At 70.4% G+C, this 57,169-nt stretch carries 50 protein-coding genes, 2 tRNA genes and 2 pseudogenes; 12 read left to right on the top strand and 42 right to left on the bottom strand.

The features are described 5' to 3' along the window. The 7 genes from LE548_RS46540 to LE548_RS19335 all read right to left on the bottom strand — a co-directional run. A partial coding sequence (locus LE548_RS46540; RefSeq protein ID WP_225098434.1) for a chorismate synthase occupies positions 1–82 on the bottom strand: 82 nt, incomplete at its 3' end. Positions 83–246: 164 nt separating this feature from the next. Beyond that, positions 247–1,086 carry a shikimate dehydrogenase gene (locus tag LE548_RS19310; protein ID WP_225098141.1) on the bottom strand — a complete coding sequence of 280 codons (840 nt, stop codon included), beginning with the start codon at positions 1,084–1,086 and terminating at the stop codon, positions 247–249. Further along, positions 1,067–2,743, bottom strand: a complete 1,677-nt coding sequence (mltG, locus tag LE548_RS19315) for an endolytic transglycosylase MltG (RefSeq protein WP_225098142.1) — start codon at positions 2,741–2,743, stop codon at positions 1,067–1,069. The genes LE548_RS19310 and mltG overlap by 20 nt, the downstream gene beginning before the upstream one ends. A 126-nt stretch (positions 2,744–2,869) precedes the next feature. Beyond that, a complete protein-coding gene (ruvX, locus tag LE548_RS19320; protein ID WP_225098143.1) occupies positions 2,870–3,334 on the bottom strand; it encodes a Holliday junction resolvase RuvX in 465 nt (154 codons plus the stop codon). Positions 3,335–3,359: 25 nt separating this feature from the next. Continuing rightward, on the bottom strand, positions 3,360–6,032 hold the full coding sequence (gene alaS, locus LE548_RS19325; RefSeq protein ID WP_225098144.1) for an alanine--tRNA ligase: 2,673 nt from the start codon (positions 6,030–6,032) through the stop codon (positions 3,360–3,362). Further along, the gene (locus tag LE548_RS19330) at positions 6,032–6,406 is read right to left on the bottom strand and encodes a hypothetical protein (protein WP_225098145.1); all 375 of its coding nucleotides are present in this window, start codon (positions 6,404–6,406) and stop codon (positions 6,032–6,034) included. The genes alaS and LE548_RS19330 overlap by 1 nt, the downstream gene beginning before the upstream one ends. Before the next feature lie 16 nt (positions 6,407–6,422). Then, positions 6,423–6,857, bottom strand: coding sequence for a DUF948 domain-containing protein (locus LE548_RS19335; protein ID WP_225098146.1), 435 nt, complete (start codon positions 6,855–6,857; stop codon positions 6,423–6,425). 152 nt (positions 6,858–7,009) lie between these two features. Here LE548_RS19335 and LE548_RS19340 point away from each other — a divergent pair, with 152 nt between their 5' ends. Next, positions 7,010–9,226, top strand: a complete 2,217-nt coding sequence (locus LE548_RS19340) for a regulator (protein ID WP_225098147.1) — start codon at positions 7,010–7,012, stop codon at positions 9,224–9,226. A 24-nt stretch (positions 9,227–9,250) separates the two neighbouring features. On the opposite strand, the gene rpsD is transcribed toward LE548_RS19340, so the two are convergent. The 3 genes from rpsD to LE548_RS19355 form a co-directional block, all read right to left on the bottom strand. Further along, positions 9,251–9,865 carry a 30S ribosomal protein S4 gene (rpsD, locus tag LE548_RS19345; protein ID WP_030343860.1) on the bottom strand — a complete coding sequence of 205 codons (615 nt, stop codon included), beginning with the start codon at positions 9,863–9,865 and terminating at the stop codon, positions 9,251–9,253. A gap of 307 nt (positions 9,866–10,172) precedes the next feature. Further along, positions 10,173–11,528 carry a replication-associated recombination protein A gene (locus LE548_RS19350; RefSeq protein ID WP_225098148.1) on the bottom strand — a complete coding sequence of 452 codons (1,356 nt, stop codon included), beginning with the start codon at positions 11,526–11,528 and terminating at the stop codon, positions 10,173–10,175. 45 nt (positions 11,529–11,573) lie between these two features. Next, entirely contained in the window at positions 11,574–12,230 is a 657-nt protein-coding gene (locus tag LE548_RS19355) for a vitamin K epoxide reductase family protein (RefSeq protein WP_225098149.1), read from the bottom strand. A 144-nt stretch (positions 12,231–12,374) separates the two neighbouring features. Here LE548_RS19355 and LE548_RS19360 point away from each other — a divergent pair, with 144 nt between their 5' ends. Genes LE548_RS19360 through LE548_RS19375 form a run of 4 tightly spaced genes read left to right on the top strand, consistent with a single transcriptional unit; the run spans position 12,375 to position 15,905 of the window. After that, positions 12,375–13,241: an ABC transporter ATP-binding protein gene (locus LE548_RS19360; RefSeq protein ID WP_225098150.1), complete on the top strand. Its 867-nt coding sequence runs from the start codon at positions 12,375–12,377 to the stop codon at positions 13,239–13,241. Further along, positions 13,238–14,083: an ABC transporter permease gene (locus tag LE548_RS19365; protein WP_225098151.1), complete on the top strand. Its 846-nt coding sequence runs from the start codon at positions 13,238–13,240 to the stop codon at positions 14,081–14,083. The genes LE548_RS19360 and LE548_RS19365 overlap by 4 nt, the downstream gene beginning before the upstream one ends. Continuing rightward, positions 14,041–15,282: a sensor histidine kinase gene (locus tag LE548_RS19370; RefSeq protein ID WP_225098152.1), complete on the top strand. Its 1,242-nt coding sequence runs from the start codon at positions 14,041–14,043 to the stop codon at positions 15,280–15,282. The genes LE548_RS19365 and LE548_RS19370 overlap by 43 nt, the downstream gene beginning before the upstream one ends. Further along, a complete protein-coding gene (locus LE548_RS19375; RefSeq protein ID WP_225098153.1) occupies positions 15,279–15,905 on the top strand; it encodes a response regulator transcription factor in 627 nt (208 codons plus the stop codon). The genes LE548_RS19370 and LE548_RS19375 overlap by 4 nt, the downstream gene beginning before the upstream one ends. 48 nt (positions 15,906–15,953) lie before the next feature. Here LE548_RS19375 and hisS read toward each other — a convergent pair whose 3' ends face one another. Continuing rightward, positions 15,954–17,216 (bottom strand): histidine--tRNA ligase, encoded by a 1,263-nt coding sequence (gene hisS / locus LE548_RS19380; RefSeq protein WP_225098154.1) that lies wholly within the window; start codon positions 17,214–17,216, stop codon positions 15,954–15,956. A 15-nt stretch (positions 17,217–17,231) separates the two neighbouring features. Further along, the gene (locus LE548_RS19385) at positions 17,232–17,945 is read right to left on the bottom strand and encodes an MBL fold metallo-hydrolase (protein WP_225098155.1); all 714 of its coding nucleotides are present in this window, start codon (positions 17,943–17,945) and stop codon (positions 17,232–17,234) included. A 212-nt stretch (positions 17,946–18,157) separates the two neighbouring features. Here LE548_RS19385 and LE548_RS19390 point away from each other — a divergent pair, with 212 nt between their 5' ends. Both LE548_RS19390 and LE548_RS19395 read left to right on the top strand, forming a co-directional pair. Next, entirely contained in the window at positions 18,158–18,988 is an 831-nt protein-coding gene (locus tag LE548_RS19390; RefSeq protein ID WP_225098156.1) for a peptidylprolyl isomerase, read from the top strand. Positions 18,989–19,132: 144 nt separating this feature from the next. Next, positions 19,133–20,362 carry a DUF349 domain-containing protein gene (locus LE548_RS19395; protein ID WP_225098157.1) on the top strand — a complete coding sequence of 410 codons (1,230 nt, stop codon included), beginning with the start codon at positions 19,133–19,135 and terminating at the stop codon, positions 20,360–20,362. A gap of 105 nt (positions 20,363–20,467) precedes the next feature. Here LE548_RS19395 and relA read toward each other — a convergent pair whose 3' ends face one another. The 15 genes from relA to pgsA form a co-directional block, all read right to left on the bottom strand. Further along, complete coding sequence (relA, locus tag LE548_RS19400) at positions 20,468–23,002, bottom strand: GTP pyrophosphokinase (protein WP_225098158.1); 2,535 nt, start codon at positions 23,000–23,002, stop codon at positions 20,468–20,470. Between the two features lie 274 nt (positions 23,003–23,276). Then, positions 23,277–23,816 (bottom strand): adenine phosphoribosyltransferase, encoded by a 540-nt coding sequence (locus tag LE548_RS19405; protein ID WP_225098159.1) that lies wholly within the window; start codon positions 23,814–23,816, stop codon positions 23,277–23,279. Beyond that, the gene (secF, locus tag LE548_RS19410) at positions 23,813–24,907 is read right to left on the bottom strand and encodes a protein translocase subunit SecF (RefSeq protein WP_225098160.1); all 1,095 of its coding nucleotides are present in this window, start codon (positions 24,905–24,907) and stop codon (positions 23,813–23,815) included. Before secF ends, LE548_RS19405 begins: the two co-directional genes overlap by 4 nt. Positions 24,908–24,910: 3 nt before the next feature. Beyond that, positions 24,911–26,716 (bottom strand): protein translocase subunit SecD, encoded by a 1,806-nt coding sequence (secD, locus tag LE548_RS19415; protein WP_225098435.1) that lies wholly within the window; start codon positions 26,714–26,716, stop codon positions 24,911–24,913. Between the two features lie 144 nt (positions 26,717–26,860). After that, a complete protein-coding gene (gene yajC, locus LE548_RS19420) occupies positions 26,861–27,364 on the bottom strand; it encodes a preprotein translocase subunit YajC (RefSeq protein ID WP_225098161.1) in 504 nt (167 codons plus the stop codon). Between the two features lie 206 nt (positions 27,365–27,570). Next, positions 27,571–28,641 (bottom strand): Holliday junction branch migration DNA helicase RuvB, encoded by a 1,071-nt coding sequence (gene ruvB, locus LE548_RS19425; protein WP_225098162.1) that lies wholly within the window; start codon positions 28,639–28,641, stop codon positions 27,571–27,573. Between the two features lie 144 nt (positions 28,642–28,785). Continuing rightward, a complete protein-coding gene (ruvA, locus tag LE548_RS19430; protein ID WP_225098163.1) occupies positions 28,786–29,391 on the bottom strand; it encodes a Holliday junction branch migration protein RuvA in 606 nt (201 codons plus the stop codon). After that, positions 29,388–29,927: a crossover junction endodeoxyribonuclease RuvC gene (gene ruvC / locus LE548_RS19435; RefSeq protein WP_225098164.1), complete on the bottom strand. Its 540-nt coding sequence runs from the start codon at positions 29,925–29,927 to the stop codon at positions 29,388–29,390. Before ruvC ends, ruvA begins: the two co-directional genes overlap by 4 nt. Before the next feature lie 138 nt (positions 29,928–30,065). Continuing rightward, the gene (locus LE548_RS19440; RefSeq protein ID WP_225098165.1) at positions 30,066–30,818 is read right to left on the bottom strand and encodes a YebC/PmpR family DNA-binding transcriptional regulator; all 753 of its coding nucleotides are present in this window, start codon (positions 30,816–30,818) and stop codon (positions 30,066–30,068) included. Positions 30,819–30,866: 48 nt separating this feature from the next. Further along, a complete protein-coding gene (gene pdxT, locus LE548_RS19445) occupies positions 30,867–31,478 on the bottom strand; it encodes a pyridoxal 5'-phosphate synthase glutaminase subunit PdxT (protein WP_225098166.1) in 612 nt (203 codons plus the stop codon). A 7-nt stretch (positions 31,479–31,485) separates the two neighbouring features. Beyond that, positions 31,486–32,391, bottom strand: coding sequence for a pyridoxal 5'-phosphate synthase lyase subunit PdxS (gene pdxS / locus LE548_RS19450; protein ID WP_069781943.1), 906 nt, complete (start codon positions 32,389–32,391; stop codon positions 31,486–31,488). A 123-nt stretch (positions 32,392–32,514) separates the two neighbouring features. Next, entirely contained in the window at positions 32,515–33,057 is a 543-nt protein-coding gene (locus tag LE548_RS19455; RefSeq protein WP_225098167.1) for a hypothetical protein, read from the bottom strand. Positions 33,058–33,095: 38 nt separating this feature from the next. Next, positions 33,096–34,259, bottom strand: coding sequence for a glycosyltransferase family 4 protein (locus LE548_RS19460; RefSeq protein ID WP_225098168.1), 1,164 nt, complete (start codon positions 34,257–34,259; stop codon positions 33,096–33,098). Continuing rightward, positions 34,256–35,164, bottom strand: coding sequence for a phosphatidylinositol mannoside acyltransferase (locus LE548_RS19465; RefSeq protein ID WP_225098169.1), 909 nt, complete (start codon positions 35,162–35,164; stop codon positions 34,256–34,258). The genes LE548_RS19460 and LE548_RS19465 overlap by 4 nt, the downstream gene beginning before the upstream one ends. Then, a complete protein-coding gene (pgsA, locus tag LE548_RS19470) occupies positions 35,161–35,880 on the bottom strand; it encodes a phosphatidylinositol phosphate synthase (protein ID WP_225098170.1) in 720 nt (239 codons plus the stop codon). Before pgsA ends, LE548_RS19465 begins: the two co-directional genes overlap by 4 nt. Before the next feature lie 229 nt (positions 35,881–36,109). On the opposite strand from pgsA, the gene LE548_RS19475 reads away from it, so the two are divergent. Then, positions 36,110–38,308: an elongation factor G-like protein EF-G2 gene (locus LE548_RS19475; protein ID WP_225098171.1), complete on the top strand. Its 2,199-nt coding sequence runs from the start codon at positions 36,110–36,112 to the stop codon at positions 38,306–38,308. Positions 38,309–38,532: 224 nt separating this feature from the next. Continuing rightward, positions 38,533–40,179 carry a hypothetical protein gene (locus tag LE548_RS19480; protein WP_225098172.1) on the top strand — a complete coding sequence of 549 codons (1,647 nt, stop codon included), beginning with the start codon at positions 38,533–38,535 and terminating at the stop codon, positions 40,177–40,179. 157 nt (positions 40,180–40,336) lie between these two features. Here LE548_RS19480 and LE548_RS19485 read toward each other — a convergent pair whose 3' ends face one another. Further along, positions 40,337–40,894 (bottom strand): HIT domain-containing protein, encoded by a 558-nt coding sequence (locus LE548_RS19485; protein ID WP_225098173.1) that lies wholly within the window; start codon positions 40,892–40,894, stop codon positions 40,337–40,339. A gap of 67 nt (positions 40,895–40,961) precedes the next feature. Here LE548_RS19485 and LE548_RS19490 point away from each other — a divergent pair, with 67 nt between their 5' ends. Continuing rightward, on the top strand, positions 40,962–41,618 hold the full coding sequence (locus tag LE548_RS19490; RefSeq protein WP_225098174.1) for a potassium channel family protein: 657 nt from the start codon (positions 40,962–40,964) through the stop codon (positions 41,616–41,618). Between the two features lie 35 nt (positions 41,619–41,653). Here LE548_RS19490 and thrS read toward each other — a convergent pair whose 3' ends face one another. The 3 genes from thrS to LE548_RS19505 form a co-directional block, all read right to left on the bottom strand. Beyond that, positions 41,654–43,630, bottom strand: coding sequence for a threonine--tRNA ligase (gene thrS / locus LE548_RS19495; protein ID WP_225098175.1), 1,977 nt, complete (start codon positions 43,628–43,630; stop codon positions 41,654–41,656). A 99-nt stretch (positions 43,631–43,729) separates the two neighbouring features. Next, complete coding sequence (locus LE548_RS19500; protein ID WP_225098176.1) at positions 43,730–44,971, bottom strand: hypothetical protein; 1,242 nt, start codon at positions 44,969–44,971, stop codon at positions 43,730–43,732. After that, the gene (locus LE548_RS19505) at positions 44,968–45,534 is read right to left on the bottom strand and encodes a DUF4365 domain-containing protein (RefSeq protein WP_225098177.1); all 567 of its coding nucleotides are present in this window, start codon (positions 45,532–45,534) and stop codon (positions 44,968–44,970) included. Before LE548_RS19505 ends, LE548_RS19500 begins: the two co-directional genes overlap by 4 nt. A gap of 168 nt (positions 45,535–45,702) precedes the next feature. On the opposite strand from LE548_RS19505, the gene LE548_RS19510 reads away from it, so the two are divergent. Then, on the top strand, positions 45,703–46,428 hold the full coding sequence (locus LE548_RS19510; RefSeq protein WP_225098178.1) for a 3'-5' exonuclease: 726 nt from the start codon (positions 45,703–45,705) through the stop codon (positions 46,426–46,428). Between the two features lie 141 nt (positions 46,429–46,569). On the opposite strand, the gene LE548_RS19515 is transcribed toward LE548_RS19510, so the two are convergent. From LE548_RS19515 to LE548_RS19565, 11 genes and pseudogenes are all read right to left on the bottom strand, one after another. Then, a tRNA-Val gene (locus LE548_RS19515) sits at positions 46,570–46,641 on the bottom strand. 39 nt (positions 46,642–46,680) lie between these two features. Continuing rightward, positions 46,681–47,127 (bottom strand): SRPBCC family protein, encoded by a 447-nt coding sequence (locus tag LE548_RS19520; protein ID WP_225098179.1) that lies wholly within the window; start codon positions 47,125–47,127, stop codon positions 46,681–46,683. A 128-nt stretch (positions 47,128–47,255) separates the two neighbouring features. Continuing rightward, complete coding sequence (locus LE548_RS19525; protein ID WP_225098180.1) at positions 47,256–49,991, bottom strand: Tat pathway signal sequence domain protein; 2,736 nt, start codon at positions 49,989–49,991, stop codon at positions 47,256–47,258. Positions 49,992–50,070: 79 nt separating this feature from the next. Next, positions 50,071–50,661, bottom strand: coding sequence for a hypothetical protein (locus LE548_RS19530; protein WP_225098181.1), 591 nt, complete (start codon positions 50,659–50,661; stop codon positions 50,071–50,073). A gap of 8 nt (positions 50,662–50,669) precedes the next feature. Next, positions 50,670–51,548 carry a carbohydrate ABC transporter permease gene (locus LE548_RS19535; protein ID WP_225098182.1) on the bottom strand — a complete coding sequence of 293 codons (879 nt, stop codon included), beginning with the start codon at positions 51,546–51,548 and terminating at the stop codon, positions 50,670–50,672. Beyond that, the gene (locus tag LE548_RS19540) at positions 51,545–52,507 is read right to left on the bottom strand and encodes a carbohydrate ABC transporter permease (RefSeq protein WP_225098183.1); all 963 of its coding nucleotides are present in this window, start codon (positions 52,505–52,507) and stop codon (positions 51,545–51,547) included. Before LE548_RS19540 ends, LE548_RS19535 begins: the two co-directional genes overlap by 4 nt. 11 nt (positions 52,508–52,518) lie before the next feature. Further along, positions 52,519–53,805, bottom strand: a complete 1,287-nt coding sequence (locus LE548_RS19545; protein WP_225098184.1) for an extracellular solute-binding protein — start codon at positions 53,803–53,805, stop codon at positions 52,519–52,521. Positions 53,806–54,051: 246 nt separating this feature from the next. Continuing rightward, positions 54,052–54,588 (bottom strand): annotated as a pseudogene (locus LE548_RS19550) (alpha/beta fold hydrolase); the annotation flags it as partial. A 399-nt stretch (positions 54,589–54,987) separates the two neighbouring features. Further along, positions 54,988–55,434: pseudogene (locus LE548_RS19555) on the bottom strand (alpha/beta fold hydrolase); the annotation flags it as partial. A gap of 351 nt (positions 55,435–55,785) precedes the next feature. Next, positions 55,786–55,857, bottom strand: a tRNA-Val gene (locus LE548_RS19560). Positions 55,858–55,941: 84 nt separating this feature from the next. After that, entirely contained in the window at positions 55,942–56,433 is a 492-nt protein-coding gene (locus LE548_RS19565; RefSeq protein ID WP_225098185.1) for a TIGR02611 family protein, read from the bottom strand. Positions 56,434–56,624: 191 nt separating this feature from the next. Between LE548_RS19565 and LE548_RS19570 the strand changes: the two genes are divergently transcribed. Beyond that, a complete protein-coding gene (locus LE548_RS19570; RefSeq protein WP_004002642.1) occupies positions 56,625–57,038 on the top strand; it encodes an SsgA family sporulation/cell division regulator in 414 nt (137 codons plus the stop codon). The last annotated feature ends 131 nt before the right edge of the window (positions 57,039–57,169 follow it).

Genomic DNA, 57,169 nt, shown 5'->3' on the forward strand with positions numbered 1-57,169 from the left:
CGCCGGCGGGAAGGCCCTCCAGCGTCGCGACAAGTGCGGGACCGTGGGACTCCCCCGCGGTCAGCCAACGCAGCCTGCTCAACGGTGCTCCTCAGTGCTCGCGCCCGGTACTGCCCTGCGTACGCGCGTCCTCGCGTACGGCGACGACGTCACCGGGTGCGCGACCCCGGTACGCCACCTCTGATCCTCCCACGTCCGGGCGCCGAATCCGGTCGCCGGTCCACAAGGCGGACGCGAGCGGGGCGGTCAGCGGGCGGCGAGCGCCTTCTCGCCGGCGTGCCGCATGGCCTCCAGAGGGGCCGGGGAACGCCCGGTGACCTGCTCGACCTGGAGGACCGCCTGGTGGACCAGCAGGTCGAGGCCGCTGACCACGGCACCGCCGAACATGGACCAGCGGGCCGCCAGCTCGGTGGGCCAGGGGTCGTAGAGCACGTCGAAGAGGGTCGCGGGGCGTTCGGGTACGGCGGCGGCGAGGGCGTCGGTGGTGCCGGCGGGCGTGGTGGCGATCACCAGGGGGGCGCGCAGCGCCTGCGCGGCGTCGGCCCAGTCCGCCGTACGGACGTCCACGTCGAGCCGCTCGCCCCACTGCCGCATCTCGGCGGCACGGGCCTCGCTGCGGACGTAGACGGTGATGTCGCCGGTGCAGATCCGGGCGAGGGCGGCGAGGGCGGAGGAGGCGGTGGCGCCGGCGCCGAGGATCGCGGCGGAGCCGACCTGCTCGATGCCGTGCTCGCGCAGGGCGGCCACCATGCCCGGGATGTCGGTGTTGTCGCCGAGGCGGCGGCCGTCCTCGGTGAAGACGACGGTGTTGACCGCGTCGACGGATGCGGCGGTGTCGCTGATCTCGTCCAGCAGCGGGATGACCGCCCGCTTGAGCGGCATGGTCAGGGAAAGCCCCGCCCACTCCGGCCCGAGCCTCTCGAAGAAGCCGGGCAGTCCGGCCTCGTCGACCTCGAAGCGCTCGTACGACCAGTCGGTGAGCCCGAGTTCGTCGTACGCCGCCCGGTGCAGCACCGGGGAGAGGGAGTGGGCGATGGGCTTGCCGAGGACGGCCGCCCGGCGGGCGTCAGTTGCCCGATGAGGCATTGAATTTTTCCTTGAGCTGCTGGAATTCGGCGTAGGTCTTGGCGAATTCGGTGTTGTTCTGACCGTCGGTCGCCACGAAATAGATCCAGCCGTCGTGGGTCGGATTCAGTGCCGCCATGATCGCGTCCTCGCCGGGGTTTCCGATCGGACCGGGCGGCAGGCCCTTGTGGGTGTACGTGTTGTACGGGTTGCGGTTGCTGTTGATCTCCTTCTCGGAGATGTGGATGTTGCTGGTGCCCTTGAGGTAGTTGTACGTCGAGTCGAACTGGAGCAGCTGGTTCGTCTCGTGGTTGGTGGGCTTGAGACGGTTGTAGACCACCTCCGCCATCTTGCGGAAGTCGTCGTGCGTCTTGCCCTCCGCCTGCACCAGGCTCGCGACGGTGACGAGCTCGAACGGGTTGTTCAAGCCCAGGTCCTGCGCCTTCGCGGAGAGGCCGTAGGCGTCGTACTTGGACGTGGCCTGCGCGACCATCTGCTTCAGGATCGCGTCGGGCTTCATGCCCTTGGCGGCCGGATAAGTGCCCGGGAAGAAGAAGCCCTCCAGCGGGTCCTTGATGTCGGACGCGTACTGCGTGTTCAGCGCCCAGGCCGGCAGACCGAGTTGCTTGTATTCCTGCTGGGCGGCCTTCTTGGTGGTGCCGGCGGCGAGTTCGAGTTTCCTGTCGATCGCTTCGTAGACGCCCGCATTGCGTTCGCCCGGGGTCACCACGACATTGTTCTGGCTCTTCGGGTCCAGCATCATTTTCACGGCGCTGGCGGCGGACATCTCCTTCTTCAGGAGGTATGCGCCGGCCTGGATGCTGTTGCCGCCCTTTATGTCGTTCTGCGCGTGCACGAAGGCCTCGGCGCTCTTGACGACGCCGGCCTCCTTCAGACGGTTGCCGATGTCCCAGCCGCCCGCGCCCTTGGGGATCTCGACGGTCACCGTCTCGTTGGTGCCGTCGCCCTTGTAGTCAGGGGCCGGGGCGAAACGGTTCTGGTAGAACTTGTAGCCGAAGTAGCCGACCGCGCCGAGGCCGCCGCCGAAGACCAGGACGACCACCATGCAGGCGCAGCCGGTCCGCCGCTTCTTGCCCTTGGCGGGTTTCTTTCCCTTGCCGCGCCGGTCGCGCCGACCCGCGAGCTCGTGCTCCTCGTCGTCGTCATCATCGTCGCCGCCGCCCGTGAAGAAGGGGTGCTGCTCCTCTTCCTCGGGCTCGATCTCCGGTTCCGGCTCCGGCTCCGGGCGCCTGCGACCGGGCGGCACCGGTGGCGGGTAGGCGTCCTCGGTGCCGTAGAAGTCGGGCTGCTCCCCGCCGTAGGCGACGGGCTGCTGACCGTAGGGGTCGCCGGGGTCAGCCGCGTACGGCACCTGGCCATGGGTGCCGGTCGCGTCCCAGCCGCCGTGCTGCTGGTACTCGTACTGCTGCTGGGGGTGACCGGCGTAGTGCGGGTGCCCCTGACCGTCGTAGGAGGGGTACTGCTCGTGGCCGTACCCGGGCTGCTGCTCCTGGCCCCAGTTACCGTACTGCGGCTGCTGCGGGTAGTGCTGCGGCTGGCCGCCGTAGCCGGGCTGCCGGCCGACGTGCGCCTGCTGCCCTTCCCATCCGCCGTCCCCGTACAACGGGTCCTGCGGATGCCACGGTTCGGAGCCCTGGCCCCGGCCATACTCAGTCATCGATCCCCTAGAGCCGCGAGGCCGACCGGTCACGCGACCGGTGGGCCCGCTTCCGTTCCGCCTCCTCTTGCTATGTGCCGGCTGTTCGAACACCGGCACATAGTGCGGAACGTTACCGTATCGCGATCAGATGACCACTTCGACGCCCTCGCCGGGTGCTTTACCTGACACTCGTTCGGATTCGAGGGCCTGTTGCAGGATGACGACGGCGGCGGCCTGGTCGATGACCGAGCGGCCCTTCTTCGACTTCACCCCCGATGCCCGGAGTCCCTGAGTGGCCGTCACGGTCGTCATCCGCTCGTCCACCAGGCGGACCGGCACCGGCTTGATGCCCTTGGCCAGCTCCTGGGCGAAGGCGCGGACCTTGACCGCGGCCGGGCCCTCGCCCCCCTTGAGGGAGCGAGGGAGTCCGACGACGACCTCGATCGGTTCGTACTCCTCCACCAGCTGCCTGAGCCGGCGGTGGGCGGCGGGGATGTCCCGGCCGGGGACCGTCTCCACCGGGGTGGCGAGGATCCCGTCGGGGTCGCACGAGGCGACCCCGATCCGGGCGTCCCCCACGTCGATCGCGAGGCGACGTCCTCTGCGCATTTCCGACCGTTTCCTTACGTGCCCGTTACTTGGCGGTCTCGGCGACCAGGCGCTCGACGGCGTCCACGGCCTCGCCGACGGCGGCCGGGTTCTGACCGCCGCCCTGGGCCACGTCCGGCTTGCCGCCACCGCCGCCGCCGAGGGTCTTGGCGGCGGTACGGACCAGTTCACCGGCCTTGAGGCCGCGCTCGCGGGCGGCCTCGTTGGTGGCGATGACCGTCAGCGGCTTGCCGCCCGTGACCGTGAACAGGGCCACGACCGCGGCCCGCCCGCCCTGGATGCGGCCGCGCACGTCCAGGACCAGCTTGCGCAGGTCGTCCGGCGTCGTGCCGTCCGGGACCTGGCCGGTGACAAGAGCGATGCCCCTGATGTCCTTGGCGGACTCGGCGAGACCGGCGGCGGCCTGGAGCACCTTCTCGGCGCGGAACTTCTCGATCTCCTTCTCGGCGTCCTTCAGCTTGCCGAGCATCGAGGAGACCTTCTCGGGCAGCTCCTCCGGGCGGCCCTTGAGCAGCTCGGTCAGCTGGTTGACGACCGTGTGCTCGCGGGCGAGGAAGGTGTAGGCGTCCACACCGACCAGGGCCTCGATACGGCGGACACCGGAGCCGATGGAGGACTCGCCGAGCAGCTTCACCAGGCCCAGCTGGGCGGTGTTGTGCACGTGCGTGCCGCCGCACAGCTCCTTGGAGAAGTCGCCGATGGTCACCACGCGGACGCGCTCGCCGTACTTCTCGCCGAACTCGGCGATGGCGCCCTGCTTCTTGGCCTCGTCGATGCCCATGATGTCGGCGCGGACGTCGAGGTCACGGGCGAGCACCTCGTTGATCTTCTGCTCGACGTCGGTCATCACGGCCGTCGGCACGGCGGACGGCGAACCGAAGTCGAAGCGGAAGCGGCCCGGCTGGTTCTCCGAACCGGCCTGGGCGGCCGTCGGGCCGAGGGCGTCACGCAGGGCCTGGTGGGTCAGGTGGGTGGCCGAGTGGGCGCGGGCGATGGCCTTGCGGCGGCGAGCGTCGATCGAGGCGTGGGCCTTGGCGCCGACGGTGACCTCGCCGACCTGGACCACGCCCTTGTGGACGTACACCCCCGGGACCGGCTTCTGGCAGTCGCGGACCTCGATGACGGCACCGGAGTCGACCTTGATGCGGCCGGTGTCGCCGATCTGGCCGCCGCCCTCGGCGTAGAACGGGGTGCGGTCGAGGACGATCTCGACCTCGTCGCCCTCGGTGGCGGCCGGGGAGGAGGTGCCGTCGACCAGGATGCCGACGATCGTGGACTCGCCCTCGGTGTCGCTGTAGCCGATGAAGTCGGTCTCGCCGACCTTGTCGGCGATCTCCCGGTAGGCTCCGGCGCCGGCGTGGCCGGTCTTCTTGGCCTGGGCGTCGGCCTTGGCGCGCTCCCGCTGCTCCTTCATCAGGCGGCGGAAGCCCTCCTCGTCCACGGACAGCCCCTGCTCGGCGGCCATTTCGAGGGTGAGGTCGATCGGGAAGCCCCAGGTGTCGTGGAGCAGGAAGGCCTTGTCGCCGGAGAGGACCGTGCCACCGGACTGCTTGGTCTCGGTGACGGCGGTGTCGAGGATGTTGGTGCCGGCCTTCAGCGTCTTGAGGAAGGCGTTCTCCTCGGCGAGGGCGACCTTCTCGATGCGCTCGCGGTCGGTGATCAGCTCGGGGTACTGCTGGCCCATCATGTGGATCACGGTGTCGATCAGGTCCTTGACGACCGGACCGGTGGCGCCGAGCAGGCGCATGTTGCGGATGGCGCGGCGCATGATGCGGCGCAGGACGTAGCCGCGGCCCTCGTTGCCCGGCGTGACGCCGTCACCGATGAGCATCACCGACGTACGCATGTGGTCGGTGACCACGCGCAGGGAGACGTCCGAGTCGTGGGATTCGCCGTAGGCCACGCCGGTCAGCTCGGTGGCCTTGTCGATGACGGCCATGGAGGTGTCGATCTCGTACATGTTCTGCACGCCCTGCAGAATCATGGCGAGGCGCTCCATACCGAGGCCGGTGTCGATGTTCTTGCTCGGCAGGTCCCCGAGGATCTCGAAGTTGTCCTTGCCGATGCCCTCGCCTCGCTCGTACTGCATGAAGACGAGGTTCCAGATCTCCACGTACCGCTCGTCGTTGACGGCGGGGCCGCCCTCGACGCCGAACTCGGGGCCGCGGTCGTAGTTGATCTCGGAGCAGGGGCCGCACGGGCCCGGGACGCCCATGGACCAGAAGTTGTCCTTCATGCCGAGGCGCTGGATGCGCTCCATGGGCACGCCGACGACCTCGTGCCAGATGCGCTCGGCCTCGTCGTCGTCCTTGTAGACGGTGATCCACAGGCGCTCGGGGTCGAGGCCGTAACCGCCCTTGTCCTGGGGCGTGGTGAGCAGCTCCCAGGCGTGCTTGATGGCGCCTTCCTTGAAGTAGTCACCGAAGGAGAAGTTGCCGCACATCTGGAAGAACGTGCCGTGGCGCGTGGTCTTGCCGACCTCTTCGATGTCCGGCGTGCGCACGCACTTCTGCACGCTGGTGGCGCGCGGGAACGGCGGCTTGACCTCGCCCAGGAAGTAGGGCTTGAAGGGCACCATGCCGGCGGGGACGAGGAGCAGAGTCGGGTCGTCCGCGATGAGCGACGCCGAAGGGACGACGGTGTGCCCGCGCTCCTCGAAGAAGCTCAGCCAGCGGCGGCGGATCTCAGCCGACTCCATCAGTGGTCCTCATTCCGGTTGTACGAGTACTTCGCCTGCGAAGACATCGACGTTTCGATGTACTTCGGTGTGCTCAGGTTGCTGCTGCGGTTCGTCTCGATGGCGGCGAACCGCCGGGGTGCGGGGAGTTCGGGGTCCTCGTGGATCCCGAGGGCCTCCTCCAGCTCGGCCTCCCGCACCGCCATGTTGTCGCGGACGTCGAGCGCGAAGCCCACCGCGCGGTCCTTCAGCCGCTGACCGGTCTCCAGAGCCTTGTTCGCCGCGGTGGCGGCGAGGCTCTCGGGGGTCAGCTGCTTCAGCTTGCGGTTGACCTTGGTGGTGGCCCACACACCGGCGGCAACGCCTGTGGTGAACCAGAACGTACGGCGGAACATCGCTCGGTCTCAGTCCTTACTTCCGCTTGCGTCGCGCGGCGGGGACCGTGCGGCCCACGATCACCGTACGCCGGGGCGCCTTGGCAGGCACGTCCTCCTTGCGGCCGCCCAGCGCCCGGCGCACCCCGTAGCCGAAGGCCGCGACCTTGACCAGCGGGCCGCCGAACGTGGAGGCGACGGTCGTCGACAGCGCGGAGGCGTTCGACGTGACCTCCTGGACGTCGGAGGCGATGGCGTCGACGCGGTCGATCTGGGTCTGCGCGGAACGCACCGCCTGGGAGGCGTCGGCGAGCAGCGGGACGGCCTGGTCGGTCACGTCCGCGACGAGCTTGGTGGTCGCCTTGAGCGTCTGGGCCAGCCTCACGAGTGCCACCGCGAGGAAGGAGACCAGGATCGCCCAGAAGACGGCCACCAGGATCCCGGCCACCTCTCCACCGGACACTGTGCGCACCCGCTCCCTGAAACGTGCCTCACCATCGAAAAAGTCGAGTCCGAGCCTATCGCGCCGTGGCCCGGGCTCCGTACCGGATTACCCGGCGGCGGGGACGGAGTTGCGGGAAGTGATTGTACGCAGTGAACACACTTCAGTACGCTCCGTGTCCCATGCGAGGTCCTCAGCGCCCAGGCCCCTTTCCTCACGGTGATCCGCCCCTGGAACTGACCACTTTCGTCGGGCGCTCGGCCGAACTCGCCGCGCTGGCGTCGACGCTCGGCGGGGCACGGCTGGTGACCGTGACCGGGGTCGGCGGTGTCGGCAAGTCCCGGCTGGCCGCGCGGGCCGCCGCCGGGTGGGAGCCGGGGTCGTGCGGGCGGGTCGAGCTGGCCCCGGTGCGCGATCCGCAGTTCGTGGAGTACGCGGTGGCCGAGGCGCTGGGCCTGACCGACCACACCGCCCGGCTGCCCCGTCAGTCGCTGCTGGAGCATCTCGCCGGGCGCCCGGTGCTGCTCGTGCTGGACGGGTTCGAGCATCTGGTGGAGGCCTGTGCCGAGCTGACGGCGGAGCTGCTGCGCAAGCTGCCGGAGCTGAGCGTGCTGGCCGCGGGCCGGCGGCCGCTGGGGCTGGCGGGCGAGCGGCTGTTCCCGCTGGCGCCGCTCGGCGAGGACGCGGCGGTGGAGCTGTTCACGGACCGGGCCCGGGAGCAGGGGCTGACGGTGTCCGACGGCCCCGAGGTGCGCGAGCTGTGCCGGCGGCTGGAGGGCATCCCGCTCGCGGTGGAGCTGGCGGCCGGGCGGCTGCGGGCACTGTCCCCCGGGCAGCTGCTGCAGCGGCTGGACGACCGGTTCCGGCTGCTGACCACGGGCGCCGGGCCGCGATCTGTCCCTGGGGGACCCCCGTCCCGTCATCAGACGCTGCGCACGGCGATCGGCTGGAGCCACGAGCTGTGCACGCCCGCCGAACGGCTGCTGTGGGCGCGGCTGTCGGTGTTCGCGCAGACCTTCGACCTGGAGGCGGCCGAGTACGTGTGCAGCGGGGCCGGGCTGCCCGCCGAGGACGTCCTCGACGTGCTGTCACAGCTGCTGGCCCAGTCGGTCGTCACCCGCGAGGACACCCCGGCCGGCCCCCGGTACCGGATGCTGGACACCGTCCGGGCCTACGGCGCCGAGTGGCTGGCGGCGGCCGGGGACGCGGGCCGGCTGCGCAGACGGCACCGGGACTGGTATCTGGGCCTGGCGACCTGGTGCGAGCTGGACTGGTTCTCGCCCCGGCAGCGGGAGATCGCCGAGCGGGTCGAGGCCGAGCTGCCGAATCTGCGGGCCGCGCTGGAGTTCTGTCTGACCGAGCCGGACGAGGCACATCTCGGCCAGTTCCTGGCCGGTTCGCTGTGGTTCTGCTGGGTCGGGTGCGGGCGGCTCGCGGAGGGGCGGCGCTGGCTGGAGCGCAGCGTGGAGCTGGACTCGGAGTACGAGCAGTCCCGGCTGAAGGCGCTGTGGGTGCTCGGCTATGTGGCGATCCTGCAGGGCGACACCGTGCCGGCGCTCGCGGTGCTGCGGGAGTGCCGGGAGCAGGCGGAGCGGATCGCGGACGCGACGGCGGTGGCGTACGCGGAGCACCGTACCGGCTGTCTGGCCCTGGTCAGCGATGACATGGCGCGCGCAGAAACGCTGCTGCGCTCGGCGCTGGAGCGCTATCAGGAGATCGGCGAGCTGAACAGCAACGTCCTGATGGGCCAGGTGGAACTGGCGATGACACGGGCGTTCCAAGGCGATCTGCCGGACGCGGTACGGCTGTGCGAGGACGTACGGCGGGTGTGCGAGGACCACGGGGAGCGCTGGGCTCGGTCGTACGCGCTGTATGTGCTGGCGTACGCGGCCTGGCTGGACGGCGAGCCCGCCCGCGCGCGTGAGCTGCTGGCCGACTGCCTGGGCCACGCGCACGCCTTCCGCGATCTGCTCGCCGAGGTGCTGACGCTGGAACTGCTGGCGCTGGTCACGGCGACCGAGGGCGATCCGGCCGAGGCGGCGCTGCTCCAGGGCGCGGCGGCCCGGCTGTGGCCCTCGGTGGGGCTGCCGCTGTTCGGCTCGGCGTACTACAACGCCCCGCACGAACGCTGCGAGGCGCTGGCCCGGCAAACGCTCGGGGACGCGCGGTACGAGGAGTGCGTACGGGAAGGGAGCCGGCTGGACCGGGCCGGAGCCGTGGCCCGTGCACTGGGGCAGGGCGGGGTGACGCGCCCCGAAGGGGCACGGGACCGTGTCGACGTGCGGCTCCGCCATGGGGCGCGACCAGCTCCCACCGGCCCGCAGCGCCCGAACCGGCCGGAAACACGAACCCGCCGCCTCGCCCGCCCGGCAGGACCGGGCGAGGAGACGGCGGGCTGAGGTGGTGCTGCGCCGGGGCTGGGATCAGCGGGCGTAGTACTCGACGACGAGCTGCTCGTCGCAGATCACCGGGATCTCCTTGCGGTTCGGCTCGCGGTCCAGGCGGAACGCCAGGGCCTTGAGGTTCACCTGCAGGTAGCGCGGGGTCTCACCGTCGGGGGCGAAGCCACCCTCACGGGCGATCGTGAAGAGCGTCTTCTCCTTGGAGCGGTCGCGGACCTGCACGACGTCGTCCGGGCGGACACGGAAGGACGGCTTGTCGACCTTCTGGCCGTTGACCTGGATGTGGCCGTGGACGACCATCTGGCGGGCCTGGTAGATGGTGCGGGCGATACCCGAACGCAGGACCAGGGCGTCGAGACGGCGCTCCAGCTCCACGATCAGGGCCTCACCGGTCTTGCCCTGAACCTTGGACGCGCGCTCGTAGGCGCGGACCAGCTGGCGCTCGGAGATGTCGTACTGCGCGCGCAGACGCTGCTTCTCCAGCAGACGGACCTTGTAGTCCGAGTTCTGCTTGCGGCCACGGCCGTGCTCACCCGGCGGGTAGGGGCGGGCCTCGAAGTACTTGACGGCCTTCGGGGTCAGCGCGATACCGAGGGCACGCGACTTCTTGACCTTGGGACGGGACTGGTTCGCCACTGTCTCAATCTCTTTCGTAGTGTTCGGCTCGTCAGGGTTGAGGGAGGTCGCATCCGCAGCCGGGAAAACCCGCCGGGCCCTCGATGAGGACCTGCCGGGCAGCCGCTTCCCTGGTCTGGGCACATACGTGCAGCACGCGAGTGGCCCACCGGCCGTTCCCGGAGCTCCGGGTGGTGGTGGGCTGCCCGCGACACCGATCGACGGTGCGCGACGCTCCTGGAGCCGGTCCGCGGGAGACCGGTTCTCCGGCTGGTTGTCCCGCTCTGACAGCGCAGGACTCAGCACTTCGGAGCAGTCTACAGGGTGCTCAGGAGCGCCTGCGACCGAGGTGTTTCCTGGTCCACTCGACCGCGTCGGCGTATCTGGCCTCGGTGCCGTGCCGGGTCGGGGTGTAGTACTCGCGGTCCTTCAGTGCGTCCGGGGCGTACTGCTGCTCGGCGATGCCCTCGGGCAGGTCGTGCGGGTAGACGTACCCCTGGGCATGGCCGAGCTTGGCCGCGCCCTTGTAGTGCCCGTCGCGCAGATGCGGCGGGACCGGGCCGGCCAGGCCCTTGCGTACGTCCTCCAGCGCGGCGCCGATCGCGGTGGTCGCGGCGTTGGACTTGGGGGCGAGCGCGAGGGCGATGGTGGCGTGGCTGAGGGTGAGGGCGGCCTCGGGGAAGCCGATCATGGCGACAGCCTGCGCGGCCGCGACCGCGATCGGCAGCGCGTTCGGGTCGGCCAGACCGATGTCCTCGCTCGCGGAGATCATCAGGCGCCGGGCGATGAAGCGGGGGTCCTCGCCGGCTTCGATCATGCGGGCCAGGTAGTGCAGGGCGGCGTCGACGTCGGAGCCGCGGATGGACTTGATGAGGGCGCTGGCGACGTCGTAGTGCTGGTCGCCGTCGCGGTCGTACTTCACCGCGGCCCGGTCGACCGTCTGCTCCAGGGTCTGCAGGCTGATCTCGCGCTCGCCCTGGTCCAGGGCGGCGCCGGCGGCGGCCTCCAGGGCGGTCAGAGCGCGGCGGGCGTCGCCGCCGGCGATGCGCAGCAGATGCTCGGCGGTGTCGTCGGGCAGGCCGACGGCGTCCTTGAGGCCGCGCTCGTCGCTCAGGGCGCGCTTCAGCAGGCCCCGGATGTCGTCGTCGGTGAGCGGTTCGAGGGTGAGCAGGAGGGAGCGGGAGAGCAGCGGGGAGATCACCGAGAAGTACGGGTTCTCCGTCGTGGCCGCGATCAGGGTCACCCAGCGGTTCTCGACGGCCGGGAGCAGGGAGTCCTGCTGGGCCTTGCTGAAGCGGTGGATCTCGTCCAGGAAGAGGACGGTCTCCTTGCCGTAGCCGCCGGTGGCGCGGCGGGCGCCGTCGATGACCGCGCGGACCTCCTTGACGCCGGCCGTGATCGCGGAGAGCTCCACGAACCGCTTGTTCGTCGCCTTGGAGACGACGTACGCGAGCGTCGTCTTGCCGGTGCCGGGCGGGCCCCACAGGATCACCGAGGACGGTCCGGCGGGGCCGCCGGAGCCCTCGCCGACCAGCCGGCGCAGCGGGGAGCCGGGCTTCAGCAGATGCTGCTGGCCCACGACCTCGTCGAGGGTGCGCGGGCGCATCCGCACCGCCAGGGGGCTGCCTGCCGGGTCCTTCTCCTGGCGTTCTTCCGCCGCTGCGGTGAAGAGGTCGGGTTCCACGCTGAAACCCTAAGACACGGCACTGACAATGCCGTGTCCCCCGGGTCAGGCCCAGAGCTGGCTGCCCCAGCGGGTCAGGATCAGCATGGCGATGATGCCGCAGTGGGTGACCGGGACGACCCAGGTGAACTCGGAGAAGAAGGACTTCAGCCAGCGCGGGGCCGGCAGGAAGTCGTTGCGGACGTTGAACGAGGTCACGTACCAGAACATGGTGATCGTGGCGACCCAGGCCAGCGAGCACCACAGGCACAGCGCGTTGATCCGGTACAGGGACTGGAACTGCAGCCAGGTGACGAAGCAGACGCCGAAGAGCGTGCCGAAGTTGAAGGTCAGCCAGTACCAGCGCGGGAAGCGGGCGCGGCACAGCAGGCTCATGCCGACGCAGATGACGATGCCGTAGCAGACCAGGCCGAGCATCGGGTTCGGGAAGCCGAAGGCGGCGGCCTGCTTGCTCTCCATGACGCTGCCGCAGGACACCACGGGGTTCACGCTGCAGCTGGGCGTGAAGGTCTTGCCCGCGACCTTGGCCTCAAGGATCTTGAACTTGTCGATCGTGATGACCCAGGCCGCGAGCAGTCCGGCCGCGCCGGTGATCACCAGCAGCAGGGCGAAGGCGCGGCTGCCGCCCACCGTGCGGGGTGCGTCGGCGGCACGCTCGGGCCCGGGCTCCGTCGAGACGTCTGTGACTGTCGTCTTGCTCATCCGCCGATTCCGTCGCTCAAGAGTTGGACCATCTTCGGGCACGGGTCATTGTGCCGCACGGACTTGTGTGTCCACCGTTCGGAGGACATAAGGAAGTACGCACGGTGGTCACGGACCGTTCGGTTCCGGCCGAAGCTCGGGGTCATGACAGCACACGCGAACGAATGCGCGGTGGACGTGCGGGGGCTGCGCAAGCGGTACGGGGGCGTGCGCGCGCTCGACGGCCTCGATCTCACCATCCGGCGCGGCGAGGTGTTCGGCCTGCTCGGACCCAATGGCGCGGGCAAGAGCACCACGGTGGAGATCCTCCAGGGCAACCGGTCCCGGGACGCGGGCGAGGTGTCCGTCCTCGGGACGGATCCGGCGACGGGCACGCGCGCGTGGAGATCTCGGGTGGGAATCGTCTGGCAGGACGAATCGACACCCGCCGAGTTGACGGTCCGCGAGACGGTACGGCACTTCGCCCGCTACTACCCGCGTCCGCGCGACCCGGAGGAGGTCCTCCACCTGGTCGGCCTGGAGGCGCAGGCGGACCGCCGGATCAAGTCGCTCTCCGGTGGCCGGCGGCGCCGCCTGGACGTGGCCCTCGGCGTGATCGGCGGCCCGGAGCTGCTGCTCCTGGACGAACCGACCACCGGCTTCGACCCGGCCGCCCGGCGCCGGTTCTGGGACCTGATCCGGCTGCTCGCCGACGAGGGCACGACGATCCTGCTCACCACGCACTACCTGGAGGAGGCCGAGACCCTCGCGGACCGCCTCGCCGTCGTGGCCGAAGGCCGGGTCGTCGCCGAGGGCACGCCCGACGCGCTGCGCCGCCGGTACGGGGGTGAGGCCGTAGTCACCTGGACCGGGCCCGACGGCTCCCCGCGCACGGAGCACACCGGCACGCCGACCCGCGCGGTCGCCGGCCTCATGCGCCGCTTCGACGGCGAGATCCCCGGGCTGACCGTGACCCGCCCCACCCTGGAGGACGTCTACCTACGGCTGACCGGACAGGAGGCCGTGCGATGACCACGACCGCCGTACGTGCCACCGCCCGCGCGTCCGCCGGATCCCTGCCCGGCGCCTGGCGCATCGGTCTGCTGCGGGGCGGCCTGGAGATCAGGCAGTTCTTCCGGCTGCGCGAACAGGTGGTGTTCACCTTCTCCTTCCCGGTGATGTTCCTGTTCCTGTTCGCGTCGATCTTCCACGGGCAGGTCCGGGGCGCCGGGATCACCGCCGCCCAGCTGTACGTGCCCGCGATGACGGCCTCCGGGATCATGTCGACGAGCTTCCAGTCGCTCGGCATCTCCATCGCCGTCGAGCGGGACGAGAAGGTGCTGCGGCGGCTGCGGGGCACCCCGATGCCGCCCGCGGCCTATTTCCTGGGCAAGATCTGGCTGGTTCTGTTCACCGCCGCCCTGGAGACCGCGATCCTGCTGGCCGTCGGCACCACGTTCTACGGCGTCCGCCTGCCCACCGACGCAGGCCGCTGGTTCGACTTCGCGTGGGTCTTCGTGCTCGGGCTGACCGCGTGCGCGCTGCTCGGCATCGCCATCAGCTCCGTACCCAAGTCCGCGAAGAGCGCCAGCTCGGTCGTCGTCCTGCCCTTTCTGGTCCTCCAGTTCGTCTCCGGGGTCTACATCGCCGTCGACACCATCCCCGGCTGGATGCTCGACGTCGGCGCACTGTTCCCGCTGAAGTGGATGTGCCAGGGGCTGCGGGGCGTGTTCCTGCCGGACTCCGCCAAGGTGCTGGAGCAGGCGGGCAGTTGGGAGTTCGGGCGGATCGCGCTGGTGCTGGCCGCCTGGTGCGTCGGAGGATTGGCGCTGTGCTTGCTGACCTTCAGGTGGAAGAACCGGCGCGACGGGTGAGCGGCGACCGGGCCCGGGGCGTCCATGCCTGGGACCGGTCGATCCGGATCTGGGATGCGTACTTCGCGCTGGCCTGGGCGGCCACGCTCGCCGCTCTGCTGGGCACGGAGCACCCGGTGTGGCCGGTCCGGGCCGTGGCGGCCGGCCTGCTCGTACCGCTCGTCCCCTGGTACCTGCTGGTGGGCCGCCCGCTGCTGGGCCAGAACCCGCCGGACGAGCGCCGCGCCCTGTACTACCTGGTCGGCGCGTTGGCGCTGTTCCTGCCGTCGGGGGTGCTGGCCGGCGAGACCCGGTTGCTGTCCTTCGCCCTGATCCCCCAGTGCTTCATGACCCTGCGCACACGGGGTGCGCTGGTCACGGTCACCGTGGTCAACCTGTTCCCGCTCGCGGGCTGGGCGCTGCTGTGGCGGCCTGCCACCGAGGATCTCTTCGCCAACGCGCTGTTCGCCGTGGTCGGCCTGATGTTCTCCCTGGTGATCGGCGGCTGGATCATCCGGATCATCGAGCAGAGCTGGGAACGGGCCGAGCTGATCGCCGAGTTGGACGACAGCCGGCATGAGATCTCGCGCCTGTCCGCCGCCCACGGCGCGCTCGCCGAACGCGAGCGGCTCGCCCGGGAGATCCACGACACCCTCGCACAGGGCTTCACGAGCCTGCTGATGCTGGTGCAGGCCGTGGACGCGGAACTCGACTCCGACCCCGCACAGGCCCGCCGCCATCTGGCCCTCATGGAGGACACCGCCCGCCGCAACCTCACCGAGGCCCGCGCGCTGGTCGCCGGCGGCGCGCCCGCCGACCTGGCGGGCGCCAGCCTCCCGGACGCGCTGCGGCGCCTGACCACCCGGCACGAGGCGGCACTCGACGTCACCGGCCCGGTGCGCACGCTCGCGGCCGGCGTGGAGGTGGTGGCGCTGCGCGCCTGCCAGGAGGCGTTGACCAACGCCCGTAAGCACGCCGGGAGTTCACCGCGGATCGAGGTCCGTCTCGACTATGCCGACGCCACGCTGTCGCTGTCCGTCCACGACGACGGCTGCGGCTTCGACCCCGCCGCCGTCTCGACCGGTTACGGTCTTGCCGGGCTGCGCGCCCGCGCCGCCGAGGTGGGTGGCACGGCTACCGTCCACAGCGCACCGGGCGACGGTACGACGGTGACCGTACGCCTGCCTGTGCCGACCGCCATGGGGAGTGAGCGACCGTGATCCGGATCGTCCTGGCCGACGACCATCCCGTCGTACGGGAGGGGCTGCGCGCCATGCTCAGTGCCGAGCCGGACCTGGAGGTGGTCGGCGACGCGGCGAGCGGACCGCGGGCGGAGGCGCTGGCGGCGGAACTGCGCCCGGACATCGTGCTGATGGACCTGCGGATGCCGGGCGGCTCCGGCGTCGACTCGATCGTCCGGATGACCGCCGCGGGGCTGCCGTGCCGGGTGATCGTCCTGACGACGTACGAGACGGACCGGGACATCCTGCGAGCCGTGGAGGCGGGGGCGGCGGGCTACCTCCTGAAGGACCTCCCCCGCCGCGAGTTGGCCGACGCGGTACGGGCCGCCGCGCGCGGCGAGACGGTCCTGGCCCCCTCGGTGGCGGCCCGTCTGGTCGACCAGCTGCGCACGAAACCGGAACGCCCCCGGCTCTCGGAACGCGAGACGGCCGTCCTGCGCCTGGTGGCCGACGGCTGCACGAACGCGGAGATCGGCCGCCGGCTGTTCATCGGGGAGTCGACGGTGAAGACCCATCTGCTGCGGATCTTCGGCAAGCTGGGCGTGGACGACCGGACGGCGGCGGTCACGAGTGCCATGCGGTACGGGCTGCTGGAGCAGTGAGAAGGGCGCCGGAGTCGTCTCCGGCGCCCTTCTCCTCGGAGACCTCGACTAGCCGAGCCTGGACTTCAGTTCCGTGCGGACGGCGTCCAGGGCGATCGCCGTCTGCTCGCCGGACTCCATGTCCTTGAGCTGGACGACACCCTCGGCGATGTCGCGCTCCCCGAGGACCAGGGCATAACGGGCCCCCGACCGGTTGGCCGCCTTCATCGCCGCCTTCAGGCCCTTGCCGCCGTAACTGAAGTCCGCCGCGATTCCCGCCTTGCGCAGCTCGGTGACCTTGGCGAAGAGTGTGCGGCGGGCCTCCTCGCCGAGCGGGACGGCGTAGACCGACGTCGAGGACGGGAGGTCCAGTTCGACGCCCTCCGCCTCCAGGGCGAGGACCGTGCGGTCGACACCCAGGGCCCAGCCGACCGACGGCAGCGCCGGGCCGCCGATCATCTCGGACAGGCCGTCGTAGCGGCCGCCGCCGCCCACCGCGGACTGGGAGCCCAGGCCGTCGTGCACGAACTCGAAGGTGGTGCGGGTGTAGTAGTCCAGGCCGCGCACCAGCTTCGGGTCGTCCTCGAAGACCACGCCCGCCTCGGTGAGCAGCTCGCGGACCTCCTCGTGGTAGGCCTTGCAGGCGTCGCACAGGAAGTCGCGCAGCATCGGCACACCCGTGAGCTGCTTCTGGACCGACTCGCGCTTGTCGTCCAGGACCCGGAGGGGGTTGATGTCGACGCGGCGGCGGGTGTCCTCGTCCAGGTCGAGGCCGCGCAGGAAGTCCTGCAGCGCGGCCCGGTACACCGGCCGGCACTCCTTGTCGCCCAGGCTGTTCAGCAGGATCCGGAAGTTGCTCAGGCCCAGCGAGCGGTACGCCTGATCGGCCAGGATGATCAGCTCGGCGTCCAGGGCCGGGTCCTCCGCGCCGATCGCCTCGGCGCCGACCTGGGAGAAGTGGCGGTAACGGCCCTTCTGCGGCTTCTCGTAGCGGTAGTACGAGCCCGAATACCAGAGCTTGACCGGCAGGTTGCCCTGCTTGTGCAGGCTGGCCTCCAGGGCCGCGCGCAGCACGGAGGCCGTGCCCTCGGGACGCAGGGCCAGCCTGTCGCCGCCCTTGGTCTCGAAGGCGTACATCTCCTTGGTGACGATGTCGGTGGACTCGCCGACACCGCGCGCGAACAGTTCGACGTTCTCGAAGCCGGGCGTCTCGACGTAGCCGTAACCCGAGTTGCGCAGCGGTGCGGCGATCGCCTCGCGGACCGCGAGGTACTTGGCGGAGTCCGGCGGGATCAGGTCGTAGGTGCCCTTGGGGGCCTGGAAGGTACTCACGGAAAGGCTCTCTCGTCACATTCCTCGTCGGGGAGCGGTGTTCACGTCCGCTCCCTGGCCGGCCGCCACCTGCCGCAGATAGGGGTTGGTGGCGCGCTCCTGGCCGATGGTCGTCTGGGGGCCGTGGCCGGACAGCACCACGGTGGAGTCGTCGAGCGGCAGGCACACGCGGGCCAGTGACTCCAGCATGTCCGTCATGGATCCGCCCGGCAGGTCGGTGCGTCCGATGGAGCCGGCGAACAGCAGATCCCCGGAGAAGAACACCGACGGGATGTCGGCGGTCTCGGGCATCCGGAAGGTCACCGACCCCTTGGTATGGCCCGGCGCGTGCGCGACGGAGAACTCCAGCCCGGCCAGCGAGAGGGTGGCGCCGTTCGTCAGCTCGCGGACGTCGTCCGGCTCCCCCACGGTCAGCTCGCCCATCAGCGGCATGCCGATGGAGCGGCCGAGCGCCTTCTCGGGGTCGCTCATCATGTACCGGTCCTCGGGGTGGATCCAGGCCGGTACGTCGTGGGCCCCGCAGACCGGGACGACCGAGGCCACGTGGTCGAGGTGGCCGTGAGTGAGGACGACGGCGACGGGCTTGAGCCGATGCTTCTTCAGTGCTTCCTCGACGCCTTCGGCGGCCTGGTGGCCCGGGTCGATGATCACGCACTCCTCACCGGGGGCGGGGGCGACGAGGTAGCAGTTCGTCCCCCAGGCCCCGGCGGGGAACCCGGCAATGAGCACGATCGTCCTTCGTTGTGTCGATGGGGTACGGCTTGCAGACGGCTCGCGGAGGGCTTGCCGGCGGCGACAAGCCGCAGTCAGAGCCTACCGGCGCTGCCGTTTCCTCAGCTAACCCATATACGGTACGGGGCTACACGCAGCGGTCGGCCCACGAGAACCACGCAGCCGCACGCGTACCGGTCGACACACGACACGCATGAGGAGAGAACCCGGTGGTCAGCCAGGAGCAGCGGCGGCGTCAGCTCGCCCGGGAGAAGTTCTTGCGGCAGCAGCAGCGGCGCACCGAGGCGCGCCGCAAGGCCCGCGTGCGCAACTCCGTGATCGCGTCGGTACTGGGCGTGGTCGTGATCGGCAGTGTCGCGCTGTACACGACCGGCGCGCTGAAGAGCGACGACAAGAAGGCGAACGCCGCCGCCGACACCACGCCGAGCGCGACGCCGACCAGCAAGGCCCCGGACCCCTGCGCGAAGCCGGCGGCCGGCTCGGTGAAGAAGCTGAGCTGGAAGAAGGAGCCGGCGATGGCGATCGACACGTCGGCGAACTACACGATGAAGCTCGCCACGACGTGCGGTGACATCGACATCGCGCTGAAGACGGCGGCGGCGCCGCACACGGTGAACTCGTTCGACTTCCTGGCCGGCCAGGGCTACTTCGACCACACCAAGTGCCACCGTCTGACCACGGACGGCATCTTCGTGCTCCAGTGCGGCGACCCGCAGGGCACCGGCATGGGCGGGCCGGGCTACACGCTCCCGGACGAGAACCTGAAGGACAAGAGCCTGAAGGGCAACACGTACCCGGCGGGCACGGTGGCGATGGCCAACACCGGACAGAAGCACACCGGCGGCAGCCAGTTCTTCCTGGTCTACAAGAACAGCCCGCTGCCGCCCAGCTACACGCCCTTCGGCACCGTGTCGGCGGACGGCATGAAGGTGCTGCAGAAGATTGCGGCGGCCGGTGCGCAGGCAGCCGACCCGACCTCGGGCAACACCGCGCCGAACGCGACCGTCGTGATCAACAAGGCGACGGTGACGAAGTCCTGACGGCAATGACGGCCAACTGCGGAATTTCGGTCGCGCTGGATGCGGACAGGCCGCCCGCCGGTCGCCTATGTTGGCCGTGACGAAACTGTGGACGATGTCCGGGGGCGCTGAAGCCCCTCGCAGGCATCATGTGGAGGAGGCGCTGTGAGCAGCGACCCGTGGGGCCGCGTCGACGAGACGGGGACCGTGTACGTGCGTACGGCCGACGGCGAGCAGGTCGTCGGATCCTGGGCGGCCGGCTCCCCTGAGGAGGCGCTTGCCTACTTCGAGCGCAAGTACGAGGGCCTGGTTGTCGAGATCGGCCTCCTCGAAAAGCGAGTGCAGACCACCGACCTGTCGGCGAAGGACGCCCAGGCCGCGATCGACCACCTGCGTGAGCAGGTGGAGGCGCACCACGCGGTCGGCGACCTCGACGCGCTCCGCACGCGGCTGGACAAGCTCGTGCAGACCGTGGAGGCGCGCCGGGAGGAGCGCAAGCAGCAGCGGGCCAAGCAGTCCGACGAGGCCCGCAAGGCCAAGGAGGACCTGGTCACCGAGGCCGAGCAGCTGGCGCAGTCCGACCAGTGGCGGGCCGCGGGTGAGCGGCTGCGGGCGCTGGTGGACACCTGGAAGGGTCTGCCGCGGCTGGACCGCAAGTCCGACGACGAGCTGTGGCACCGCTTCTCGCACGCCCGCTCGGCGTTCTCCAAGCGCCGCAAGGCGCACTTCGCGCAGCTGGACGCGCAGCGCGAGGAGGCCCGCCGGACCAAGGAACGGCTGGTCGCCGAGGCCGAGTCGCTGTCGGCTTCGACGGACTGGGGTCCGACGGCGGCCCGCTACCGCGACCTGATGGCGGAGTGGAAGGCCGCGGGCCGCGCCCAGCGCGAGCACGAGGACGATCTGTGGAACCGCTTCCGCGGCGCCCAGGACGTGTTCTTCGCGGCCCGCAGCTCGGTCTTCGCCGAGCGGGACGCGGAGCAGGCGGAGAACCTGAAGCTGAAGGAGGAGCTGGCCGAGGAGGCCGAGAAGATCCTCCCGGTCACGGACCTCAAGGCCGCCCGGGCCGCCTTCCGCTCGGTCAATGAGCGCTGGGAGGCCATCGGCCACGTCCCGCGGGACGCGCGGCCGAAGGTCGAGGGCCGGATGCACGCCGTCGAGCGGGCGATCCAGGAGGCCGAGGAGGCCGAGTGGCGCCGCACGAACCCGGAGGCACGCGCGCGTGCCGAGGGGCTCACCGGTCAGCTGCAGGCCGCCGTGGACAAGCTGAGGGCGCAGATCGAGCAGGCGCGCGGTCAGGGCAACAATGCCAAGGCCGACAAGCTGGAGCGTGAGCTGGAGGGGCGCCAGGCGCTCCTGGACCAGGCTCTGAAGGGCCTGCAGGAGTTCGGCGGCTGAATCCCCCGCCGCTTGTGTGAAAGGGCCCCGTACGCGCGTACGGGGCCCTTTTCCTTGCGGTCCTGGGTTCTTTGCGGTCCTGGGTTCTTTGCGGTCCGGGGTCTTCTACGACCGGGAGCGTCCCGACGTCACGCGGTACACGTCGTACACGCCCTCCACGCCCCGTACGGCCTTCAGGACGTGGCCGAGGTGCTTCGGGTCGCCCATCTCGAAGGTGAACCGCGAGGTGGCCACCCGGTCGCGGGAGGTCTGGACGGCCGCGGACAGGATGTTGACGTGCTGGTCGGACAGGACGCGAGTGACGTCCGACAGCAGGCGGGAGCGGTCCAGGGCCTCGACCTGGATGGCGACCAGGAAGACCGAGGACTGGGTGGGCGCCCACTCGACGTCGAGGATGCGCTCCGGCTCACGGGACAGCGACTCGACATTGACGCAGTCGCTGCGGTGAACCGATACGCCGCTGCCGCGCGTGACGAAGCCGATGATCGGGTCGCCCGGGACGGGCGTGCAGCAGCGGGCCAGCTTGACCCACACGTCCTCGACGCCCTTGACGACCACGCCCGGGTCGGCACTGGAACGGCGCTTGCGGCCGCGGGTGCGGGACGGCGGGACCGTCTCGTCGATCTCCTCGGTGGCCGCCTCCTCGCCGCCGAGGGCCTGGACGAGCTTCTGGACGATGTTCTGCGCGGAGACGTGGCCTTCGCCGATCGCCGCGTACAGCGCGGAGATGTCCGAGTAGCGCATCTCGTGGGCGAGCGTGACGAGCGAGTCGCCGGTGAGGATGCGCTGGATCGGGAGGTTCTGCTTGCGCATCGCCCGGACGATGGCGTCCTTGCCCTGCTCGATCGCTTCGTCCCGGCGCTCCTTGGAGAACCAGGCCCGGATCTTGTTGCGCGCCCGCGGCGACTTGACGAAGCCGAGCCAGTCGCGGGACGGTCCGGCACCGGCCGCCTTGGAGGTGAAGACCTCCACCAGGTCGCCGTTGTCCAGGGTGGATTCGAGCGGTACGAGGCGGCCGTTGACCCGCGCTCCTATGGTGCGGTGGCCGACCTCGGTGTGGACGGCGTACGCGAAGTCGACGGGGGTGGCGCCGGCGGGCAGGGCGATGACGTCGCCCTTGGGCGTGAAGACGAAGACCTCGTTGCGGGACAGGTCGAAGCGCAGGGACTCCAGGAACTCGCCGGGGTCCTCGGTTTCCTTCTGCCAGTCGAGCAGCTGGCGCAGCCACGCCATGTCGTTGAGGTGGTCGTCCTTCTTGCCGGCCTTGGGCACGTCGGTGCGCACCTTCGAGGCGCCGGCGACGGCCTCCTGCTTGTACTTCCAGTGCGCGGCGATGCCGTACTCGGCGCGGCGGTGCATGTCGAAGGTGCGGATCTGCAGCTCGACCGGCTTGCCGTTGGGCCCGATGACCGTCGTGTGCAGCGACTGGTACATGTTGAACTTGGGCATCGCGATGTAGTCCTTGAACCGGCCGGGGACCGGGTTCCATCGCGCGTGCACCGTGCCGAGGGCGGCGTAGCAGTCGCGGACGGTGTCGACGAGGACACGGATGCCCACCAGGTCGTAGATCTCCGCGAAGTCGCGGCCGCGGACGATCATCTTCTGGTAGACGCTGTAGTAATGCTTCGGGCGTCCGGTGACGGTCGCCTTGATCCGGGCGGCCCGCAGGTCGCTCTGCACCTCGTCGGTCACTATGGCGAGGTACTCGTCCCGCTTGGGCGCCCGCTCGGCCACCAGCCGGACGATCTCGTCGTACATCTTGGGGTAGAGGATCGCGAACGCGAGGTCCTCCAGCTCCCACTTGATGGTGTTCATGCCCAGGCGGTGGGCGAGCGGCGCGTAGATCTCCAGGGTCTCGCGCGCCTTCTTCTCCTGCTTCTCCCGCTTGAGGTAGCGCATGGTGCGCATGTTGTGCAGGCGGTCGGCGAGCTTGATGACCAGGACGCGCGGGTCCTTGGCCATGGCGACGACCATCTTGCGCACGGTCTCGGCCTGCGCGGCCTCGCCGAACTTGACCTTGTCCAGCTTGGTGACGCCGTCGACGAGCAGCGCGACGGTGTCGCCGAAGTCGCGGCGCAGCTGGTCGAGGCCGTACTCGGTGTCCTCGACGGTGTCGTGCAGCAGGCCCGCCATGAGGGTGGCCGGGTCCATGCCCAGCTCGGCGAGGATGGTGGTGACCGCGAGCGGGTGCGTGATGTACGGGTCGCCGCTCTTGCGTTTCTGGCCTCGGTGCCAGCGCTCGGCGACCTGGTAGGCGCGCTCGATCTGGCGCAGCGTGGAGTTCTCGATCTTGGGGTCGTTGCTGCGCACTATCCGCAGCAGCGGCTCCAGGACCGGGTTGTAGGGGTTCGCGCGCTGCACGCCGAGGCGGGCCAGGCGGGCGCGGACGCGGTTGGAGGAGCCGGTGCGGGCGGGCGTGCCGGCGGGCTGGCGCACCACGGGGGGCTGCACCGGGCGCTCGGCCGGGGCCGGCTTGGGGCGGGAGGCCTCGGCAGCCTTCTCGACGGGCGCGGACTGGGCATGCTCGATCGGCCCGCGGGTGTCGTTCTTCGCGTCGGACGCGTGCGGCGCGGGCTTCGCCGCGGCGGCCGAGGCGGACTCGGGCTTTGCGGCGGTCAGTGGCTGGGCCTCGTCTGGCAAGAGGACTCCTCGTGCGCGATCCGGGTCCCCCGGTCAGGCTCCGGAGACCCCATGGTAGCGATCCTGCGGCTGGTCATCGCCTTCAGGCGGCTGTGAGGACCGCTCACTCCTGAAACACGGGAGGCCGCCGCCGGATTCCGGACGGTGGATTCCAGGTGTTCGGGGGGCGTGCGGGGAGTGTCCCGGAAGGGTAGCTCGCGGGTGCCCGCCGCATGCGTACGGCCGCCCCGGCGAGGTGCCGGGGCGGCCGTGACGACGAGCAGGGCGGGGCCTGTCAGACCTGGAGCAGTGCCTCCAGGGGAGCCTCGCCGAGGGCCGGGGCCAGCCGGGCCCGGCCGGCGAGGAAGCCCAGCTCCATCAGCACCGCCAGGCCCGAGACCTCGGCTCCGGCGCGCTGGATGAGGTGGATCGCCGCCTCTGCCGTACCACCCGTCGCGAGGACGTCGTCCACGATCAGGACGCGGTCGGCGGAGGTCAGGTCCTCGGCGTGGATCTCGATCTCGGCCGAGCCGTACTCCAGGTCGTAGGCCTGGCGCAGGGTCGCTCCGGGGAGCTTGCCCGCCTTGCGGACCGGGATGAAGCCGAGGCCGGCGCGGACGGCGACCGGGGCGCCGAGGATGAAGCCCCGGGCCTCCAGGCCGACGACCTTGGTCGCGCCGGTCTCCGTCGCGATCTCGGCGAGCGCGTCGGTGAGCGCCGTGAACGCGGCCGGGTCCGCGAGGAGCGGGGTGATGTCCTTGAACATCACGCCCGGCTCGGGGTAGTCGGCGACGTCACGGATACGGCTGAGCAGCAGCTCCTCGATGTCGGTCATCGGCGCTTCCCGGAGGCTCGGCCGCGGCCGCGGCCGCGGGGGCCCACGACGGCGGGGGCGGTGTCGTCGGATCCGTCCTCGTCCAGGGCGGCGCGGTCGGCCGCGAGGTCCTCCGCCGCGGCGGCCTGGGCGCGCTTGGCCAGGACCCGCTTGGTGAGGGCCTTCATCGCCGGCTCGCGCTCCTTGAGGTCGGCGACGAGCGGCGTGGCGATGAAGATCGAGGAGTAGGCACCGGCCGCGAGGCCGACGAACAGCGACAGGGAGATGTCGTTGAGCGTTCCGGCGCCGAGGAAGCCGCCGCCGATGAACAGCAGACCGGCGACCGGCAGCAGGGCGACGACCGTGGTGTTGATGGAGCGGACCAGGGTGCCGTTGATCGACCGGTTGGCGATGTCGCTGTAGGTCCAGCGGGTCTGCTTGGTGATGTCCTTCGTCTGCTCCTTGAGGCTGTCGAAGACGACGACCGTGTCGTAGAGCGAGTAACCGAGGATGGTCAGCAGACCGATGACCGTACCGGGCGTGACCTCGAAGCCGACGAGGGCGTAGATACCGGTCGTGATCGTGATGTCGTGGATCAGCGCGACGAGGGCCGCGACGGCCATGCGCCACTCGAAGGCGATGGCCAGGTAGATCACGACGAGCACCATGAAGATCGCCAGGCCCTCCCAGGCCTTGCTGGCGATCTGCTGGCCCCAGCTCGGGCCGACCAGGTCTGCGGCGAGCTTCTCGGGGTTGAGGTTCAGGTCCTTGGCCAGGTCCTGCTTGATCTTGTCGGACTGGCCGGTGTCGATGCCGGCGATCTGGATGCGCAGGCTGCCGTTGCCGAGCTTCTGCACGATGGCCTCATGACCGGAGGCGTCCTTGGCGTACGTCTCCGCCTGGGTGACCGAGGTGCTCATGTGGGTCGGCGTGGTGAAGACCGCGCCGCCCTTGAACTCGATGCCCATGTTCAGCCCGCGCACCGCCAGGCCGAGGATGGCCGTGATGGTGATCAGGATGGAGATGCCGTACCAGATCTTGCGCTTGCCGACGAAGTCGTAGCTGATCTCGCCGCGGTGCAGTCGAGCGCCGAGGTTGCCGAGTTTCGACATCGCTCACGCCTCCTTCGGGTCGGCAGGGCCGGCGGCGGGACCGGCGGAACGGCGGGTGCGGCGCAGCGGCGCCTTGGCGCCCAGGCTCTTCGGGTCGAGTCCGGACCACTTGTGGCCGTTCGCGAAGAACGCGCGGCGGGCGAGGAGCGTCATGAGCGGCTTGGTGAACAGGAAGACGACGACGACGTCGAGCACGGTGGTCAGGCCGAGCGTGAACGCGAAGCCCTGGACCTTGCCGACGGTCACGATGAACAGGACGGCGGCGGCGAGGAACGACACGAAGTCGGAGACGAGGACGGTACGCCGGGCGCGCGGCCAGGCCCGCTCGACGGCGGGGCGCAGCGAGCGGCCCTCGCGGATCTCGTCCCGGATGCGTTCGAAGTACACGATGAACGAGTCTGCGGTGATACCGATGGCGACGATGGCACCGCAGACGGCCGGCAGGTTCAGCGCGAAGCCGATGGCCGGGCCGAGCAGCGACATGATCACGTAGGTGAGGATCGCGGAGACCAGCAGCGAGGCCATGGCGACGAGGGACAGTCCGCGGTAGTAGACCACCAGGTAGAGCACGACCAGCGCGAGGCCGATCGCACCGGCGAGCAGACCGGCGTGCAGCTGCTCACCGCCGAGCGCGGCGGTGACGGTGGTGACGGACTGCTCCTGGAAGGACAGCGGCAGCGCGCCGTACGACAGCATGTTGGCGAGGCTCTGGGCGTCCTGCTGGGTGAAGCTGCCGGAGATCTCCGCCTGGCCGCCGGTGATGGCGGACTGCACGTACGGGCTGGAGACGACGTCGCCGTCCAGGACGATGGCGAACTCGTTCTGCGGGGACTGGTTCTTGGCCAGCGTGCCGGTGACGTCCGCGAACTTCTTGGCGCCGGAGGAGGTGAAGGTCATCTGGACCTGCCAGCCGGAGGCGCCCTGGGTGTCGAAGACGGCCTGCGCCTTCTTCACCTCGGTGCCGTCCACGGCGACCGGGCCGAGCACGTACTTGTACCAGGCGCCGCGGATCTGGCCGCAGGCCACAGTGGGGTCGCTGGGCTTGACGTTCTTGCCGGCGTTGGCGCGGTCAGCGGGCTTGGTGCAGTTCAGGGCCGCGTACTGGGCCTGGAGCTGGGCGGTGCTGCTGCCGGCGGAGGCCGAGGGAGTGGGCGACGGCTTGGCGCTGCCGGAGGCGGATGTGCTCGGCGAGGGGGTGGAGCCGGCCTTCAGCGCGTCGGTGACGGCACGGCCCTGGGAGGTCGCCGAGGCCGTGGGAGACGACGTCTTGGCCTTGCCGTCGCCCGCCTTCCCCGAGGCCGACGGGGAGGCCTTCGCGGAGGGGCTCGTGCTCGCCTTCGCGCCCGGCTTCGGCGAGGAGCTGCCGCTGGAGGACGGGCTCGGCGAGGGGGTCGGCGTGGCCGTACCGCTGGGCTCGCTGGTCAGAACGGGGCGGAAGTACAGCTTGGCGGTGGTGCCGACCTGCGCTTGCGCTTCCTTGGAGTTGGTGCCCTTGGGGATGTTGACGATGATGTTGTCGTTCCCCTGGGTCTGCACCTCCGCCTCGGAGACACCGAGACCGTTGACACGGCGGTTCATGATGTCGACCGCGGTGTCCATATTGGCCTTGTTGATCGCGGATCCCTGATCGGCCTTCGCCTTGAGCGTGATGCTCGTACCACCGGCGAGGTCGATGCCGAGACGCGGAGTGGTGTTCCCGGAGAGGAACATGCCTCCGGTGAGCGCCACGATGGCGATCAGGATGAGGGCCAGCGAGCGCCCTGGCTTGCTCTGGGCGCTCGCGCTCCGGCCCCTCTTAGGTGCTGCCACCTTCTCGTACTCCCTCTCGGGCCGCCCCGCGCCCTGGTCGGCGCGGTCGGCCATGACATGGTGTCGGGCTTCCCGACGGGAAACAGACGCGCCCGGTGGTGCGCGGGGCGTGATTATGCCGCGTTGCGCACCACCGGGGCGTGACTACTTCGCGTCGGAGTCGCCGTCGGTCTTCTTCGGCTCGTCGTCGGCCTTGGCCTCGGCGGCCTCCGCCGCGTCGGTGCCGTCTTCGGCAGCGTCCTTCTTACCGAGGTCGACGGCCTTGTCGTCGGAGGCGGCGGCAGCGGGCGAGTCGGACTCGTCGGTCTCGGTGAGGGAGGACGCGTCGTCCGGGACGATGTCGGCGTCGGACTTCAGGTCGTGCTCGATGCCGTGGACGATGCGGTTGTACTCGTCGTCGGTGAGGACGGCGCCGATCGCGTTCTTGGCGAAGAGGAGATCGACACCGGGGCCGGCGTCGAGGAGGACCGTGTCCTCGTTGACCTCCTTGACCGTCGCGTACATCCCCCCGATCGTGCGGACACCGGAGCCGGGCTGCATCTCGTTCCGCATACTGGCGGCCTGCTGCTGCTTCTTCTTGGCCGAGCGTGTCATCAGGAACATGGCCGCGATGAGCACGATGAAGGGGAGAAGGGTAAACGCATTCACGGGACGGAATTTCCTTCGCGCGACCGCGACGGAGAGCGGCCTGTTGACGGGGGTGTGGTCGGCGCCGCCCGCAAGGGCGGCATCGGCGGAGTCTAAGCGAGTCCGCGTGCATGGAACAACGCTCAGCATGGCACCTGAGTTCCTGCTCCCGCCAATGCCCTCGCCGGTGTCCTCACCCGCGCCGTCCCCCAGGCGGTACGGCGCCGTCAACCGCCGAACAGGTCCTGCTGGCCGTTTCCCCCGGCTGACGCGCGCGGCGGGGTCAGACCGAGGTGGGCCCATGCGGCGGGCGTGGCGACCCGGCCGCGCGGGGTGCGGGCGAGCAGGCCCTCGCGGACGAGGAACGGTTCGGCGACCTCCTCGACGGTCTCCCGCTCCTCCCCCACCGCGACGGCAAGCGTGGACAGGCCGACCGGGCCGCCGCCGAACAGTTTCAGCAGGGCTTCCAGGACCGCGCGGTCCAGCCGGTCGAGGCCACGGGCGTCGACCTCGTAGACGGCGAGGGCCGCCGCGGCGATCTCCCGGGTGATCAGGCCGTCCGCCTTGACCTGCGCGTAGTCGCGGACCCGGCGCAGCAGGCGGTTGGCGATACGCGGCGTGCCGCGGGAGCGGCCGGCGATCTCGGCGGCGCCGTCCGGCTCGATGTCGACGTCCAGCAGGTTCGCCGAGCGGTGCACGACCCGCTCCAGCTCGTGCGGCTCGTAGAACTCCATGTGCGCGGTGAAGCCGAAGCGGTCGCGCAGCGGGGGCGGCAGCAGGCCCGCGCGCGTGGTGGCGCCGACCAGGGTGAACGGCGGCAGTTCGAGCGGGATGGCGGTGGCGCCGGGGCCCTTGCCGACGATGACGTCGACGCGGAAGTCCTCCATCGCCATGTACAGCATCTCCTCGGCGGGCCGGGACATCCGGTGGATCTCGTCGAGGAAGAGGACCTCGCCCTCCTGGAGGGAGGAGAGGATCGCGGCGAGGTCGCCGGCGTGCTGGATGGCGGGGCCGGAGGTGATGCGGATGGGTGCGCCCATCTCCGCCGCGATGATCATCGACAGGGTGGTCTTGCCGAGGCCCGGCGCGCCGGAGAGCAGCACATGGTCGGCGGTGGCGCCACGCGCGCGTGCCGCCCGCAGCACCAGGTCGAGCTGCTCGCGGACCTTCTCCTGACCGATGAACTCGCCGAGGTCCTTGGGGCGCAGGGCGGCCTCGACGGCCTGGTCCTCCCGGTCGGCAGACGCACCGACAAGCCGCTCGGGGGCGGGGGTGTCGGGGGTGTCGTCCCAGTTCACTGAATTCTCCTAGCCGGGTATGCCGGGTGAGTCTGTCGGCCGGGGGTCCGGCCCGCGGCCGGAGGCTGCTGTTGGATGCTGCGTCCCCCGGGAAGGCACAGCATGTGGTGTGCCTCGATCGTCGTGGGGTCTGCGTCGTGAGGGTCAGCGGGCGCGGTTCAGGGTCTGCAGGGCGGCCTTCAGCAATTGGCCGACCTGCGGGGTGCCGCCCGCGGCCTCGGCCTGGGGGGCCACGGCGGTGACCGCCTCGTCGGCCTCGCGGGTGGCGTAGCCGAGGCCGATGAGGGCCGCGTGCAGCTGGTCCCGCCAGCCCTGGCTGACCGGGGCGCCGACCACGGGGGCGCCGATCGGTTCGCCGAGCCGGTCCTTCAGCTCCAGCAGCAGCTTCTGCGCGCCCTTCTTGCCGATGCCCGGGACGGCGGTCAGGGCCTTCTCGTCACCTGTGGCAACGGCGCGGCGCAGCGCGTCCGGGGTGTGCACGGCGAGCATCGCCTGGGCCAGGCGCGGGCCGACGCCGCTCGCGGTCTGGAGCAGCTCGAAGACCTGGCGCTCGTCGTCGTCGCCGAAGCCGTACAGGGTCAGCGAGTCCTCGCGGACCACGAGGGAGGTGTGCAGCTTGGCCGGCTGGCCGATGCGCAGCGTGGACAGCGTGTTCGGCGTGCACTGGACGGCCATGCCGACCCCGCCGACCTCGACGACCGCTGCATCGGGGGCGAGGGCGGCGACCGTGCCGCTGACGAAGGCGATCATGCCGTACGGCCTTTCGTTGCGTGGGCTGTGTTGCGGGCGACCGCCTGCTGGAGCCGGTTCTGCGCGGGGGCGCGCCAGATGTGGCAGATGGCGAGCGCGAGGGCGTCGGCGGCGTCGGCCGGCTTGGGCGGCGCGGCGAGCCGGAGCAGCCGGGTGACCATGGCCCCGATCTGCGCCTTGTCGGCGCGTCCGCTGCCGGTGACGGCCGCCTTGACCTCGCTGGGGGTGTGCAGGGCGACGGGGATGCCGCGCCGGGCGGCGCACAGCATGGCGACGGCGCTGGCCTGGGCGGTGCCCATCACCGTGCGCACATTGTGCTGGCTGAAGACGCGCTCCACGGCGACGAACTCCGGCCGGTGCTCGTCCAGCCACTGCTCGATGCCCTGTTCGACGGCGAGCAGCCGGTGGCTCAGGTCGGCGTCCACGGGCGTGCGTACGACACCGACGCCGAGCATCGTCAGCGGGCGCCCCGCGACCCCCTCGACGACGCCGACACCGCACCGGGTCAGCCCGGGGTCCACCCCCAGTACGCGCACCGCGCCCCTCCCATCGATCGCTCGCTCACAGGCTTTCGCTCACCTGTTTGTGCAGGCTATCGGGTGCCACTGACAACGCCGTACAACGCGACGGGCCGACGGGGTGTGTCCCGTCGGCCCGTCGGCAAGCCGTGCGCGTTACGCGTCGACCTTCTCCATGATCTCGTCGCTGACGTCGAAGTTCGCGAAGACGTTCTGCACGTCGTCGCTGTCCTCCAGCGCGTCGATCAGCTTGAAGATCTTCTTGGCGCCCTCCTCGTCCAGCTCGACCTGGACGGACGGCACGAAGCTGGACTCGGCGGAGTCGTAGTCGATGCCGGCCTCCTGGAGGGCGGTGCGGACCGCGACCAGGTCGGTGGCCTCGCTGATGACCTCGAAGGTCTCGCCGAGGTCGTTGACCTCCTCGGCGCCCGCGTCCAGGACGGCACCGAGCACGTCGTCCTCGGTGAGCTCGCCCTTGGGGACGATGACGACACCCTTGCGGCTGAACATGTACGACACGGAGCCCGGGTCGGCCATGGAGCCGCCGTTGCGGGTCATGGCGACGCGGACGTCGGAGGCGGCGCGGTTGCGGTTGTCGGTGAGGCACTCGATGAGCACAGCGACACCGTTGGGGCCGTAGCCCTCGTACATGATCGTCTCGTAGTCGGCGCCGCCGGCCTCAAGACCACCACCACGCTTGATCGCGGAGTCGATGTTCTTGTTCGGCACCGACTGCTTCTTGGCCTTCTGGACGGCGTCGTAGAGCGTCGGGTTGCCATCGAGGTCGACGCCGCCCATGCGCGCCGCGACCTCGATGTTCTTGATCAGCTTCGCGAAGAGCTTGCCGCGCTTGGCGTCGATCACGGCCTTCTTGTGCTTCGTCGTAGCCCATTTAGAGTGGCCGGACATCTGCCTGTCTCCTTCGCGTAACCCTCTACATAACGAACGCCAGAGATCCTACAAGGACTCAGCCGCCCGGTTCGCGCGCACCATGTCCACGAACAGGGAGTGCACGCGGTGGTCGCCGGTCAGTTCCGGGTGGAACGACGTGGCGAGCGCGTTGCCCTGGCGGACGGCGACGATGTGGCCGTCGTGCTCGGCGAGCACCTCGGCCCCGGCGCCCACGGACTCCACCCAGGGGGCGCGGATGAAGACGCCCTCCACAGGATCGCCCGGGACGCCCTTCACGTCGACCTCGGCCTCGAAGGACTCGTTCTGGCGGCCGAAGGCGTTGCGGCGCACGATCATGTCGATGCCGCCGATGGTCTCCTGGCCCGAGCGCGGGTCGAGGATCTTGTCGGCCAGCATGATCATGCCCGCGCAGGTGCCGTAGACGGGCATGCCGTCGGCCACGCGCGCGCGGAGGGGCTCCATCACGCCGAACAGAATGGCCAGCTTGGAGATGGTGGTGGACTCGCCGCCGGGCAGGACGAGACCGTCGACCTCGGCGAGTTCCTCGGGGCGCCGCACCGGCCTGGCCACGGCGTCGGCCGCGGCCAGGGCGATGAGGTGCTCCCGTACGTCGCCCTGGAGGGCCAGGACGCCTATGACAGGGGCTTCGTCGGACATGTGGCGCTTACCAGCCGCGGTTGGCGTAGCGCTCGGTCTCGGGGAGGGTGTCGCAGTTGATGCCGACCATGGCCTCGCCGAGGTTGCGGGACGCGTCCGCGATGATCTTGGGGTCGTCGTAGAAGGTGGTGGCCTTGACGATGGCGGCGGCGCGCTTGGCCGGGTCGCCGGACTTGAAGATGCCGGAGCCCACGAAGACGCCCTCGGCGCCGAGCTGGCGCATCAGGGCCGCGTCGGCCGGGGTGGCGACGCCGCCGGCGGAGAACAGCACGACGGGGAGCTTGCCCAGCTCGGCGACCTCCTTGACCAGCTCGTACGGGGCGCGCAGCTCCTTGGCGGCGGCGTACAGCTCGTGGTTGTCGAAGCCGCGCAACTTGGCGATCTCGTTCTTGATCTGGCGCAGGTGGCGCACGGCCTCGACGACGTTGCCGGTACCGGCCTCGCCCTTGGAGCGGATCATCGCGGCGCCCTCGGCGATGCGGCGCAGGGCCTCGCCCAAGTTGGTGGCACCACACACGAAGGGGGTGGTGAAGGCCCACTTGTCGGAGTGGTTGACCTCGTCGGCCGGGGTGAGGACCTCGGACTCGTCGATGTAGTCGACGCCGAGGGACTGGAGGACCTGGGCCTCGACGAAGTGGCCGATCCGGGACTTGGCCATGACCGGGATGGAGACGGCGTCGATGATGCCCTCGATCATGTCCGGGTCGGACATACGGGCCACGCCGCCGTCCTTGCGGATGTCGGCCGGGACCCGCTCCAGGGCCATGACGGCGACGGCGCCCGCGTCCTCGGCGATCTTCGCCTGCTCCGGCGTGACGACGTCCATGATCACGCCGCCCTTGAGCTGCTCGGCCATGCCGCGCTTCACGCGCGCGGTGCCGGTCTCGGGAGCCTGGTTCTCGATGGTGGACACGGATGACCTCACTGAAGGGAAAGAGGGTTACTGCCTCAGAGAGGAAACGCGAGTGGACCAGGCCACAGCAAGGGCCAATGGACAGCCGGTGGATCCTTTTCGTCCAGGGAGGGGCCCCGGGGTTCAGACGTCCCGCTCCACCAGGGCCGCGGGCGGCTCGTCGTCCATCTCGAAGGCCAGCGGGAACGGGGCGTGGCCGGCGAGCCGGAACCAGCGGACCTTGCGGTGCTCGCGGAGTCTGCGGGCGGCGCCCACGGCGTCGTTGTGGAAGCGGCGGGCCATCGGGACGCGGCGGACGGCCTCGGCCAGCTCACGGGCCGCCGCCTCACCGCCGGGGGCCTCGCGTACGGCCTCCACCTGGGCCGGGAGCTCGAAGACCGCGCGCAGCGCCTGGCTCAGCTCGCTCTCCGCGACCTCTCGCTGCTCCTCCTCGGCCTGCCGGGCCGCGTGCGCCGCCTCGTACAGCACGATCGAGGCGGCCGGGTCCAGCACGCCCGAGGTGGCCAGTTCCTGCGTCACGGAGGCGCGCCGCAGCAGCTGCGCGTCGAGCGCGGCCCGCGCGGCGTCCATCCGCACGTGCAGCCGGTCCAGCCGCCCGGCCGTCCAGCTCAGGTAGACGCCGATCGCGACGAGGACGACGAGGATCCAGATGAGGGTTGCGGTCACGCGGGAAGGCTATCGGCTGCGCGCAGGCGCCCTGGGCGTCAGTCCCGCGCCAGCCCGAACCGTGCCCGCAGTCCGGTCGTGCGTTCGTCGGCCGCGACCGCCGCCGCGCCGGCCGTGACCGTCTCGTAGACCGACAGGATGTCCGCGCCGACCGTGGACCAGTCGAAGCGCCGTACGTGGGCGCTGCCGTGTTTACGGAGCTCGGTACGGCGGGCGGGGTCGTCCAGGAGGCGTACGGCCGCCTCGGCGAGCGCGTCGGCGTCCTCGTTGGCGAAGACCTCGCCCGCCTCGCCCTGGTCGAGGACCTGGACGAAGGCGTCCAGGTCGGAGGCGAGCACAGGGGCGCCCGCCGACATCGCCTCGACGAGGATGATGCCGAAGCTCTCGCCGCCGGTGTTGGGCGCGACGTACAGGTCGACGCTGCGCAGGAGACGCGCCTTGTCCTCGTCGCTGATCATGCCGAGGAACTCCACGCGTGCGCGCAGCTCCTTCGGGAGGTCCTCGACGGCGGCCTCCTCGTCGCCGCGGCCCGCCACCAGCAGCCGGGTCTGCGGGCGGGCGGCCAGAATCTTCGGCAGGGCCTTCATCAGCACCGGCAGACCCTTGCGGGGCTCGTCGATACGGCCGATGAAACCGATCGTGTCGGCCTGCCACTCCGGCTTCGGCTCGGCCTTGGCGAAGAAGTCCACGTCGACGCCGTTGGGGATGACCACCGCGTCCCCGCCGAGGTGCTCGACCAGGGTGCGGCGGGCGTACTCGCTGACCGCGATCCGCGCGCTGATCTTCTCCAAGGCGGCCTGGAGGATGGCGTACGCGGCGATCATCGCGCGTGAGCGGGGGTTGGAGGTGTGGAAGGTGGCGACGATCGGGCCCTGGGCGGCCCAGCAGGTCAGCAGGCCCAGCGAGGGCGAGGTCGGCTCGTGGATGTGGACCACGTCGAAATGGCCCTCGTGCAGCCAGCGCCGTACCCGCGCGGCCGACAGGAAGCCGAAGTTCAGCCGGGCCACCGAGCCGTTGTACGGCACCGGGACCGCGCGGCCGGCCGAGACGACGTACGGCGGCAGCGGGGTGTCGTCGTCGGCCGGGGCGAGGACGGAGACCTCGTGGCCGAGCCGGATGAAGTACTCGGCGAGGTCGCGGATGTGGAACTGGACGCCCCCGGGCACGTCCCAGGAGTACGGGCAGACGATCCCGATTCTCACGAGGGCCCCTTCGCCGGGTCGAGGTCGGCGAGCCACAAGCGCTGGAGCATGTGCCAGTCCTCCGGATGGTCGGCGATCCCGGTGGCGAAGGCATCGGCCAGCGCCTGTGTCATCACAGACGTCTTCTCCGCGCGCGTGCCTGACTCCGGTACCTCGATCGGGGGATGCACCTGCCCCCGCATGACGGGCGAGTCGTCGTACCAGAGGGTGACCGGCAGCAGCAGCGCGCCGGTCTGCTGGGCGAGCAGGGCCGGGCCCGCGGGCATCCGGGTCCGCTCGCCGAAGAAGTCGACCTCGACCCCGGAGGCGGACAGGTCACGGTCGGCGACCAGGCAGACCAGGCCGCCGTCGCGCAGCCGCCGGGCCAGGGTGCCGAAGGCGGAGCCCCCGCTGTGCGGCAGCACCTCCATGCCGAGGCCCTCGCGGTAGGCGACGAAACGGTCGTAGAGCGTCTCGGGTTTCAGCCGCTCGGCGACGGTCGTGAAGGGCGTCTCCAGCTTGGTGGTGACCCAGGCGCCGGCCAGGTCGTAGTTGGCCATGTGCGGCAGGGCGAGGATCACGCCCCGGTCCGAGGCGAGCCCGTCGGTCAGGTGGTGCACGTCCTTCGGGTCGAAGCCGGTCTTCACCCGCTCACGGTTCCAGGCCGGCAGCCGGAAGGACTCCATCCAGTAGCGCAGATACGAGCGCATGCCCGCGCGGGACAGCTCGGCGAGGCGCTCGGGGGTCGCGCCGGGCACCACGCGCGCGTAGTTGGCCTCCAGCCGCTGCACGCCCTTGCCGCGCTGCTTCCAGGCGAGGTCGGCGATGGTACGGCCGAGCCGGACCGCGGCCGGTTCGGGGAGTTTCTTGACGGCACTCCAGCCGAGCCCGTACAGCGCGTCGGTGAACCGTTCCGCGGTGCTCATTTCGCGGCCTCACTGGGGCTCGCCTGAGCGGCCGCCTCCGCCTCGGCGGACTCGCGGCGGACGGTGACGACCCGCTGGATCAGCGTGACCAGGCTGCCGGCCGCGACGATCCACAGGGCGATCGGCAGCAGCCACTGGATGCCCGGCACACCGAACGTGTGCAGGCCCGCGAGACCGGCCGCGACCAGCGAGATCACCAGCCGCTCGGCGCGCTCGACAAGGCCGTTGACGGCGACCGGCAGCCCGATCGACTCGCCGCGCGCCTTGGTGTACGACACCACCTGGCCGCTGGCCAGACAGAAGATCGACACCGCGCACAACACGTTGTTGTTGCCGTTGCCCGCGTACCAGAGCGCGAAGCCGCCGAAGATCGCGCCGTCGGCGACCCGGTCGAGGGTGGAGTCCAGGAAGGCGCCCCAGCGGCTGGAGCGGCCCAGCTGGCGGGCCATGTTGCCGTCGATCAGGTCGGAGAAGACGAACAGGGTGATGACGACCGTGCCCCAGAAGAACCCGCCCCGGGGGTAGAAGACCAGCGCGCCCGCCACCACACCGGCCGTGCCGATGAGCGTGACCGTGTCGGGGCTCACCCCCCGCCGGATGAGAAACGCGGCGAACGGTGTGAGGACACGCGTGAAGAATGCACGCGCGTACTTGTTCAGCATGGCCTTCCCGACGGTCGGTGTCGCCGCGGCCCTGGTGACCTCCGGCTGGCCCATCGTAGCCACGCGCGCGCGTGCGTGACGGGCGGGCACCGCAGCCCGTGGCACGAGCCGGTGTGCGCCGCCGTGCGCGGGGCGTGCGTGGCGCGATCGGGACGTTCGTATGGACGCAGCGTGACCGGAGTGGAAAGCTCGAATAACCGCGGGCGTCGCCGGAGCCGCCACCACACGCGGATCCCGCGTGTCCGCGCCCACAGTGACCTCACCGTGCACGGGAGGCAGGATCATGGGCGACAAGACACAGACCCACCCCGGGGCCGCCGGCAGGGCTCTTGAGGCCGACCAGCCCGCGTCTGTACGGAACGTGGTGCTGGTCGGCCACTCCGGTTCGGGCAAGACGACTCTGGTGGAGGCCCTCGCGCTGACCGCGGGGGCGGTGAACCGGGCGGGCCGCGTCGAGGACGGCGGCACCGTGTCGGACTACGACGAGATCGAGCACCGGCAGCAGCGGTCCGTACAGCTCTCCCTGGTGCCGGTCGAATGGAACGGCATCAAGATCAATATCCTCGACACCCCCGGGTACGCCGACTTCGTCGGGGAGCTGAGGGCCGGTCTGCGCGCCGCGGACGCGGCTCTCTTCGTCGTCTCGGCCTCGGACGGGGTGGAAGGCTCGACCCGGATGGTGTGGGAGGAGTGCGCGGCCGTCGGGATGCCCCGCGCGATCGTCATCACGCATCTGGAGGCCGCGCGCGCGGACTTCGAGGAGATGACCCGGACCTGCGCACAGGCCTTCGGCGGGGACGACCCGGACGCCGTGCTCCCGCTGTACCTGCCGCTGCGCGGCCCGGAGGGCCCCGACGGGCACGCGCCCGTGACCGGGCTGGTCGGGCTGCTGTCGCAGAAGCTGTTCGACTACTCGACCGGGGAGCGCAAGGAGTCCGAGCCCGGCGAGGACCAGCTGCCCGGCATCGAGGAGGCCCGCAACCGGCTCATCGAGGGGATCATCGCCGAGAGCGAGGACGAGACCCTCATGGACCGCTATCTCGGCGGCGAGCAGGTCGACGTCAAGACGCTGATCGAGGACCTGGAGCGGGCCGTCGCCCGCGGCTCCTTCTTCCCCGTCCTGGCGGCCGCCCCCGCCGCCGAGGGCGCCCGGCAGGGGCTCGGCACGGTCGAGCTACTGGAGCTGGTCACCGGCGGTTACCCGACGCCGTTCGAGCACATGCTGCCCGAGGTGAGCACCATCGACGGCAAGCGGCGCGAGCTGAAGCCGTGCGACATCTCCGGCCCGCTGGTCGCCGAGGTCGTCAAGACCGCCTCCGACCCCTACGTCGGCCGGGTCTCCCTGGTCCGCCTCTTCTCCGGCACCCTGCGCCCCGACCAGACGGTCCACGTCTCCGGGCACGGCCTCACCGACCGCGGCCACGAGGACCACGACGTCGACGAGAAGGTCGGCGCCCTGTCCATGCCCTTCGGCAAGCAGCAGCGCCCGGTGACGCGCGCCGTCGCCGGCGACCTGGTGTGCGTGGCCAAGCTCGGCCGGGCCGAGACCGGGGACACCCTCTCCGCGAAGGACGACCCGCTCCTGATGGAGCCCTGGCGGATGCCCGACCCGCTGCTGCCGCTCGCCATCCAGGCGCACAGCAAGGCGGACGAGGACAAGCTCTCGCAGGGCCTGTCCCGGCTGGTCGCCGAGGACCCGACCATGCGGCTGGAGCAGAACCAGGACACCCACCAGGTGGTCCTGTGGTGCCTGGGCGAGGCCCACGCGGACGTCGCCCTGGAACGGCTGCGCACCCGCTACGGCGTGCAGGTCGACGTCGTCCCGCACCGGGTCTCCCTGCGGGAGACGTTCGCGCACAAGGCGAGCGGACGCGGCCGGCACGTGAAGCAGTCCGGCGGGCACGGGCAGTACGCCATCTGCGAGATCGAGGTGGAACCGCTGCCGGGCGGCTCGGGCATCGAGTTCGTGGACAAGGTGGTCGGCGGCGCCGTACCGCGGCAGTTCATCCCGTCCGTCGAGAAGGGCGTACGGGCGCAGGCCGCCAAGGGTGTCGCCGCCGGATACCCGCTGGTGGACGTGCGGATCACGCTGCTGGACGGCAAGGCGCACTCGGTGGACTCCTCCGACGCCGCCTTCCAGACGGCGGGCGCGCTGGCGCTGCGCGAGGCCGCGGCCGAGGCCCGGATCCATCTGCTGGAGCCGGTGGCCGAGGTGTCCGTGCTGGTCGGCGACGACTACGTGGGCGCCGTGATGAGCGACCTGTCGAGCCGGCGCGGCCGGGTGCTCGGCACCGAGCAGGTGGGCTCCGGACGGACTCTGATCCGGGCCGAGGTGCCCGAGTTCGAGATCGGCCGGTACGCCGTCGACCTGCGCTCGCTGTCGCACGGCACGGCCCGCTTCGACCGGACGTACGCCCGGCACGAGCCGATGCCACCGCAGGTCGCCGAACGGATCCGCGAACAGGCGGACGAGACGGCCTAGTTCACCGGAGGTCACCGCGTCTCGAAATCGCCGCGTGGGCGGGCGGCTTCGGCCGTCCGCCCGCCGGTTGTCGGTGGCGGCGGATACGCTGATCACCTGATCGCGCCATGCCGCAGTCGTCCGGTGACCGGCGGGCAATTCGGTGCGATGGCCTGTTCAACAGGTGTGCGGAGCAAGGAAGTCGGGAAGGCCGCAGAAGCGACACGGCGGCGAGGGGGGCGGGAATGTCGATAGGAACGGAGTGGGACGGGCCCCAGGTGCCCGTCTCGGGCGGCGACGGTTACGCGGCGACCTCCGCGCTGGCCTCCGCCGCATACCGGGACAGCCCGATCGACGAGATCAAGAAGGCCGACAACGAATGGCACCAGTCGACCGTCAAGTCCGGCCGGATCGCGCTGCTGCGGCCCAATCTCGGTGAGGCGTTCTCGCGGGCCGTGATCGCGCGCATGCTCGCTCCCGGCCGCAAGGCGCTCATCCAGTCCTTCGGCTCCGAGCCGCAGTTCGTCGTCGAGCACTGCCTCGCGGCCAACAACATCCGCCGCGAGCGCGACAACCGCCTGGCCGCCGTCACGGCGCTGTGCGGGCTGTTGTTCCTGCCCGGCATGCTGGTCTGGCTGCTCGTCTTCCAGCTGCGCACGTACATCGCCAAGCGCGACGACAAGCGCGCCGGATCGCTGGCCACCGCGCTGCTCCTCGCCGTCGGCGTGCTCGCCGTGCTCTTCCTGATCAAGATGCCGTTCACCGGCTTCTGGGCGTGGTACGCGCGCCTGGCCGTCGTCATGCCCGTCATCGGCTGGTACTGGGCCAAGCGGATCTGCGAAGCCACCGCCACGGACCTGCGGGCCCGCTGGGACGGCCTGCTCTCCGGCACCAGCGTCGGCGCCAAGGTCCCTGAGGCCGTGCCGCGCGGTCCGAACCAGACGGCGGCCGAGGAGCTGCGCCAGTCACTGGCCCGGCTCAGCGCCGAGCAGCAGTCCAACTCGGTCTTCTACGCGGGCCCGAAGGGCATACTCGGCATGGGCACCCGCTGGGGCGCCTGGCAGCTCGCCGAGGATCTGCTGCCCGCCGACCCGTCCCGGGAGATCCACCCGTTCCGCAGCTGGGACGTCGTCCGCGCGATCCACGACCAGCTCGGCCTGCTGCAGCGCGGCCCGCTGAACACCGGCGGCTTCCCCAAGCCCTCCATCAAGCACTGGATCGTCACGCCGATCGGCGAGAAGGCCGCGGCGGTGTCCCGGCCCGAGGGCACGGACGTCGAGGCGTTCCAGGTCAAGCCGCACGCGATACAGGACATCTGCAACAAGCAGCAGTTCGGCAGCGGCGACCGGCACTACCTGGGCGTGCAGTGGACTCTGTGGGACGGCCAGCTCATCATCACGATGCTGATCACGGTGACGGTGCTGCACCAGACCCTGCGTATCGAGGTGACCGGGCACGCGCTGGGTCCGGTGAACTCGCTGTTCACCTCCAAGCCGGAGGCGCCGACCAAGGAGGTCTCCAAGTCGCTCAAGCCCTGGGAGACCCGCACGATCAAGCTGCCGCTGGTCGGCACCGACGAGGTCGTACGGCTCGCCGCGCGCGCCCCGCTGACCTGGTACCCGCCGCTGCTCAACTGGCTCGGCGGCTCGCTCACCCTGCCCGAACCGTTCGGCCTGCGGCACGCCTGGGCCGACCAGCCCTGGCGGCACCGCTTCATGGCCGACGATGCGCTGCGCGCGGCCACGCCGGTGCTCCGGGTGGTGCACTCGGCCGCGATCAGGGTGCTGGAGGAGAACGGCGTGGACACGGAGAAGTTCGGCGCCCGCTCGGCGTTCCTCAGCACCAATGTCCAGGACCCGACACCGCGGAAGGCCGACCTGTACGACGCGTGAGCGGTGCCCTCGGCAGAGGGCACCCCGGCCCTAGGGCCTCTCTTTCGGATCTTGCCGGGGCCGCGGGGTCTGGCACGCGCATCTGCGACGTTGTCGTCACTCGCCGGCTCCCCCGCACTCGGCTTCTGATGTCACGGCCTGATCCAAAAGAAAGGCCCTAGACCGGCCACGCCTCCGCCAGCATCTTCCGGGTGTCGGCCAGCAGCTGCGGCAGCACCTTCGTGTGGCCCACCACCGGCATGAAGTTCGTGTCGCCGCCCCAGCGCGGGACGATGTGCTGGTGCAGATGCGCGGCGATGCCGGCGCCCGCGACCGTGCCCTGGTTCATGCCGATGTTGAAGCCGTGCGCCCCGGACGCGGTGCGCAGGGCCGTCATCGCCTGCTTGGTCAGCTCGGCCAGCTCGGCGGTCTCCGCCCCGGTCAGCTCGGTGTAGTCGGCGACGTGCCGGTACGGCACCGTCATCAGATGGCCGCCGTTGTACGGGTAGAGGTTGAGCACGGCGTACACATGCTCACCACGGCGGACGATCAGCCCGTCCTCGTCGGACTTGGCCGGAATCGCGCAGAAGGGACAACCGTCGTCGGCCCCCGGACCGGTCGGCTTGTTCTCGCCCTGGATGTACGCCATCCGGTGGGGCGTCCACAGGCGCTGGAACGCGTCCGGCGTCCCCACTCCGATCTGCTGCTCCGGCTCACTCGTCATGCCATGCAGCATATGGCTTCACCTGTTCCCGGCGTGTCGCCGGGGCGCCCGGAAGACCTTCTCCGGCCAAGCTTGGCCGGTGGACGACGACAGCCGTGCGAAGCACTGGGAGCATCGCACCGAGATTCCCCTCTTCGTGGCGGCGCTGGCCTACCTCGCCGCGTATGCCACGCATGTCCTGGCCCCTGACGTGCCCGCCGTCTGGCATGTCGTGTGCTTGTCCGTGACGTTCGGCCTCTGGCTGGTGTTCGCCGCGGACTACGTGGTGAGCTGGCGGCTCAGCGGACAGGGCCTGCGCTTCGTCCCCACGCACATGCTGCACACGGTGGTGGTCCTCCTGCCGCTGCTGCGCCCGCTTCGGATCGTTCGGCTGTACGAAGCGGTCCAGCGGCGGTCCGGACAGCCCCGGCTCTCGCTGCATGCGCGGGTGATCTCCTACGCCGGCCTGTCCACCGTGCTGCTCGCCTTCTCCGGCTCGCTCGCGGTGTACCAGGCCGAGCGTGGGGCGCCCGGCGCCACCATGCGCACGTTCGGGGACGCGGTGTGGTGGGCCGCCTCGACCCTCACCACGGTCGGCTACGGGGACGTCACCCCTGTCACCCCCCTGGGCCGGGTGATCGCCACCGGCATGATGATCGGCGGCCTCGCCCTGCTCGGCGCGGTGACGGGATCGTTCTCCTCCTGGCTGATGCGGACGTTCTACCGGGAGGGCGACGAAAGGCCCCCGGGGAGCTGAACCTCCGGGGGCTTTCGTACGGAACAGGGGCCGGATCAGACCTGCGCCCGCTCCTCCACGACCTGCGCGATCTTGGCGATGGCCTCGTCGAACGGGATGCCGTTCTCCTGGGAGCCGTCACGGTAGCGGAAGGAGACGGAGCCGCCCGACATGTCCTCGTCGCCCGCGATGACCATGAAGGGCACCTTCTGCTTCTGGGCGTTGCGGATCTTCTTCTGCATCCGGTCCGAGGAGGAGTCCACCTCGACGCGCAGCCCCTTCTTCCGGGCCGCCGCCGCGAACTTCTCCAGGTACTCCACGTGCGCGTCGCCGATCGGGATGCCGAGCGCCTGGACCGGCGCCAGCCACGCCGGGAAGGCACCCGCGTAGTGCTCCAGGAGCACCGCGAAGAAGCGCTCGATGGAGCCGAACAGAGCGCGGTGGATCATCACCGGGCGCTGCTTCGAGCCGTCGGGGCCGGTGTACTCCAGGTTGAAGCGCTCGGGCAGGTTGAAGTCGAGCTGGATGGTCGACATCTGCCAGGTCCGGCCGATCGCGTCCTTGGCCTGGACGGAGATCTTCGGACCGTAGAACGCGGCGCCGCCCGGGTCGGGGACGAGGGGCAGGCCCTGCTTCTCGGCGACCTGGCGCAGGGTCTCGGTCGCCTCTTCCCAGACCTCGTCGGAGCCGACGAACTTCTCCGGGTCCTTGGTGGACAGCTCCAGGTAGAAGTCGGTGAGGCCGTAGTCGCGCAGCAGGCCGAGGACGAAGGTGAGCGTCTTGTCCAGTTCCTCGGACATCTGCTCACGGGTGCAGTAGATGTGCGCGTCGTCCTGGGTGAAGCCCCGGGCGCGGGTGAGGCCGTGCACGACGCCCGACTTCTCGTACCGGTACACGGTCCCGAACTCGAAGAGGCGCAGCGGCAGTTCACGGTACGAGCGACCGCGCGCGTCGAAGATCAGGTTGTGCATCGGGCAGTTCATGGGCTTGAGGTAGTAGTCCACGCCCTCGTCGAGCTGCATGGGCGGGTACATGCCCTCGGCGTACCAGTCCAGGTGCCCGGACGTCTCGAAGAGCTTCCCCTTCGTCGCGTGCGGGGTGTAGACGAACTCGTAGCCCTCTTCCTCGTGGCGGCGGCGCGAGTAGTCCTCCATCACGCGGCGGATGATGCCGCCCTTGGGGTGGAAGACGGCGAGGCCGGAGCCGATCTGCTCCGGGATGGAGAAGAGGTCCAGCTCGGTGCCGAGCTTGCGGTGGTCGCGCTTCTCGGCCTCGGCGAGGAAGTCCAGGTGCGCCTTCAGCTCGTCCTTGGAGGGCCAGGCGGTGCCGTAGATGCGCTGGAGCATCGGGTTCTTCTCGCTGCCGCGCCAGTAGGCGGCCGCGTTGCGCATCAGCTTGAACGCCGGGATCAGCCGGGTCGAGGGCAGGTGCGGACCGCGGCACAGGTCCTTCCAGCACAGCTCGCCGGTCTTGGCGTCGAGGTTGTCGTAGATCGTCAGCTCACCGGCGCCGACCTCGACGTCCGCGCCGTCGTCGTGCGACGCGGAGCCCTTGAGGCCGATCAGCTCCAGCTTGTACGGCTCGGAGGCCAGCTCCTCACGGGCTGCCTCGTCGGTGACGACGCGGCGGGAGAACTTCTGCCCCCGCTTCTGGATCTCCTGCATCTTCTTCTCGATGGCCTTGAGATCCTCGGGCGTGAACGGCTTCTCGACGTCGAAGTCGTAGTAGAAGCCGTCCTTGACGGGCGGGCCGATGCCCAGCTTGGCCTCGGGGAAGATCTCCTGCACGGCCTGCGCCATGACGTGCGCGGTGGAGTGGCGCAGGATGTTCAGACCGTCCTCGGAGGAGATCTCGACACCCTCGACGATCTCGCCGTCCTTGACCTCGTAGGCGAGGTCCTTCAGGTCGCCCCCGACCCGCGCGGCGATGATCGAGCGCTCGCCCGCGAAGAGGTCGGCGGCCGTAGTGCCCGTCGTCACCACGCGTTCTTCCCGCTCGGAATCGCGTTGGATGATCACACGGACGTCTGACACCGGTCTCTCCTGACTGAAGGTGGGGTGCGGCGCCATACCAGGAGCGCGCGCACAGGCGATCGTACCGACCCGACGGCACCGACCGCGAAACGGTCACCCTCAGTCCCCGTCCCCGTACGCTTCCCCGCAGGCCTCCTCGAAGAAGGCACCTTTCCCGGCGGGCTCCTGCAGTGCCTTCATCAGCCGGTCCCGCTCCGCCTCGTCGACGTGTACGGGTACGACCCCGGAGGCGCCGGTGAGCCGGCGGAAACCGCCCCGGCGCTCCAGCCGGCCGAGCACGCGCACCGGGAGTCCGACGAGATGGGCGTGGCCGGCGATGCGGTAGTCCTCCTCGTCCAGGGTGACGCGGACGTGCGGGACCTCGGCACCGGCGAGGACGCGCAGCCGTACGGTGCCCGCGCCGCCGGGCCCGGAGCGGCGCATGCGGACCACGGCGCCGGTGATCCGGACCGGCACGGAGGGTTCCTCGCGCAGATAGCGGGCCGCGGCCTCGCGCAGTGCGGGCAGGTCGCCCGGGGAGAACTCGACGGGCTCGGCGGAGGCCGCGCAGCCCTCGGGGACGCCGGCGCCCGGGGCCCAGGCGACGGCGATCCGGGCGCCTTCGGTGCCGTGGACGAACGCGGCCAGCGCCTCGGTCAGCTCGCGGCTGACCCCGGCTTCGACCGCGCTGTCGAACGCGTCCATGCCGCCGGTGGCCCGCTGATAGTCGATGGCCTCGCGGGCGGCGAAGAGGGCCTGGTGGAGGCGGACGGCGAGGGGGCGGCCGGTGGGCACGGGAGCGAAGGCGGTGAGGGTGCGGCCCTCGACGGCGGGGCCGACGAGGACGTCCTCCAGCAGCTCCGCTGCCGCGCGGCGGTGGCGGGCGCCGTGGTAGCCGGCACGCGCGCGGGTGGCGAGCGCGGCGGCGAGGAGCATCTGCCGTGCGGCGCCGCGCAGCTGTTCGTCCACGCTCCAGGGCGCGGCGCCGACGGGTCCGCCCGGGGTGTCCCGCCACCAGCGGATCTCGTCGCTGGGCACGGCGAGGGAGATCAGCACCTCGCGCGCGTCGGGGGTCTCGCTGCGGGCGAGGGCGTCGAGGGCCTCGCCCAGCAGGTCGTCGCTGTCGGGGAAGGCACGGCTCTCCGGCACCAGCAGGCTGGTCCCGCCGCCGCCCGGTCCCGGCGGGGTCCAGCGGCCGTAGCGTCCGGGGGCTCCGCCGCGGCGCTGCCAGCCGTGCCGGTGCAGCAGGGCGCCGAGCACGGCGGGGTCGACCCGGGCGGGGTCGGGGGGCTGCTGCCAGGCGGGATCGTCGGGATGGGGCCGGACCTGGCGGGGCAGCTCCTCGTACGGACGGCTCCTCATGGCCTGCCTCCCGTCCCGACCCGCGTCATGATCTCGCACAGCGCCCGGTCGTCGAAGATGCGCGAGGTCGGGATCCGCACGGTGGTCCGGTGCCGGCCGGTGACCGGGTGGCCGGCGAGGTTCACCCAGTAGCAGCAGTGCCTCAGGTCGAGCCGGTCGTGGCTGGCGCGCAGCCAGTCGTCCTGGGAGCGCGGGACGAGCATGACGACCAGGATCTTGTGCACCGAGACGGGTGTGCGGGCGAGCTTGCGCAGATGGTCGTTGTCGAGGGTGAAGGAGAAGGAGCGGCCCGGGGGGTTCGGCGCGATCTGGTAGGTGCACTTCAGCTGCACCTTGATGGTGACCTCGTCGTCGACGGTGTGTCCGGGCGCGCTGTGGCTGACGTGCCAGTCGATGCCGTTGTCCGGAAAGGGCTGGGACAGCGAGCAGCCCGCCGCGGCGGCGACCGCGTGCAGATAGCCGACCTGCAGTGTCTCCATGCAGGCGGTGGTGGCGAGCGTGCCGCGGACGGTGCCCGGGCGATCGGGCAGCAGCCCGCCCCGCTCGGGCTGCGCTATGGCCATGACCAACAGCCTTCCAGGCAATGAGTGTCCCCGCTGCGGGCCGCTGAACTGCAAAGACCCGTACTCCTGTTGTCTCCTCCCGGCGTACGGCGCAAACGGCCCGGGTATCACCAAACAGGCAGAAGACGGAACGTCATCTGCGGTGGGTGAACGAGGAGTTGGGTTCGGATGACGAGCTGGTACGAGGGGCCGCTCGCGGCCTTCGACACGGAGACGACGGGTGTGGACGTCGAGACCGACCGGATCGTGTCGGCCGCAGTCGTCGTCCAGGACGCCCCGGGCACCCGGCCCCGGATCTGCCGGTGGCTGGTGAACCCGGGGGTGCCGGTGCCCGAGGCGGCGACGGAGGTGCACGGGCTGACGGAGGAGCACCTCCAGCACAACGGCCGCTGGCCGGCGCCGGTGATGTACGAGATAGCCGAGCAGCTGGCGGAGCACGCGGCGATGGGCCGCCCGCTGGTGGTGATGAACGCGCCGTTCGATCTGACGCTGCTGGACCGGGAGTTGCGCCGGCACCGGGCGTCCTCGCTGGACCGCTGGTTCGAATCGGTGCCGCTCAGGGTGCTGGACCCGCGCGTGCTGGACAAGCACCTGGACCGGTACCGCAAGGGCCGCCGCACACTGACCGACCTGTGCGCGCACTACGGCGTGGAGCTGCAGGACGCGCATGACGCGGCGGCGGACGCGCTGGCCGCTCTGGAGGTCGTACGGGCGGTGGGCCGCCGTTTCGCGACCCGGCTGGAGCGCCTCTCCCCCGCCGAGCTGCACACGCTCCAGACCGGCTGGCACGCGGCACAGGCCCGCGGCCTCCAGGCGTGGTTCGCGCGCAGCGGCTCGGAGGAGATCGTCAGCACGGACTGGCCGCTCAGGCCGGAGCTGCCGGCGGCGGCATGAGCCTGCCGGCTCCGGCCGGCGGCAGCACCGGGGCCGGGGGGTGGGTGGCGGAGCCCCCACTTCGCGCGGCGAAGCCGCGCAGAAAACGAAGAGAGCGACGTGGTCCGCGTATGGTGCGGACACACGTCGCTCTCGCGAGCGTGGGCGATACTGGGTTCGAACCAGTGACCTCTTCGGTGTGAACGAAGCGCTCTCCCACTGAGCTAATCGCCCGGGAACGCACTGAACAATACAGGTCGAGGCGCCGATCCTTCAAACCGCTTCGAGATGCCTCATCAGTCCCCGCCGCCCGGACCGCATCATCAGGCGGTGGTTGGCGCGGAAGACCGGCCGCCCCGGCACGGCCAGCCACCGGAGCAGGGGCTTGTTCACGTGCACCACCTGCTCGTATCGCGCGAGACTGCCCGGGCCGTCGGCGGTGACCGTCCAGCGGGCCCAGCCCTCGATGTCGCCGGACATGGTGATCTCCAGGACCCCGGCGTCCGGGTCGTGACGGGTCTCGCGCGCGGTGAAGGTCATGGCGTACGGCAGGACCGACCTGATGGTGAGGACGCCGGTGGAGTCGTCCAGCCGGGTCACCGCCCGTACCTGCGGCCACCAGCGGGGATAGTCCTCGGGCCGCTCCAGTACGGCGTACACGGCCGCCGGCGGGGCGGGCAGGGACCACAGGCTGAGGAAGCGGTAGCGGTTCCAGTCCATGGCGGGAGTCTGCCCGGCCCGGGGCGGCGATCTGAGTACGTGTACTCATGCGCCGGGCCGTGGCGCGGGCCACACTCGGGAGGCGAGCGCCGCCGCCCGTGCGACGGCGCTCCCCAGAACCGATCCGGTTACGGCATCCTGTCGCCGAGCAGGGCCAGGTTCTCGATGGCCGCGAGGCCGTAGAGCGCGGTGTCGTTGCTGGACACCCAGGCCGCCTCGCTGCCCTCGACCAGGGCGACCGGTCCGGTCAGTTTCTCCGTCGTCCACGGCGAGGACTCGGTGTAGCCGTCGGAGCTGTAGAACTTGGTCCAGGCGCGCTTGGCGAGCGCTGCGTCACCGGTCTGTACGGCGGCGTAGGCGTCGAGGCGCGAGTGGCCCTGGAAGAGCAGCAGGCTGCCGAAGTCGGAGCCGTAGCGGGCCTTCTGTTCGGCCTTGGTGGCATTGAAGTAGCGGCAGTAGTCCAGGTAGACCTTCTTGAAGTCGGGCATGTCGACCAGGTGGATCAGCTCGGCGCACAGTTCGTTGAGGCCGAAGACGGCCGAGAGGTGGGACACCGAGACGACCGGTGTGGCGGCGACGGCGAACTTGCCGGTGTCGAGGTCGTACAGCCCGCTGCCCTGGACGAAGCCGTTGGGCTGGGCGGCGATGCCCTGCATCGTGGACAGCACGCGCGCCTTGGCCTTCTCCCACTTGGGGCCCTTGCGCTCCCACTCGGTGAGCCAGGCCGAGACCAGGCCGCTCCAGTCCGTGCCGAAGCCGATGGACAGGGCGTGCCGGTCGGGGGTGTAGGGGGTGGTGCGGACCTTGCGCTGGGGGTCGAGGACGAGGAAGGTCTCGTCGGAGTCGACGTTGGCGTGCATGAGGTCGCCGACGCGTTCGTCGCCGGTGAGGAAGTAGTAGAAGCGGCGGTAGGTGGTGTTGGCGATGCGCTGCTGCTTGGCGCTGTCGCCGAAGTGCTGCACGCCGTGCCGGGTGCCGAGGCCCGCCCATGTGCCGAGGTGGTAGACGTCGACCTCGCCGGTGTGCCGGGTGAGCGCCTCGGCGAAGCGGAACAGGTCGGAGCGGCCGCTTCTGAGGTACGCGTACCAGAGCCACAGGTCGGGCGAGAGCTCGGAGTTGTCCCAGGCGTAGCCGCCGACGTCGTACCGCCACTGGTGGCGCACGGTGTCGTAGGTGTGCATGAAGTCGCCGTAGTCCCAGAAGCCGTACCAACGGCGTTGCTCCACCTGGTCCTTGTAGTAGGTGAAGAGGAAGTCGAGGTGGTCCTCGATCTTGGCCTTGGCGGCGGTGGAGCGGTCCGGTTCGGAGAACAGGCCGGGGCCGAAGACCTTGGCCTTGATGAGCTGCTTGGGTGGGGCGGCGAGCTGGGGCAGCACGCGTACGGCCGCGACCTGCTGGGCGAGGGTGTCGGCGTCCGGGGTGGCGTCGTTGGCCCAGAAGAGGAGTTCGGAGGTGCGGGCGATGCCGTAGGGGGTGCCGAACTCCGGCTCGTAGTCCTCGTAGGTGATGTTGAGGCCTTCGAGCTGCTTGGCGTAGGTGTCCTGGCCCATGCCGTCGTGGTAGAAGCGCAGGTCCATGGGCTGGGCCTCGGGGGACCAGAGCCAGAGGGTGACGGTGGCCTCGTCGGTGTGGGCGTCGCGGATGTCGAGCTGGGCGGGGAACTTCTCCCAGAAGTCCCTGAGGCCGAAGGAGAGTCCGCCGCTCACGCCGCCGACGTAGCCGAAGCCGGAGGCCCGCTTGCCGCCGCCGGCGGCGATCCAGCCGTAGCCCTGCTTGGTGCGCTTGCGGAGGGTGAAGCCGTCGGCGGAGAGCTGAGCGAGGGTGTAGTCGCCCCAGTGCGGGATGTACTGCAGCCGGGTTGTCACCCGCTGGTCCCAGGTGGACGGGTCGGGCAGCTTCTGGCCCGCGTACTGGGCCGCCTGTACGGCGGCGCCCGGGTCACGGCGCAGTCCGGTGATGCCCTGGACGGCCTCGCGGAGCAGTCCGGTGCCCTCGCCGCCGAGGCGGATGTGCCGGTCGTACGCCGCGTCGCGCATCGGCACGCTGAACCGGACGCCGAGCCCGCGGATGAAGTCGCCGGAGGCCTTGCCGGGCTCCTGGGTGCCGTCGTAGGTGATGGTGTGCACCATGCGGAAGGAGTCGGCGCCGGCGTAGAAGTACAGGCGCAGGGAGAACGGCAGCCAGCTCCGGTCGCCCTTGCGGTGCTTGCCGTCGATGCGGACGACGGCGCGGACCGGGCCGTCCTGTTCGACGGTGACGGAGTCGATGGCACCGTCGAAGCGCTCGGTCTTCACCGTGCCCTGGTCCTCGTCCTCGACCTCGGGCTGCCGGATCAGTACGAGGCGCCCGTTCCTGGCGATCTCCGTCGAACCCCGGGTGACGGACTTGACGATCGTCGAGCCGTTCTTGCCGATCCTCGCGGAGATGACGCCGGTGGAGACGTCGATGGTGCCGCCGCTCCGGTCGACGGTGACCTTCTTGTCGGGTGCGGCGGGCGTCCCGGCGGTGAGCGTGAGCTTGCCGTCACCCGAACTCACCGCGTGGGCGGTCCACTTGAGCGATCCGTCGGGCCAGTAGGCGAGGGGCCAGGTCTGGACGGGGACATCCTTGCCGGCGGCGTCCGTGAGCGCGAAGGTCTGGTCCTCCTGATAGGCGCCCATGGGCCAGGGCACGCCGACGGTGGAGCCGGGCGCGGCGCCGAGGCCGCCGTCCTCCAGCCAGTCCAGGGTCACGGGGTCGGCGTCGCCGGCCGCGGCTCTCGGCGCGGCCTCGGCGTCCTTGGCCCCCAGCGCCCAGCTGAACTGTGCGGCTGCTCCGGCGACGGCGGCCGCCTTGAGGAGGGACCTGCGGGGGATGGGAGACATGGCCTTCCTTCCATAGATGTGCTGGTCAGGGGCATGACAGAGAGAGGCGCGGCGCCCGGGGCGCCGGCCGTGCGGCGGGTCAGCGACGCCGGTACCGCTCCTCCACGGCGACGGCAGCCGCCGTGACGGCCCCGAGCACGGGCACCGCCAGCGGGGCGATGAGCAGGGCGGAACAGCAGGTGAGAACCGCTCCGCCGACGAGCAGGAAGGATCCGGCCGGGTCGAGGACCGTACGCCGGCCGGCGTCGGCGAGCAGGCCCCGCCAGGGAGTGCCCGGCGCCCAGACGGCCGCCGCGCGCAGCCCGGCGACCGCGACCCCGAGGAGCGCGAACAGTCCTACGGCCCCCACCAGCGGCCCGCCGGGCAGCCCGGCCCGTACGGCCTGGACGTCCAGCCAGGCCAGGGCCGCGGCCACCCAGCCGGCGAGCCCGACCGCCCAGCCGCCGCGCAGGGCGGCCCGGAAGTCTGCGGCGAACTCCCGCCGGCCGCCGGCCTGGTGGCCGGTGCACCGGCGCAGATGCCGGGCGCCCGCGGCGAACGCGGCCGGGTAGGTGACGACCCCCAGGGAGGCCACCGCGATCCACACGCCGGTCAGCAGGCACTCGGCGAAGACGGCGAACCGCTCCGCGAAGACGGACTCCCGGCGTGGCTTCACCCGAGCCTGGGCCATGGCGCGCCTCACCCCTTCAGTCCGGAGGTCGCCATCCCGTCGATCAGATACCGCTGGAAGGCGAGGAAGAACAGCAGCACGGGCAGCAGCGCGACCAGGGACATCGCGATCATCCCGCCGTAGTTGGCGGCCACGCCGTCGGAGTCGCGGAACATCATCAGGCCCAGCGAGACCGTGTACTTGCCTGGCTCGTTGAGGTAGATCAGCGGGCCCATGAAGTCGTTCCAGGCGTTGATGAAGGTGAAGATCGCGCTGGTGATGAGCGCGGGCCGGGACAGCGGCAGCACGATCGACCAGTAGATGCGCAGATGCCCGCAGCCGTCGAGGCGGGCGGCCTCGTCGAGTTCCTTGGGCAGGTTCCGCATGAACTGCACCATGAGGAAGACGAAGAAGGCCTCCGTGGCCAGATACTTGCCGATCAGCAGCGGGACGTAGGTGTTGACCCAGCCCAGCTTCTGGAACATCACGTACTGCGGGATCAGCAGCACGTGGTACGGCAGCAGCAGCGTGCCGATCATCAGCGAGAAGAGCACGTTGCGGCCGGCGAACCGGATGCGGGCGAAGGCGTACGCGGTCAGCGAGCAGGAGAGGAGCACGCCGACGACGGCACCGCCGGCGTAGAAGAGCGAGTTCTGGAAGAACGTCCAGATCTGAATGTCCGCGATGCCGTCGGCGAGGCCCTTGAAGTTGCTCAGGATCGGGTGGGACGGGAACAGCGTGAGGCTGTTGATGATGTCCTTGCTGGGCTTGAAGGAGGCGCCGATCACCCAGACGACCGGGTAGAGGATGACCGCCAGGATCAGCAGGGCGCCGAGGTGCCAGGCGAGGGAGCCGGTGCGCTTGCGGGACAGTCCGCCGCCGAGGGGCTTGCCGGTGGTGGCGCTCATCGGGCGTCCTCCTCGTAGTGCACCCACTTCTTCTGGGACCAGAAGAGGACGGCCGTCACCAGGGCCACGGCGAGCAGCAGCATCCAGGCCATGGCGGAGGCGAGGCCCATCTGGGCGTTCTTGAAGCCCTGCTGGTACAGGTAGCAGGTGTAGACGAGCGTGGCGTCGGCCGGGCCGCAGTAGGTGTTGGAGACGACGTAGGCCGAGCCGAAGATCTGGAAGGAGTGGATGGTCTCCAGGAGCACGTTGAAGAAGAGCACCGGGGAGATCATGGGGAGGGTGATGCTCCAGAACTTCCGGAAGGGTCCGGCGCCGTCCATCTCCGCGGCCTCGTAGAGCTCCCTCGGGACCTGCTTCAGGCCCGCCAGGAAGATGACCATGGGCGCGCCGAACTGCCAGACGGTGAGGGCGACCAGGCAGTACAGCACCCAGTCGGCGTTGCCGACCCAGCCGCCGACGTGCCAGCCGAAGAAGGACTGGGTACGGTCCACGATCGCGCCGTCGGAGAACAGCGACCGCCAGACGAAGCCGACGGACACACTCGCGCCGATGAGCGAAGGGGCGTAGAAGGCGGCCCGGTAGAAGGCCTGGCCGCGGCGGCTCTGGGAGAGCAGGAGAGCCACCCCGAGGGCGAGCAGCAGCTTCAGCGGGGTGCCGATGATCACGTACTTCGCCGTGACCTCCACCGACTTCTGCCAGCGGGGGTCGTGGAACATCTTGGTGAAGTTGTCGAGCCCGACCCACTTCGGGGCGTTGAAGAGGTTGTAGTCGGTGAACGCGAAGTACAGCGAGGCGACCATCGGGCCCGCGGTCAGCAGCAGGAAGCCCGCGATCCACGGGGACATGAAGAGGTAGCCGGCGAGGTTCTCACGCCGGCGGCCGGGCCGCCGCCCCGTGGTGGCGGAGGCGGCCGAACGCGTCTTGCGGGACGCGGGCAGGGAGTCCTTGACGAGCGTCACGGCAGGTCCCATCAGGCCTGGAACGCGGCGTCGGACTCGGTGAAGAACTGCTTCACCGCGTCCGAGACCTTCGTCTTGCCCTGGCCGAGGTCACCGCCGATGCGCAGGAAGGCGGCCTCGATGGTGTCGGCACCGGAGGGGTGCGGGGTGATCGTGCCGAGGACCCCCGCCTTGGCGGTGTCGGCCTCGTACTGCGCGATCTCCTTGTTGACCGGGTCGGTCGGCTTGAACGCCTCGTACTGCTCGGTGCTCGCCAGGATGCCGCGGTCGTAGCCCATGATCGTGCCGACCTGGGGGTCGTGGACCATGAAGTCGATGAACTGCGCGACCTCCTTGGGATGGGAGGTGTGCGCGGAGGCGCTGAGCATCAGGGAGGCCAGGTACTGGCCGGTCTGCTTGCCGTCCGTGGTCGGGATCGGGGCGAGGCCGTAGGTGCTGCTGCCCTCCGACGTGTAGCGGACGGTGAAGTTGTCCCAGGTGAACTCGGAGGCTCCGTGTCCGGCGGAGAGCGAGGACTTGGGCTTGTCCTGCTCGACGATCTTCGGGTCGGTGACGATGCCGGCCTTGACGCGGTTGTAGCCGTCCGTCCACCACTCCGTCAGATCGGCCTGGTCGAAACCGAGTCCGTCCTTGGTGAAGAACGCCTTGCCGTTCTGGCGGAGGTAGAGGTCGTAGAGATACATGATCGTGAAGTAGCCGGTGTCCCCGGGGACCTTCGTCCTGTCGTGGATCGTCTTCAGCGCCTTGAAGTAGTCCTCCCAGGTCCAGCCGGCGTGCGGCTCGACGCCCGCCTTCTGGAAGACCTTCTTGTCGATGACGAGCGCCATGCTGTTGGAGCCGACCGGAATGCCGAGCTGCTTGCCGTCGACCTCGCCGACCTTCGTGACGCCGTCCCGGAAGTGATCCAGGCTCAGATTGCTTGCTTTCACCTGGGAGTTGAGGTCCAGCAGAATTCCGCGCTTGTCGTACTTCCGGAGAAAACCGACGGCGTTCTGGAAAACGTCCGGGGGATTTCCGCCGGCGGCCTGTGTCTGGAACTTCTCCCAGAACGACTGGTACGTCTGAAAGTCGGTCTTGACCTTGATCTTCGGGAACTTCTTCTCGAAGAGCGCGATGGTCTGGTTGATCTTCTTGGCCCGCTCCTCGGCACCCCACCAGGAGTAACGGATCGTCACCGTCCCGTCCCCGGAACCACTTCCGCTGCCGCAGCCGGTCACCGCGGTCAGCCCGAGCGCGGCCGCCGACGCCCCGGCCGCCTTCAGGATCGTACGCCTCTCAAGATTCCTGCTGGTTCCCACAGTCGGGCCCTCCCCGCAGCGTCGTCGCCGCCGTCATGAATCGTTTCAAGTAAGCGCTTGCTGGCACAAGTTACGGAGGGGCCCGGGGTGCGTCAATGATTCGGACAGGATTTTCTTGCGGGCGACACACGGGCAGGGGTGGGCTGTTGGGGGTTGGCGCAGGTGAGGAGAGTGTGGTCGGCGGGCCGAACAGAGGGGAGGGGCGGCGGGCTTCGGTGGGTGGGGTGGGTCGAGGTGGAGCGGCGCTCAGGCGCGGCCGGGCAGGGCAGCGAGCCAGTCGAGGAGGATCCGGTTCGTCTCCTCGGGGCGTTTCTGCTGGACGAAGTGGCCGCATCCGCCGAGGATGTGCGAGCCGAGGAGACCCGGCAGGGTCTCGGGGAACGCCTCGACAGCGTCGGCCAGCCAGGCGAGCGAGGCGTCCAGGGCGCCGCCGATGAACAACGACGGCTGCGTGACCGGGGCGCCGGCGTAACCGGCCAGGTCGGCCCAGTCCCGGTCCATGTTCCGGTAACGATTGAGGGCTCCCGTCAGACCGGTCCGTTCGAACTCCCCGGCGAGGACGTCGAGGTCACGCTCACTCAGCCAGGCCGGGAGCCGGCCGGCGGGGAAGCGTTCGCGCAGGGTGCCGCCGCGGGCGACAAAGTGCGGGTCGGGGGCGCCGGGTCCGGGCATGGTGTCCGCGGACAGCGCCGCGTAGAAGCCGGCGAGCCAGCCGCGCACATCCGGCTCGATCTCCGCCTCGGCCCGGCCGGGCTGCTGAAAGTACGAAACGTAGAACTCGTCGGACGCCGAAGGCACCGAGGCCTCCTCGGCCTCCGGCCCGGGCGGCCCACCCGCGCTGACTCCCACGGCGTCCATGGCGTCCCCGTCGCCGCCCGTCCCATGGCCACCGGCGGCTCGGCTGCCTTCGCCGGCACTCTTGCCACCGCCGTTCCCGTGACCGTCGGCACATCGGCTGCCGCCCTTGGCGCCACCGCTCCCGCGCTCGCCCGCGGCTGCGCCACTCATCGCGGGGTCATCGGCCGTGCCACCGGCGCCACCGCCCTCGGCGTCAGTGCCCCTGTCGCCGCCGGCTCCGTGGCCGCCGGAGGATCCGCCGTCGCCTCCGGCATCGCTGCCACCGCTCTCCGCAGCACTACCTCCCCCGCCGTGGACACCATTGCCGCTGTCGGCGCGGTTCCCGCTCATCCGCGCGAAGATCTCGCTGGGGCGCGGGCCGCCCGGTGGGGCGTACGGGACGCCCAGGAGGCCCACGGCGTGGAACACGTCCGGCCTGGTCAGGGCGGACGTGGCGGCGATCGTCGCGCCCCAGTCGTGCCCGACGACGACCGCGGACTCCTCCCCCAGGGCCTCCACCACGGCGACGTTGTCGGCGACCAGGCCGAGCATCCGGTACTCCGCCACGGCCGCGGGCTTGGAGGTACGGCCGTACCCCCGGACGTCGACGGCCACCGCGCGGTAGCCGGCGGCGGCCAGCGCCGGCATCTGGTGGCGCCAGGAGTACCAGGACTCCGGGAAGCCGTTTACCAGCAGCACCAGCGGGCCTCGGCCCTGTTCCACGAGGTGGACACGCCCGGCCGGCGAGGGGACCAGGCGGTGGGTGGGGCCGGGGATGGAGAACTGCGGCATCGGGGCTCCAGGAGGGGGACGGGAGTGATGTACGCGGGGTGGGCGGGGCTTCTCGGCGGAGCTTTTGCAACGGAGCTTTTGCGATGGAGCTTTTGCGACGGAGCTTCTGCGACCGGCCCCGCGATCGCCGAGCCACTGATCGCTGAAGCGGTGCTCGCCGAGCCTGTGATCGCGGGAGTCGTGCGCGCCGAGCCTGTGATCGGGGCGCCGGTCCCGATGGTCCTGTGAGCCGTCCGCCGTGCACGAGGTTTGTTGCCGGTTCGGCAAATCAGGCGTCCTCGGCCGGTGCCGGATGTGGGCGCATACGCCGACGGCCCACCTGCTGTTTCGCAGGTGGGCCGTCGGTCCGGGTGGGCGATACTGGGTTCGAACCAGTGACCTCTTCGGTGTGAACGAAGCGCTCTCCCACTGAGCTAATCGCCCGGGCGCAGGAAGAACATTACCCCATGTCAGGGGTGCCTCCGACCACGGGACGGGTCGGTGGGCCGCCCGGGCGACGGGGCGGGCTCACTCCGTGTTGATCTTCCACGGCATGACGAGGCCGTACCTCCCCAGGTAGATCCCGGCCAGCGCCACGACGATCGTCAGCCCCATCGCGGTCAGCGTGAGGTTACGGCGGCGCACCTTGGGGTCGAGGGCCCGCTGGGCCGCCTCCGTGACCTTGCGTTTGGTCCAGCGGAGCACGAGCTGGGCCCAGACGAACTCGGTCGCCCAGATCGCCATGCCGCCGAAGATCACCACCCAGCCGGGTCCCGGCAGCGGCAGCATGACGACGCCGGCGACCACGACCGCGAGGCCGACCACGAAGACGCCGACCTGCCAGCTCAGATGCAGCACCCGGCGCGCCTTGACGAACTCCGGCGCCCGGGAACCGAGCCCGCCACCGGCCGCCCGCCCAGCGTCCTGTACCGGCCCCTCCCGGTCGGCCTGTGCCTCGTCCGCCGCTGCCTTGTCCGTTGCCATGGCGACCTCGCTCCGGTCGTCACTCCCCGTATTCATACAGACAAACCCTACCGGAGTGAATCCAGTCACTGAAATGGTCGTAGATCCGGTACGAGTTCTCGGCCGGAAGAGTTACGTAAAGACACGCAAAACCCTCAGAGGGGTTTACAACGGCACCGTAGGTGGCATGTCGATTTCGCCGACGTGCGAATCCCCGAGCGCACACTGAGCGAAAGGCCCTGGCGCTTATGAACACCACGGTCAGCTGCGAGCTGCACCTGCGCCTCGTTGTGTCGAGCGAGTCCTCCCTGCCTGTCCCCGCAGGCCTGCGGTACGACACGGCCGACCCCTACGCCGTGCACGCCACCTTCCACACCGGAGCCGAGGAGACCGTCGAGTGGGTGTTCGCCCGCGACCTCCTCGCCGAAGGGCTGCATCGGCCCACCGGCACCGGCGACGTCCGTGTCTGGCCGTCGCGCAGTCATGGTCAGGGCGTCGTGTGCATCGCCCTCAGCTCCCCGGAGGGGGAGGCCCTGCTGGAAGCCCCGGCGCGGGCTCTGGAGTCCTTCCTGAAGCGAACCGACGCCGCCGTGCCGCCCGGCACGGAACACCGGCACTTCGACCTGGATCAGGAGCTGTCGCACATCCTGGCGGAGAGCTAGGCCGCGGCCCCGCGAGAGCAGCCCGGCGCCGTCCACTCGGGGAGACGGCGCGGGCCACAGACAACCGCATACGGCATAGCCCGGCGCCGTCACCGTGAGCGTTCACGGGGGCGGCGTCGGCCTGTGCCCGC

Source organism: Streptomyces sp. CoH27, assembly GCF_020181035.1.
GTDB lineage: Bacteria > Actinomycetota > Actinomycetes > Streptomycetales > Streptomycetaceae > Streptomyces > Streptomyces camelliae.

What these genes read in the sequence shown, in the direction of transcription:
- LE548_RS19340 (WP_225098147.1), top strand. Translation starts at nt 7,010, where the DNA reads ATGCGAGGTCCTCAGCGCCCAGGCCCCTTTCCTCACGGTGATCCGCCC.
- LE548_RS19310 (WP_225098141.1), bottom strand. Translation starts at nt 1,086, where the DNA reads ATGCCTCATCGGGCAACTGACGCCCGCCGGGCGGCCGTCCTCGGCAAG.
- LE548_RS19365 (WP_225098151.1), top strand. Translation starts at nt 13,238, where the DNA reads ATGACCACGACCGCCGTACGTGCCACCGCCCGCGCGTCCGCCGGATCC.
- LE548_RS19510 (WP_225098178.1), top strand. Translation starts at nt 45,703, where the DNA reads ATGACGAGCTGGTACGAGGGGCCGCTCGCGGCCTTCGACACGGAGACG.
- alaS (WP_225098144.1), bottom strand. Translation starts at nt 6,032, where the DNA reads ATGGAGTCGGCTGAGATCCGCCGCCGCTGGCTGAGCTTCTTCGAGGAG.
- LE548_RS19525 (WP_225098180.1), bottom strand. Translation starts at nt 49,991, where the DNA reads ATGTCTCCCATCCCCCGCAGGTCCCTCCTCAAGGCGGCCGCCGTCGCC.
- LE548_RS19530 (WP_225098181.1), bottom strand. Translation starts at nt 50,661, where the DNA reads ATGGCCCAGGCTCGGGTGAAGCCACGCCGGGAGTCCGTCTTCGCGGAG.
- LE548_RS19480 (WP_225098172.1), top strand. Translation starts at nt 38,533, where the DNA reads ATGTCGATAGGAACGGAGTGGGACGGGCCCCAGGTGCCCGTCTCGGGC.
- LE548_RS19465 (WP_225098169.1), bottom strand. Translation starts at nt 35,164, where the DNA reads ATGAGCACCGCGGAACGGTTCACCGACGCGCTGTACGGGCTCGGCTGG.
- ruvX (WP_225098143.1), bottom strand. Translation starts at nt 3,334, where the DNA reads ATGCGCAGAGGACGTCGCCTCGCGATCGACGTGGGGGACGCCCGGATC.
- LE548_RS19570 (WP_004002642.1), top strand. Translation starts at nt 56,625, where the DNA reads ATGAACACCACGGTCAGCTGCGAGCTGCACCTGCGCCTCGTTGTGTCG.
- LE548_RS19565 (WP_225098185.1), bottom strand. Translation starts at nt 56,433, where the DNA reads ATGAATACGGGGAGTGACGACCGGAGCGAGGTCGCCATGGCAACGGAC.
- LE548_RS19520 (WP_225098179.1), bottom strand. Translation starts at nt 47,127, where the DNA reads ATGGACTGGAACCGCTACCGCTTCCTCAGCCTGTGGTCCCTGCCCGCC.
- LE548_RS19475 (WP_225098171.1), top strand. Translation starts at nt 36,110, where the DNA reads ATGGGCGACAAGACACAGACCCACCCCGGGGCCGCCGGCAGGGCTCTT.
- LE548_RS19330 (WP_225098145.1), bottom strand. Translation starts at nt 6,406, where the DNA reads ATGTTCCGCCGTACGTTCTGGTTCACCACAGGCGTTGCCGCCGGTGTG.
- pdxT (WP_225098166.1), bottom strand. Translation starts at nt 31,478, where the DNA reads ATGTCCGACGAAGCCCCTGTCATAGGCGTCCTGGCCCTCCAGGGCGAC.
- pgsA (WP_225098170.1), bottom strand. Translation starts at nt 35,880, where the DNA reads ATGGGCCAGCCGGAGGTCACCAGGGCCGCGGCGACACCGACCGTCGGG.
- LE548_RS19405 (WP_225098159.1), bottom strand. Translation starts at nt 23,816, where the DNA reads ATGACCGACATCGAGGAGCTGCTGCTCAGCCGTATCCGTGACGTCGCC.
- LE548_RS19360 (WP_225098150.1), top strand. Translation starts at nt 12,375, where the DNA reads ATGACAGCACACGCGAACGAATGCGCGGTGGACGTGCGGGGGCTGCGC.
- LE548_RS19355 (WP_225098149.1), bottom strand. Translation starts at nt 12,230, where the DNA reads ATGAGCAAGACGACAGTCACAGACGTCTCGACGGAGCCCGGGCCCGAG.
- secF (WP_225098160.1), bottom strand. Translation starts at nt 24,907, where the DNA reads ATGTCGAAACTCGGCAACCTCGGCGCTCGACTGCACCGCGGCGAGATC.
- ruvA (WP_225098163.1), bottom strand. Translation starts at nt 29,391, where the DNA reads ATGATCGCCTTCGTCAGCGGCACGGTCGCCGCCCTCGCCCCCGATGCA.
- LE548_RS19485 (WP_225098173.1), bottom strand. Translation starts at nt 40,894, where the DNA reads ATGCTGCATGGCATGACGAGTGAGCCGGAGCAGCAGATCGGAGTGGGG.
- LE548_RS19440 (WP_225098165.1), bottom strand. Translation starts at nt 30,818, where the DNA reads ATGTCCGGCCACTCTAAATGGGCTACGACGAAGCACAAGAAGGCCGTG.
- mltG (WP_225098142.1), bottom strand. Translation starts at nt 2,743, where the DNA reads ATGACTGAGTATGGCCGGGGCCAGGGCTCCGAACCGTGGCATCCGCAG.
- LE548_RS19505 (WP_225098177.1), bottom strand. Translation starts at nt 45,534, where the DNA reads ATGGCCATAGCGCAGCCCGAGCGGGGCGGGCTGCTGCCCGATCGCCCG.
- LE548_RS19535 (WP_225098182.1), bottom strand. Translation starts at nt 51,548, where the DNA reads ATGAGCGCCACCACCGGCAAGCCCCTCGGCGGCGGACTGTCCCGCAAG.
- LE548_RS19500 (WP_225098176.1), bottom strand. Translation starts at nt 44,971, where the DNA reads ATGAGGAGCCGTCCGTACGAGGAGCTGCCCCGCCAGGTCCGGCCCCAT.